The 55859-nt window shown below is 59.0% G+C and carries 54 protein-coding genes, 1 tRNA gene, 1 pseudogene and 1 riboswitch (1 of these 57 running past the window's edge); of the genes and pseudogenes, 13 read left to right on the top strand and 43 right to left on the bottom strand.

The genetic code is table 11. The features are described from left to right. From carB to D3F01_RS13190, 7 genes are all read right to left on the bottom strand, one after another. Window positions 1–2582 carry the 5' portion of a carbamoyl-phosphate synthase large subunit gene (carB, locus tag D3F01_RS13220; protein WP_242889165.1) on the bottom strand. It extends 670 nt beyond the left edge of the window, so only the first 2582 of its 3252 coding nucleotides appear in the window; it begins with the start codon at window positions 2580–2582; the stop codon falls past the left edge of the window. 1 nt (window position 2583) lies between these two features. Continuing rightward, a complete protein-coding gene (locus D3F01_RS13215) occupies window positions 2584–3693 on the bottom strand; it encodes a carbamoyl phosphate synthase small subunit (RefSeq protein WP_242889161.1) in 1110 nt (369 codons plus the stop codon). 34 nt (window positions 3694–3727) lie between these two features. Next, window positions 3728–4321 (bottom strand): orotate phosphoribosyltransferase, encoded by a 594-nt coding sequence (gene pyrE / locus D3F01_RS13210; protein WP_097772757.1) that lies wholly within the window; start codon window positions 4319–4321, stop codon window positions 3728–3730. A gap of 136 nt (window positions 4322–4457) precedes the next feature. After that, entirely contained in the window at window positions 4458–5384 is a 927-nt protein-coding gene (locus tag D3F01_RS13205) for a dihydroorotate dehydrogenase (protein WP_242889159.1), read from the bottom strand. Beyond that, entirely contained in the window at window positions 5384–6157 is a 774-nt protein-coding gene (locus D3F01_RS13200; RefSeq protein ID WP_097769948.1) for a dihydroorotate dehydrogenase electron transfer subunit, read from the bottom strand. The genes D3F01_RS13205 and D3F01_RS13200 overlap by 1 nt, the downstream gene beginning before the upstream one ends. Beyond that, window positions 6138–7004: an orotidine-5'-phosphate decarboxylase gene (gene pyrF / locus D3F01_RS13195; RefSeq protein ID WP_117506121.1), complete on the bottom strand. Its 867-nt coding sequence runs from the start codon at window positions 7002–7004 to the stop codon at window positions 6138–6140. Before pyrF ends, D3F01_RS13200 begins: the two co-directional genes overlap by 20 nt. Before the next feature lie 119 nt (window positions 7005–7123). Continuing rightward, window positions 7124–8314 carry a dihydroorotase gene (locus tag D3F01_RS13190; protein ID WP_242889158.1) on the bottom strand — a complete coding sequence of 397 codons (1191 nt, stop codon included), beginning with the start codon at window positions 8312–8314 and terminating at the stop codon, window positions 7124–7126. A 483-nt stretch (window positions 8315–8797) separates the two neighbouring features. On the opposite strand from D3F01_RS13190, the gene epsC reads away from it, so the two are divergent. Continuing rightward, window positions 8798–9469: a serine O-acetyltransferase EpsC gene (epsC, locus tag D3F01_RS13185; protein WP_005929282.1), complete on the top strand. Its 672-nt coding sequence runs from the start codon at window positions 8798–8800 to the stop codon at window positions 9467–9469. Window positions 9470–9674: 205 nt separating this feature from the next. Here epsC and D3F01_RS13180 read toward each other — a convergent pair whose 3' ends face one another. The 16 genes from D3F01_RS13180 to D3F01_RS13105 form a co-directional block, all read right to left on the bottom strand. Beyond that, complete coding sequence (locus D3F01_RS13180) at window positions 9675–10358, bottom strand: hypothetical protein (RefSeq protein WP_242889157.1); 684 nt, start codon at window positions 10356–10358, stop codon at window positions 9675–9677. A 63-nt stretch (window positions 10359–10421) separates the two neighbouring features. Continuing rightward, on the bottom strand, window positions 10422–10841 hold the full coding sequence (locus D3F01_RS13175) for a DUF3842 family protein (protein WP_227613049.1): 420 nt from the start codon (window positions 10839–10841) through the stop codon (window positions 10422–10424). Beyond that, entirely contained in the window at window positions 10841–12229 is a 1389-nt protein-coding gene (locus D3F01_RS13170) for a Sapep family Mn(2+)-dependent dipeptidase (protein ID WP_242889156.1), read from the bottom strand. Before D3F01_RS13170 ends, D3F01_RS13175 begins: the two co-directional genes overlap by 1 nt. Before the next feature lie 122 nt (window positions 12230–12351). Continuing rightward, the gene (locus D3F01_RS13165) at window positions 12352–12837 is read right to left on the bottom strand and encodes a small multi-drug export protein (protein WP_242889151.1); all 486 of its coding nucleotides are present in this window, start codon (window positions 12835–12837) and stop codon (window positions 12352–12354) included. Between the two features lie 39 nt (window positions 12838–12876). Then, entirely contained in the window at window positions 12877–13629 is a 753-nt protein-coding gene (locus D3F01_RS13160) for an exodeoxyribonuclease III (protein WP_035393287.1), read from the bottom strand. A gap of 14 nt (window positions 13630–13643) precedes the next feature. Then, window positions 13644–15017 (bottom strand): MATE family efflux transporter, encoded by a 1374-nt coding sequence (locus D3F01_RS13155; protein ID WP_242889149.1) that lies wholly within the window; start codon window positions 15015–15017, stop codon window positions 13644–13646. A 525-nt stretch (window positions 15018–15542) separates the two neighbouring features. Beyond that, window positions 15543–16697, bottom strand: coding sequence for a methionine adenosyltransferase (gene metK / locus D3F01_RS13150; RefSeq protein WP_098923264.1), 1155 nt, complete (start codon window positions 16695–16697; stop codon window positions 15543–15545). Window positions 16698–16801: 104 nt separating this feature from the next. Beyond that, window positions 16802–16901: riboswitch (SAM riboswitch) on the bottom strand. A gap of 136 nt (window positions 16902–17037) precedes the next feature. Next, entirely contained in the window at window positions 17038–17703 is a 666-nt protein-coding gene (deoC, locus tag D3F01_RS13145; RefSeq protein ID WP_242889147.1) for a deoxyribose-phosphate aldolase, read from the bottom strand. A 14-nt stretch (window positions 17704–17717) separates the two neighbouring features. After that, window positions 17718–17855, bottom strand: a complete 138-nt coding sequence (locus D3F01_RS13140) for a hypothetical protein (protein WP_005929299.1) — start codon at window positions 17853–17855, stop codon at window positions 17718–17720. A 149-nt stretch (window positions 17856–18004) separates the two neighbouring features. After that, window positions 18005–18622, bottom strand: coding sequence for a GtrA family protein (locus D3F01_RS13135; protein WP_242889145.1), 618 nt, complete (start codon window positions 18620–18622; stop codon window positions 18005–18007). Between the two features lie 193 nt (window positions 18623–18815). Next, window positions 18816–20726: a bifunctional 4-hydroxy-3-methylbut-2-enyl diphosphate reductase/30S ribosomal protein S1 gene (locus D3F01_RS13130; RefSeq protein ID WP_242889143.1), complete on the bottom strand. Its 1911-nt coding sequence runs from the start codon at window positions 20724–20726 to the stop codon at window positions 18816–18818. A gap of 24 nt (window positions 20727–20750) precedes the next feature. Continuing rightward, window positions 20751–21362, bottom strand: a complete 612-nt coding sequence (locus tag D3F01_RS13125) for a lysophospholipid acyltransferase family protein (RefSeq protein WP_117477202.1) — start codon at window positions 21360–21362, stop codon at window positions 20751–20753. Further along, window positions 21363–22028 (bottom strand): (d)CMP kinase, encoded by a 666-nt coding sequence (gene cmk / locus D3F01_RS13120; RefSeq protein ID WP_005929308.1) that lies wholly within the window; start codon window positions 22026–22028, stop codon window positions 21363–21365. A gap of 121 nt (window positions 22029–22149) precedes the next feature. Continuing rightward, window positions 22150–23445 carry an NAD(P)/FAD-dependent oxidoreductase gene (locus D3F01_RS13115; protein ID WP_242889141.1) on the bottom strand — a complete coding sequence of 432 codons (1296 nt, stop codon included), beginning with the start codon at window positions 23443–23445 and terminating at the stop codon, window positions 22150–22152. A 135-nt stretch (window positions 23446–23580) separates the two neighbouring features. Further along, complete coding sequence (locus tag D3F01_RS13110; protein WP_154277566.1) at window positions 23581–24372, bottom strand: M23 family metallopeptidase; 792 nt, start codon at window positions 24370–24372, stop codon at window positions 23581–23583. Window positions 24373–24520: 148 nt separating this feature from the next. Next, window positions 24521–25222 carry a Bax inhibitor-1/YccA family protein gene (locus D3F01_RS13105; protein WP_242889139.1) on the bottom strand — a complete coding sequence of 234 codons (702 nt, stop codon included), beginning with the start codon at window positions 25220–25222 and terminating at the stop codon, window positions 24521–24523. 113 nt (window positions 25223–25335) lie between these two features. On the opposite strand from D3F01_RS13105, the gene hemW reads away from it, so the two are divergent. Beyond that, window positions 25336–26418 carry a radical SAM family heme chaperone HemW gene (gene hemW / locus D3F01_RS13100; RefSeq protein WP_154277567.1) on the top strand — a complete coding sequence of 361 codons (1083 nt, stop codon included), beginning with the start codon at window positions 25336–25338 and terminating at the stop codon, window positions 26416–26418. 126 nt (window positions 26419–26544) lie between these two features. Here the strand turns inward: hemW and D3F01_RS13095 are convergent, their stop codons facing one another. The 3 genes from D3F01_RS13095 to D3F01_RS13085 all read right to left on the bottom strand — a co-directional run bounded on the left by D3F01_RS13095 (window position 26545) and on the right by D3F01_RS13085 (window position 28978). Beyond that, complete coding sequence (locus D3F01_RS13095) at window positions 26545–27123, bottom strand: ATP-binding cassette domain-containing protein (RefSeq protein ID WP_242889137.1); 579 nt, start codon at window positions 27121–27123, stop codon at window positions 26545–26547. Further along, entirely contained in the window at window positions 27116–27892 is a 777-nt protein-coding gene (locus D3F01_RS13090; RefSeq protein WP_242889135.1) for an ABC transporter permease subunit, read from the bottom strand. The genes D3F01_RS13095 and D3F01_RS13090 overlap by 8 nt, the downstream gene beginning before the upstream one ends. 63 nt (window positions 27893–27955) lie before the next feature. After that, window positions 27956–28978: an ABC transporter substrate-binding protein gene (locus D3F01_RS13085; RefSeq protein WP_156066825.1), complete on the bottom strand. Its 1023-nt coding sequence runs from the start codon at window positions 28976–28978 to the stop codon at window positions 27956–27958. Between the two features lie 178 nt (window positions 28979–29156). Between D3F01_RS13085 and D3F01_RS13080 the strand changes: the two genes are divergently transcribed. Genes D3F01_RS13080 through D3F01_RS13070 form a run of 3 tightly spaced genes read left to right on the top strand, consistent with a single transcriptional unit; the run spans window position 29157 to window position 31416 of the window. Next, window positions 29157–29837 (top strand): Crp/Fnr family transcriptional regulator, encoded by a 681-nt coding sequence (locus tag D3F01_RS13080; RefSeq protein ID WP_097769964.1) that lies wholly within the window; start codon window positions 29157–29159, stop codon window positions 29835–29837. Between the two features lie 20 nt (window positions 29838–29857). After that, on the top strand, window positions 29858–30835 hold the full coding sequence (locus tag D3F01_RS13075; protein ID WP_242889133.1) for a glycosyltransferase family 2 protein: 978 nt from the start codon (window positions 29858–29860) through the stop codon (window positions 30833–30835). Next, entirely contained in the window at window positions 30832–31416 is a 585-nt protein-coding gene (locus tag D3F01_RS13070) for a flavin reductase family protein (protein ID WP_005929331.1), read from the top strand. Before D3F01_RS13075 ends, D3F01_RS13070 begins: the two co-directional genes overlap by 4 nt. A 192-nt stretch (window positions 31417–31608) precedes the next feature. Here the strand turns inward: D3F01_RS13070 and D3F01_RS13065 are convergent, their stop codons facing one another. Continuing rightward, complete coding sequence (locus D3F01_RS13065) at window positions 31609–33693, bottom strand: elongation factor G (RefSeq protein WP_223453482.1); 2085 nt, start codon at window positions 33691–33693, stop codon at window positions 31609–31611. A 243-nt stretch (window positions 33694–33936) separates the two neighbouring features. On the opposite strand from D3F01_RS13065, the gene D3F01_RS13060 reads away from it, so the two are divergent. The 6 genes from D3F01_RS13060 (at window position 33937) to D3F01_RS13035 (ending at window position 38239) form a co-directional block, all read left to right on the top strand. Then, window positions 33937–34416: a dCMP deaminase family protein gene (locus D3F01_RS13060; protein ID WP_035393303.1), complete on the top strand. Its 480-nt coding sequence runs from the start codon at window positions 33937–33939 to the stop codon at window positions 34414–34416. A gap of 116 nt (window positions 34417–34532) precedes the next feature. Then, window positions 34533–35531, top strand: a complete 999-nt coding sequence (gene argF / locus D3F01_RS13055) for an ornithine carbamoyltransferase (RefSeq protein ID WP_117506136.1) — start codon at window positions 34533–34535, stop codon at window positions 35529–35531. A gap of 221 nt (window positions 35532–35752) precedes the next feature. Further along, window positions 35753–36325, top strand: coding sequence for a hypothetical protein (locus D3F01_RS13050; RefSeq protein WP_242889131.1), 573 nt, complete (start codon window positions 35753–35755; stop codon window positions 36323–36325). A 103-nt stretch (window positions 36326–36428) separates the two neighbouring features. After that, the gene (locus D3F01_RS13045; protein ID WP_097769967.1) at window positions 36429–36920 is read left to right on the top strand and encodes a sigma-70 family RNA polymerase sigma factor; all 492 of its coding nucleotides are present in this window, start codon (window positions 36429–36431) and stop codon (window positions 36918–36920) included. Next, entirely contained in the window at window positions 36907–38073 is a 1167-nt protein-coding gene (locus D3F01_RS13040) for a DUF4349 domain-containing protein (RefSeq protein WP_242889129.1), read from the top strand. The genes D3F01_RS13045 and D3F01_RS13040 overlap by 14 nt, the downstream gene beginning before the upstream one ends. 89 nt (window positions 38074–38162) lie before the next feature. Next, a tRNA-Met gene (locus D3F01_RS13035) sits at window positions 38163–38239 on the top strand. Between the two features lie 137 nt (window positions 38240–38376). Here D3F01_RS13035 and ilvD read toward each other — a convergent pair. The 4 genes from ilvD to ilvB all read right to left on the bottom strand — a co-directional run bounded on the left by ilvD (window position 38377) and on the right by ilvB (window position 43576). Further along, window positions 38377–40035 carry a dihydroxy-acid dehydratase gene (ilvD, locus tag D3F01_RS13030; protein ID WP_005929346.1) on the bottom strand — a complete coding sequence of 553 codons (1659 nt, stop codon included), beginning with the start codon at window positions 40033–40035 and terminating at the stop codon, window positions 38377–38379. Between the two features lie 204 nt (window positions 40036–40239). After that, window positions 40240–41259, bottom strand: a complete 1020-nt coding sequence (gene ilvC, locus D3F01_RS13025; protein WP_005929348.1) for a ketol-acid reductoisomerase — start codon at window positions 41257–41259, stop codon at window positions 40240–40242. Between the two features lie 75 nt (window positions 41260–41334). Continuing rightward, complete coding sequence (ilvN, locus tag D3F01_RS13020) at window positions 41335–41898, bottom strand: acetolactate synthase small subunit (RefSeq protein ID WP_117477216.1); 564 nt, start codon at window positions 41896–41898, stop codon at window positions 41335–41337. A gap of 13 nt (window positions 41899–41911) precedes the next feature. Beyond that, entirely contained in the window at window positions 41912–43576 is a 1665-nt protein-coding gene (gene ilvB, locus D3F01_RS13015) for a biosynthetic-type acetolactate synthase large subunit (RefSeq protein ID WP_098923285.1), read from the bottom strand. 305 nt (window positions 43577–43881) lie between these two features. Between ilvB and D3F01_RS13010 the strand changes: the two genes are divergently transcribed. Beyond that, window positions 43882–45090, top strand: a complete 1209-nt coding sequence (locus tag D3F01_RS13010; RefSeq protein ID WP_242889171.1) for an ATP-binding protein — start codon at window positions 43882–43884, stop codon at window positions 45088–45090. 121 nt (window positions 45091–45211) lie between these two features. On the opposite strand, the gene ilvA is transcribed toward D3F01_RS13010, so the two are convergent. The 5 genes from ilvA to D3F01_RS12985 form a co-directional block, all read right to left on the bottom strand. Beyond that, the gene (ilvA, locus tag D3F01_RS13005; RefSeq protein WP_117477218.1) at window positions 45212–46417 is read right to left on the bottom strand and encodes a threonine ammonia-lyase; all 1206 of its coding nucleotides are present in this window, start codon (window positions 46415–46417) and stop codon (window positions 45212–45214) included. A gap of 258 nt (window positions 46418–46675) precedes the next feature. Further along, window positions 46676–47446, bottom strand: a complete 771-nt coding sequence (locus D3F01_RS13000; protein WP_242889127.1) for a tRNA threonylcarbamoyladenosine dehydratase — start codon at window positions 47444–47446, stop codon at window positions 46676–46678. A gap of 102 nt (window positions 47447–47548) precedes the next feature. Further along, window positions 47549–48652 (bottom strand): tRNA 2-thiouridine(34) synthase MnmA, encoded by a 1104-nt coding sequence (gene mnmA, locus D3F01_RS12995; RefSeq protein WP_117534557.1) that lies wholly within the window; start codon window positions 48650–48652, stop codon window positions 47549–47551. A gap of 64 nt (window positions 48653–48716) precedes the next feature. Then, window positions 48717–50096, bottom strand: coding sequence for a tRNA nucleotidyltransferase (locus D3F01_RS12990; protein WP_242889125.1), 1380 nt, complete (start codon window positions 50094–50096; stop codon window positions 48717–48719). Then, window positions 50093–51031 carry a ribonuclease Z gene (locus D3F01_RS12985; RefSeq protein WP_207685195.1) on the bottom strand — a complete coding sequence of 313 codons (939 nt, stop codon included), beginning with the start codon at window positions 51029–51031 and terminating at the stop codon, window positions 50093–50095. Before D3F01_RS12985 ends, D3F01_RS12990 begins: the two co-directional genes overlap by 4 nt. A gap of 113 nt (window positions 51032–51144) precedes the next feature. Here D3F01_RS12985 and D3F01_RS12980 point away from each other — a divergent pair, with 113 nt between their 5' ends. Next, on the top strand, window positions 51145–51315 hold the full coding sequence (locus D3F01_RS12980) for a hypothetical protein (protein WP_242889123.1): 171 nt from the start codon (window positions 51145–51147) through the stop codon (window positions 51313–51315). A 310-nt stretch (window positions 51316–51625) separates the two neighbouring features. Here D3F01_RS12980 and D3F01_RS12975 read toward each other — a convergent pair whose 3' ends face one another. From D3F01_RS12975 to D3F01_RS12945, 7 genes and pseudogenes are all read right to left on the bottom strand, one after another. Further along, window positions 51626–53122, bottom strand: a complete 1497-nt coding sequence (locus tag D3F01_RS12975; RefSeq protein WP_242889121.1) for a recombinase family protein — start codon at window positions 53120–53122, stop codon at window positions 51626–51628. A gap of 13 nt (window positions 53123–53135) precedes the next feature. Further along, window positions 53136–53456: a type II toxin-antitoxin system RelE/ParE family toxin gene (locus D3F01_RS12970; protein ID WP_242889119.1), complete on the bottom strand. Its 321-nt coding sequence runs from the start codon at window positions 53454–53456 to the stop codon at window positions 53136–53138. Then, window positions 53453–53758 carry a type II toxin-antitoxin system RelB/DinJ family antitoxin gene (locus D3F01_RS12965; RefSeq protein ID WP_035393314.1) on the bottom strand — a complete coding sequence of 102 codons (306 nt, stop codon included), beginning with the start codon at window positions 53756–53758 and terminating at the stop codon, window positions 53453–53455. Before D3F01_RS12965 ends, D3F01_RS12970 begins: the two co-directional genes overlap by 4 nt. 240 nt (window positions 53759–53998) lie before the next feature. Further along, window positions 53999–54409 (bottom strand): hypothetical protein, encoded by a 411-nt coding sequence (locus tag D3F01_RS12960; RefSeq protein WP_242889117.1) that lies wholly within the window; start codon window positions 54407–54409, stop codon window positions 53999–54001. A 68-nt stretch (window positions 54410–54477) separates the two neighbouring features. Continuing rightward, window positions 54478–54987: a hypothetical protein gene (locus D3F01_RS12955; RefSeq protein WP_186850438.1), complete on the bottom strand. Its 510-nt coding sequence runs from the start codon at window positions 54985–54987 to the stop codon at window positions 54478–54480. A 32-nt stretch (window positions 54988–55019) separates the two neighbouring features. Then, entirely contained in the window at window positions 55020–55337 is a 318-nt protein-coding gene (locus D3F01_RS12950; protein WP_118526901.1) for a zinc-ribbon domain-containing protein, read from the bottom strand. A gap of 142 nt (window positions 55338–55479) precedes the next feature. Continuing rightward, window positions 55480–55859 (bottom strand): annotated as a pseudogene (locus D3F01_RS12945) (RNA polymerase subunit sigma-70); the annotation flags it as partial.

The following is a 55859-nucleotide window of genomic DNA, read 5'->3' as shown; positions in this document are numbered from 1 at the left end:
ACGCCGGTGACCTTGGAGATGTAAGGCACGGTACGGGAGGAACGGGGGTTGACCTCGATGACATAGACCTTGCCGTTGGAAACAGCGTACTGGACATTGACCAGACCGGTGACGTGGAGCTCGCGGGCAAAGCGGCCGGTATAATCCACCATGGTGTCGATCTCGGCCTGGGTCAGATGCTGTGCCGGGTAGACACAGATCGAGTCGCCGGAGTGGACACCGGTACGCTCCACCTGCTCCATGATGCCGGGGATGAGGAAGTTCTCGCCATCGCAGATGGCATCGACCTCACACTCGGTACCCATGATATACTTATCCAGCAGGACAGGGTGATCCATGTCTACATGCTCGGTGATAACGCCCATATACTCGATGACATCGGCCTTGGTGTAGGCCACGATCATGTTCTGACCGCCCAGAACGTAGGAGGGACGCATCAGGACAGGCAGGCCGATCTCATCGGCGGCAGCCAGAGCCTCCTCCAGATTGAACACGGTGCGGCCGGGCGCGCGGGGGATGTTGCAGCGCTCCAGCAGTTCGTCAAAGCGCTCACGGTCCTCTGCTTCGTCAATGGCATCCGCCGGGGTGCCCAGAATGGGCAGGCCGATCTCATCCATGTGCTTTGCCAGCTTGATGGCGGTCTGGCCGCCGAACTGGACCACGCAGGCATCGGGCTTTTCGGTGGCGATGATGTTGTCCACACTCTCCGGGTTCAGGGGGTCGAAGTACAGACGGTCGCCGGTGTCAAAGTCGGTGGAGACGGTCTCGGGGTTGTTGTTGACGAGGATGGCCTCGCAGCCGTGGTTCTTCAGGGTCCAGACACAGTGGACAGAGCAGTAGTCGAACTCGATGCCCTGACCAATGCGGATGGGGCCGGAGCCAAAGACCAGCACCTTTTTCTTCTTGGGCTGGCCGTTGGCGGCAGCCTCAGCCTCTCTGGCAGCAATAAACTCGGCGGCCTCGTTGTCGCCGTCGTAGGTGGAGTAGAAGTACGGGGTGTTGGCCGAGAACTCAGCAGCACAGGTATCGACCATCTTGAAACCGGCGCGGTAGTTCTCCACAGGCAGAGCATCCACCTGTGCCAGACGCTTGATGGTCTTATCCTGGAAACCATACTTCTTGGCGGTCTGATACTGCTCCAGGCTCAGAACGCCGTTGCACTTTGCCAGACCCTTTTCCAGGTCAGCCAGGTGCTGCATCTTATCCAGGAACCACCAGTCGATCTTGGTGATCTTCCAGATGGTCTCGTGGTCGATGCCGCGCTTGAGGGCCTCGTAGACACAGAACACGCGCTCCGCATCCTGCACATGCAGGTGGGCCACGATCTCGTCATCGGTCAGCTCCTCAAAGGGCTTGTGGGTCAGGGTGTCCATACCCAGCTCGATGGAGGAGACCGCCTTCATCATGGCCGCCTCAAAGCTGTTGCCAATGCTCATCACCTCGCCGGTGGCCATCATCTGGGTGCCCAGAGACTTGTCAGCGTAGACGAACTTATCAAAGGGCCACTTCGGGTACTTGACCACGATGTAGTCCAGCGCAGGCTCAAAGCAGGCGCAGGTCTTGCCGGTGACATCATTGGTGATCTCGTCCAGCGTATAGCCGATGGCGATCTTGGTAGCCACCTTGGCAATGGGGTAGCCGGTGGCCTTGGAGGCCAGAGCGGAGGAGCGGGACACACGGGGGTTGACCTCGATGACCGCGTAATCGTAACTGTCGGGCTTCAGGGCAAACTGGCAGTTGCAGCCGCCCTCGATGCCCAGCTCGGTGATGATATCCAGTGCGGCGGTACGCAGCATCTGGTACTCGTGATCGGTCAGGGTCTGGGAGGGAGCCACGACCACGGAATCGCCGGTGTGGATACCGACGGGGTCCAGGTTCTCCATGTTGCAGACGGTGATCACGTTGCCCTTGTGGTCACGCATGACCTCGTACTCGATCTCTTTCCAACCGGCGATGCACTTTTCCACCAGGATCTGATGGATGGGGGAAAGACGCAGGCCGTTGGTGCCGATCTCGATGAGCTTTTCCTTGTTTTCGCAGATGCCGCCGCCGGTGCCGCCCATGGTAAAGGCAGGGCGGACGATGACGGGGTAGCCGATGCGGTCCGCACAGGCCAGCGCATCCTGCAGGGTCTCCACGACCTCAGAGGGGATGATGGGCTGATGCAGCTTTTCCATCGTCTCCTTGAACAGCTCACGGTCCTCGGCGCGGTCGATGGTCTCAGGCTTGCAGGCCAGCAGGCGGATGCCGGTGCGGTCCAGATAGCCGGAACGGGCCAGCTCCATGGAGAGGTTCAGGCCCATCTGGCCGCCCAGGTTGGGCAGAACGGAGTCGGGCTTCTCGATCTCCAGGATGCGCTCCACCACCTCAAGGGTCATGGGCTCGATATAGACATGATCGGCCACATCCGGGTCGGTCATAATGGTAGCGGGGTTGGAGTTGAGCAGAACGGTCTCAATGCCCTCTGCTTTCAGGGCGCGGCACGCCTGGGTGCCGGAGTAGTCGAACTCAGCGGCCTGGCCGATGATGATGGGGCCGGAGCCGATGACCAGCACCTTTTTGATTCTGGGGTCCTTGGGCATTTCAGCGCACCTCCTTTTTTGCTGCTCTGACATTGTTCAGGAAGCGGTCGAACAGGAACTCCGTGTCCTTGGGGCCGCCGTTGGCTTCCGGGTGGAACTGGACCGTGAAGCAGTTCCACTTCTTGTACTTGATGCCCTCGCAGGTGCCGTCGTTGGCGTTCACCTGTGCCACCTCGCCCATCTCGGCGGGCAGCTCCTCGCCCACGACCGCATAGCCGTGGTTCTGGCTGGTGATGAAGGTGCGGCCGGACTCAAAATCAGTGACAGGCTGATTGGCACCGCGGTGGCCATACTTCAGCTTCATGGTCTTGGCACCGGCGGCCAGAGCGCTCAGCTGGTGGCCCAGGCAGATGCCGAAGGTGGGGATGCCCAGCGCAAAGATCTGCTTCAGGTTCTCAATGACCTCCACCGGCTCGGCGGGGTCGCCGGGGCCGTTGGACAGCATGATGCCGTCCGGGTTCAGGGCAGCCACTTCCTCAGCGGTGGCAAAGGCGGGCATCACCGTCACCTTGCAGCCGCGCTTGACCAGGCAGCGCACGATATTGCGCTTGCAGCCGTAGTGCATCAGCACGATGTGGGTCTCGCCCTTCTCGTTAAAGACCTCGGGTTTCTCGCAGGTCACGCTCTTGACGGCATCCGTCACGGCATAGGCGCGGATGGTCTCCAGCAGCTTCTCCGTCTCGGCCTTGTTGGCAGGGTCAGCGGGGTCAAAGGTGGTCAGGATGGCACCGTTCATCACGCCGCTCTCCCGGATGATGCGGGTCAGGTGGCGGGTGTCGATGCCCTCGATGCCGATGGTATTGTTTTTCTTCAAAAAGCTGTCCAGCGTCTCCTCACAGCGCCAGTTGGAGGGGGTGGTGCAGGCCTCGCGCACAATGTAGCCCTTGGCCCAGATGCGGTCCGACTCCATATCGTCCTTGTTCATGCCGTAGTTGCCGATGAGGGGATAGGTCTGGGTGATGATCTGGCCGTAGTAGCTGGGGTCGGTCAGGGTCTCTTCAAAGCCCACCATACCGGTGGCAAAGACAACTTCGCCCACGGTAACGCCCTCAGCGCCCACTGACTGGCCTGCAAAGACCATGCCGTTTGCCAAAAGAAGATAAGCGTTCATAGGTACTCCTTGTTTCAACACGGTTGTTGTCAAGTTACAGGGTCTGCTTGGCTTCCTGCTTCATCTTGCGGCTGCCCAGGTGCACCAGAGGCAGCTTGCCCTCCTTGCAGATGGGGCACTCCTCGGGTGCGTAGTTGGGCAGGTCCAGCTTCAGGGCGCTGGCCAGGATGGGAATGGGAGACGGAGCCTCGGGCTTGGTGCGGTCCACCACGCAGGTGATGCCCAGGCAGATGCCGCCGGCCTCTTCGATCACGCGCTTGGTCTCCAGGGAGGAGATGCCGGTGGTGACAACGTCCTCAGCAATGATGCACTTCTCACCCGGCTGGATGGCAAAGCGCTTCAGGGTCATCACATTGTCCACGCGCTCGGTGAAGATGGCGCGCTTGCCGGTCTGGCGGGCCAGCTCGTAAGCATAGACGATGCCGCCCATGGCAGGTCCCACGATGACATCCACATCCAGCTTCTTGATCTGATCGGCCACAGCCTTCATTACCTCGGCGCAGCGGTCAGGGTACTGCTGCAGGTAGGCCATCTGGCAGTATGCGCTGGAATGGCGGCCGGAGGAGAGCAGGAAATGGCCCTCCAGGAATGCGTCACAGCTCTTCAGAATTTCAAGTGCTTCACTCATTGTAGTTCTCCCTCTCTTTTTTATGAAAAATATCTTTTAAACGGTATTGTACCACGCTTTTGCAGCAATTGCAAATTTATGCGAAATTTTTTGCTTTATACGCATAAGCCGTGGTTATTCTGGTATATCAGCTCGATTATACAGCATTTCGGGCGCAGCCGCGGATCTCCTCCAGCGTTTTCACGCCGTGGGCATCCATCCACTGTGCCATCTCGTCGGCAATGGTCTCCATGGCGCGGGGGTTGGCAAAGTTTGCCGCGCCCACCTGTACCGCCGTGGCACCTGCCATGATGAATTCCAGTGCGTCACGGCCGGTGGCAATGCCGCCCAGACCCACCACCGGGATGTTCACGGCACCCACAGCCTGCCAGACCATGCGCAGGGCAATGGGCCGCACCGCCGGGCCGGACAGACCGGCAAAGATGTTGTTGAACACCGGCTTGCGCTTTTCCAGATCGATGGCGCAGGCCTGGAAGGTGTTGGTCAGGCTGATGGCATCCGCACCGGCGGCCTCCACAGCCTTGCACATCTCGGGAATGTTCTCTGCCTGGGGGCTCAGCTTGACCATCAGGGGCTTTTTGCAGGCCGCGCGGACCATCCGCACCACCTCACCGGCGGCCTCGGCCTTCACGCCGTAGGCCATGCCGCCCACCTTGACATTGGGGCAGGAGATGTTCAGCTCCACGATGTCCACTGCGCTCTCGCTCAGCAGAGCCGCACCCTCAACATACTCTTCCTCACTGTGTCCACCCAGATTGGCAATGGCCACTGTGCCGTATTTCTGCTTGAGCTCCAGCATCTCGTTCAGCTCCACGTCAATGAAGTGCTGAACGCCGGGGTTCTGCAGGCCGATGCTGTTGATGAGGCCGGAGGGGGTCTCCCACAGGCGCTCGCCCTTGTTGCCGTACTGGCCGTGCAGGGTCAGGCCCTTGCCGGAGATGCCGCCGATCTTGGAAAAATCGGCCAGTTCTTCGTACTCCACACCGTAGCCCACAGTGCCGGAAGCGCCGATGACCGGGCTGTTCATCACAAAGCCCAGCAGGTTTGTTTTCAGGTCAGCCATCAGAAGAACACCTCCGTTGCATCAAAGACCGGGCCATTCTTGCACACGCTCTTGCCCTCGCCGCCCTTGGTCTCGCAGGTGCAGCCAAGGCAGGCACCAATGCCGCAGGCCATCTTCTTTTCCAGGCTCACGAAGCAGGGGGTGCCCTTTTCGGCACAGATCCGGGCAGCGTTTTTCATCATCACGGTGGGGCCGCAGATCAGCACGGCATCGTAATCTGCCGGGTCATACAGCTGGGTTACAAAGCCGTGGAAACCCACCGCACCGGTATCGGTGGAGACCTTTACCACATTTGCGATGGTGCGGTACTCCTCCATGCAGTAAGGGGTATCCCGGAAGCCGAAGAACACGTCCGGCTTAACACCGGCAGCTGCCAGTTCCCGGGTGACCTGATACATGGGGGCGGTGCCAATGCCGCCGCCCACCACAGCGATCTTATGGTATTGTTCGGCCAGGGCCGGGATATCAAAGCCGTTGCCCATGGGGCCGGTCAGCTGGAAGGTATCGCCGGTCTTCAGCTGGGCAATTTTGTGAGTGCCCTCGCCGATGACCTGATACAGGAACTCAATGGTCTGGGTCTCCGGCTCCCACTTGTGCACGCTGATGGGGCGGGACAGGAAGGGGGCCTCATCGGCACCCCAGGCACGCAGGGTAAAAAACTGCCCGGCGTGGGGGGCATGCTCCCGGTCAGGCCAGAGGGCACGCAGGAGCCGGATGTCCGGCAGGATGCTCTCATGGCTCAGAACGGTGGCTTCACAGCAGGCTGCACGCATGAGCAATGGCCTCCTTCATGTTCACACACTCGTTGTAAGCGGCCTCATCAAAGGCCACGCCGGGCTGCTTCTTGTAGGCCAGCAGGATGCCGCGGCTGGAGTTGACCACGCCGCCGTTGCCCTTGGTCAGGTACTGGGCAATATCCTCCGCCTTGCCGCCCTGTGCGCCGTAGCCGGGGATGAGGAAGAAGCTGTCCTGATACTTGGCGCGGATCTCGGTGGCCTCCTCGATGTGGGTGCCGCCGATGACCAGACCGATGGAGGAGTAGCCGTGCTCGCCCATGTAGTCCTTGCCCAGAGCGTTCAGCTTGTCGCCCACCAGATCGTAGACGTGGCGGCCGTCTGCCAGCTTTTCATATTCAAAGTCCTTGGCACCGCCGTTGGAGGTGCGGCAGAGGACGAACATACCCTTGCCCTGCTTTTCGGCATAGGGCAGGTAGGGACTGATGGAATCCAGACCCATGTAGGGGGCCAGGGTGACGAAATCAGACTCGAAGTCGCCGGTGAAGTGGCCCATGGCGTACATCTCGGCGGTCTTGGCGATATCGCCGCGCTTGATATCGGCGATGACAGGGATACCAGCCTCGCGGACAGCGGCCAGGGTCTCGGCGTAGGCCTTCATGCCCTCCAGACCCAGGGACTCGTAGTATGCGATCTGCACCTTGTAGCAGCCAGCCACAGCCTTGGTGGCATCAATGAGCTTCTTGTTGAAGCGGACGATGTTCTCTCCCTTGGTCAGGGTGGTGTCCACAAAGTCAGCGGGCAGGTAGCTGAAATCAGTGTCCAGACCCACACACACCGGGCCGCGGGCTGCAACTGCTTCGTAAAGCTTGTCCATATTTGTCATTGTCGGGTTCCTCCATACTCTCTTATTACGAATTAAACCTCTCAGTCAGCGCTGACGCGCTGCCAGCTCCCCTAGTAGGGGAGCCCTTGGCAAAGAGGTGAAGTGATACGTTCTGACTTTTACTCCTCAGCCTGATAGGTGATCTTGCCGCCCTTGATGGTGGCATAGACCCTGCCGTAGAGCTGTGCACCATCAAAGGGGCAGTTATGGCTCTTGGAGTGCAGCTTTTCTTTGTCCACAGTGTAGGGGGTGTCGAGATCCACCAGCACGAAGTCTGCATCGTAGCCGGGCTCCAGCTGGCCCTTGGCAAGGCCCAGGATCTCTGCCGGGCGGGTGCTCATCAGGTGCGCCAGCAGTTCCAGCGGCAGGCCCTCTTCCCTGCAGAGCTTGGTGTAGCAGACCCCAAAGGCGGTCTCGCTGCCCACCATACCGGCCATGCCCTTCAGCTTGTCCTCCTCAGAGTGGGGAGCGTGGTCGGTGGCAATGGCATCCACCACACCGGAACGGATGCCATCGATGAGCGCCTGCACATCATCCGCGGTGCGGATGGGCGGGTTGACCCGGTAATCGCAGGTCTCATTGTTGAACCACAGGTGATGCGGGGTCACCTCACAGGTCACGGGTGCGCCGCGCAGCTTTGCCATCTGGATGGCCTCCAGCGCGCCCCGGGTGGAAACGTGGCACATGTGCAGCCTGGTCTGGTAGTACTCGCTCAGCCAGCAGTTGCGCACGGTCTCCAGATCTTCAGCCAGCCGGTAATCCCAGGGGCTGATCTCCATATCCTCGGCGTGGCTCATCACGGTGATATCCCGCTGGGTGCAGATGGCAAAGGCCCGGGCCATAGTGGCGTTATCCTGCACACCGTGGCCATCCTCGGTGATGAACTTCACGCTGGCGGGCAGGGTCTTGAGGTGGTCGATGGTCTTGCCGTCAAAGTTCTCGGTGATGGAAACGGTCTGGTTCACATCGCACAGGCCCACCTCGGCGGCCTTCTGCTCCACCATAGCTGCCTGTGCGGCAGAGGAGCAGACCGGCTTTGTGTTGGGCATCAGGTTGACAAAGGTGTAGCCGCCTGCGGCCGCAGCCATGCTTCCGGTGGCGATGTCCTCCTTATATTCAAAGCCCGGGGTGCGCCAGTGGCAGTGCAGGTCCACAAAGGCAGGCAGCACGGTCAGACCGCCTGCATCGAGGACAGTCTCCCCCTCCCCGGCCAGTGCGGAAAGATCCTGACCCACGGCGGCGATCTTTCCGTCTTTCACGAAAAGCTCCACCGGGCGGCCCGCAGCGTTTACAGCGTTGATGAGCAGCATATTCTTTTACCTCCCTGTTCGTATTTCGGATGGGCGGATGCGGGCATTGCAGCCCGCGGACAGGCAAAAAAAAGAACTTTTCCACAAACGGAAAAGTTCAAAAAGCGAAAAAAGGAAACACGGAACCCACCGCAAAAACGGCTGCAAACTGCTTTTTCAGTTCAGCGTTCATTTTTGACAGCATTCGTCCGCTTCTCCTTTTCCTTCGCATTTGTTTTCGTTATATTTTATCATAGAAACGCAAAATGTGTCAATGCTTTCTGTAAGATTCCTGTGTGAAAAGGTTTTGGCTGTATCTCCCGGAATTTTGGCTACTCTACCGAAAACCCGTTTCCCGCCCCATAATCCCTGCGCGGAGGGGGATTTTTCTCCGTCAATTCCTACCAAAGCACTGTACATTGAAGTTTGCATGTGTTATTATAGTATCTGTCAAAAAGAGAGAGCCGCACTGAGGCGGCTGAACAAAAAGGGAGGGTTCCCCACATGAGCTTATTGGAGGACGCACGGAACATCCAGCGCAAAGACCCCGCCGCACGCAGTGTGCTGGAGGTCATCCTGCTGTACCCCGGCTTCCATATCCTGGTCTACCACCGCATTGCCCACTGGCTGTATGAGCACGGGCACTTTTTCCTTGCCCGCTGGGTCAGCCAGCACGGCCGCCACAAAACCGGCATCGAGATCCACCCCGGTGCTCAGATCGGCAGGTGCCTGTTCATCGACCACGGCATGGGCATCGTGTTCGGCGAGACCACCGTGATCGGCGACAACTGCACCATCTACCACGGCGTGACGCTGGGCGGCACCGGCAAGGACACCGGCAAGCGCCACCCCACCCTGGGCAACAATGTGCTGATCGGCGCGGGCACCAAGGTGCTGGGCCCGGTGTATATCGGCGATAACGCCCGCATCGGCGCAGGCAGCGTTGTGCTGCGCAACCTGCCCGCCAACTGCACCGCCGTGGGCGTGCCCGCCGAGGTGGTGCGCATCAACAACAAGGCCGTCAACCCCGCCGACGACCTGGACCAGCAGGATCTGCCGGATGTCATGGCCCAGCGCCTCACCGAGCTGGACCGCCGCATCAGCAGGCTGGAAAAGGACGCACAGGGGGATGTGCCCCCCAGCATCCACGAGGTCATCCAGAAACAGCAGCGCTGAACCTTTCGGTCCCACTTTGCGTGCCAGCTTTCCTCATAGGGGAGCCGCTGGCATGGCGGTACTATCCGCAAAAACTGCACAAAGCTTCTGCAAAACGAAAGCAGCTGCGCTCCGCACACACGGAACGCAGCTGCTTTTCTGTTACTTCTGGTTTTGCAAACTGCTATTGTACTTTCATTGACTGAATGTCCATAAGTTCCTTGCCTTAAACGTAATCTGCCACGATTTTTCTCGTTGTCCTTTCAAACACATGAATATAACCAGGGGCTCCTTCTTCATTTCCAAATTGATAATCAAACTTTTCAAATTCCTTAAAGATTTCTGAGCCGAGACCATCTCGCATTACAAATGGTACCGTACCATCATCGAACTTTCCACCGTATGCCTGCATCACAAGAAGACATTGCACCAAATTGTCACAATACAATCTCTCATAGATCGGATCAATATGCAATTCCATCTCCATCCAAATCATAGGTGTCAGTATACATCCCTCAAGATTGGGGTCCCCACCATGTTCCAAAAGAAGGCGCATGGTTCGTGCCGCCATATCAGGCCCTTCCGTGAAACGCAAATCGGCCATAATATTTGCAGTTTCCGTTGTGTCCTGATCTACAATGGTATTAGGATTCATTCCATGTTCCAACAAAAAATGTACCGTATCATATAGGTAATCCCTGTGCAACCGCACCTGTGCAGCGCTTAAATTCCCGCCAACCAGTGCGTCGCCGTATTCGCCAAAAGTATTTTCAGCCAACTCCACCGCCAGCCACATCATTTCTTCCTCACTGGGCCGATGCATTGCAATAAGAGTTTCTGCCATTTCAAAATCCGGCGGAATACAAGAAAGCACAGAATACAATTTCCGAACCTGTGCGGTGACCTTCATATCTTTCTCCTTTACACAAGAAGGGGGACATCTCTGACCCGAGATATCCCCCTTTTTATAACTTCAGCAAATCCCACCATTGCACAGTTCTTTGACCTTTTGTGCCGCTGCCGCCACCAGCTGGCCGATGGGCTGGTCGGGCACGCCCACCACGATGTTCTCACAGTGGTTGATGGGCACCAGCACCCGCCGGGCAGGGCTCTGGCAGACTGCCGCTGCCATGGCGGGGGTGATCTCGCCCAGCAGCGCGTCAGCGATCACAATGCCGATGGGCCCCACGATAACATCCGCGATGCGGCAGTTCACGACCACGGCATTCTCGCCGGTGGCGGCGCGGACCGTCCCCGCCTTGAGCATGGCTGAAGTCGCAAGGCTGTTGGTACCCACAGCGGTCAGCCGGGCTTCCGGGCAGGCGGCAGAGATGGCCGCCACCAGCTGGCGGCCCAGACCGCCGCCCTGGCCGTCAATGACCAGAACGTTCATCAGAAGTCGATCTCCTCCAGCCGCAGCAGGGCGATGATGTAGATCTTCAGGGCCTCCAGCAGCTTATCGATGGGAGCTGCCTCGTTGGCACCGTGCATCGGGCCGCCGAACTCAGGCAGCACCATGTCCTCGTGCTCGGGGCCAAAGCTCACCGCATAGGGGAAGTGGCGGGCATAGGTGCCGCCGCCCATGGTAAAGGGCGTGGCATTCTCGCCGGTGACCTCGTTGTAGGTCTCGATGCAGGCCTTGATGGCGGGGGTATCGGCTGCGATATAGAAGGGCTCGGCACCCTCGGCCTTCTCCAGAGAAGCACCCGTGCCAATGGCAGCTTTGATCTGCTCCTTCATCTTCTCGGCGTTGGTGCAGGTGGGGTAACGGCTGTCCATGGTCTGGACGATCCGGCCCTCCCGCATGAAGATGCGGCCGCCGATGATGGTCAGGGGGCCGAAGGGGCCGTCGGCGCAGTCGATGCCCAGGCCGGTGCCTGCGGTGGAAGCGTGCAGTTTTTTCAGGGCTTCCAGATAGGCGCGCTCTGCATCGTTGCACAGACCGTTGTCCAGCAGGTAGTTCACCACCAGACCGATGGCGTTGACCGTGCCCTCGGGCATGGCGGCATGGCCGCTCTTGCCCCAGCCCCGGATACGCACTCCATTGCCTTCCGGCTCCAGCGTGATGTTGGGGGCATTTTTCAGCTTGGTGATGTCAGTCTCTACCAATGCGCTGGCGCGGTCGGGGACTGCGTTGTTGGCAACGCCGCCCTCGAACTCCTTGATCTCACCGTTGCACACCGGGCTGACCAGCTCCGCACCGAAATGGCCCTTCTCGCCGTTGCACACCGGGAACTCCGCATCCGGGGTGAAGCAGAACACCGGGGCCGGGTAGTTCTTGAGGTAGTATTCCACATCGTTCATGTGGGTCTCTTCGTTGTCGCCAACCATTGCGCGGATGGGATACCGCAGGGAAACGCCCTCCTCCTTGAGGAACTTCAGGGCGTACAGGGTAGCCACCATGGGGCCCTTGTCATCGGCCACACCACGGCCGATCATCCAGCCGTCCCGGATCTGCATCTTGAAGGGGTCCTGGCTCCAGCCGTTGCCCACGGGCACCACGTCCACATGGCAGATGGTCGCCAGATACTTCTCAGGGTCTGAACCGGCCAGCTCGGCATAGCCGATGTAGTTCTCGCAGTTGCGGGTCGCCAGACCCATGCCTGCAGCCAGCTCCAGCGTCTTGTCCAGCGCTGCGCGGGGGCCTGCGCCGAAGGGTGCGCCCTCCTCCGGGGTGCCCTCTACACTGTCAATGGCCACCAGCGCCGCAATATCCTGCAGCAGTTGCTCCTTGTTTTCCGCAATATATGCGTCAATTTTCTGATTCAGTGCCTGATCCATGTTCTATAACGTCCTTTCTGACCGGAAGCGGCTTCCGGTTTTCACACAACTATTATTCAGTGTAGCATACTGCGGGCAGAAAAGCTACCGGCATTTTACACGACAAAAGCGCCCGCGTTTTGTCAGCCTGCCGCAAACAGCCCGCTGACCGTGCCCAGCAGCCCGGCGCTTGCCAGACCCATGATGATGCCCGCCAGCAGCACACCGCCCATGCAGGCAATGAGAACATCCTTGAACTTCATGTCCAGAATGGAGGCTGCCAGCGTACCGGTCCAGGCACCGGTGCCGGGCAGCGGGATCCCCACAAAGAGCAGCAGGGCAACGGTCAGACCCTTGCCGGCCTTTTCCTCCAGTTTGCGGCCGCCCTTTTCCCCCTTGGTGATGAAGAACTTGCACACCGGCCCGATGACCGGCTTGTGGTAGCCCCAGATGAGGAACTTGCGGGCAAACAGGTAGATAAAGGGCACCGGCAGCATATTGCCGAGCACGCAGACCAGATAGGTGGGCAGGGCGGGCAGGCCCATGCCCAGCCCGATCGGAATGGCACCGCGCAGTTCAATGACCGGCACCATCGAGATAAAAAACACCATCAGATAATTCTTGAGCATCCAGTTTTCTCCTTATTATAAGATCATGATCGTAACGGCTTACAGGTCGATGACCAGCTCCACCGGGCAGTGGTCGGAGCCAAACACCTCGTTGTGGATCTCGGCGGCGGTCACCTTGTCGGCGATGCGGTTTGAAACGATGAAATAATCAATGCGCCAGCCCGCGTTCTTTTCCCGGGCGTGGAAGCGGTAGCTCCACCAGCTGTACTTCACCTCGTCCGGGTGAACCGCGCGGAAGGTGTCGGTAAAGCCCGCCGCCAGCAGCTCAGTCATCTTGGCCCGCTCCTGGTCAGTGAAGCCCGCGCTCATCCGGTTGGTCTTCGCATTCTTGATGTCGATCTCGGTGTGGGCCACGTTCAGGTCACCGCAGAGGATGACCGGCTTTTTCGCGTCCAGCTCCAGCAGGTAGGCCCGGAACGCATCCTCCCAGGTCATGCGGTAGTCCAGCCGCTTCAGGCCGTCCTGGCTGTTGGGCGTGTAGCAGTTGACCAGGTAGAAGCCGGGATATTCCAGCGTCAGCACCCGGCCCTCGTGGTCGTGCTCCTCCCTGCCGATGCCGGTGGTCACGGCCAGCGGGGCCGTTTTGCACCAGCAGGCCGTGCCGGAGTAGCCCTTTTTCTCGGCAGAGTAAGTGTACTCGGTGTAGCCCTCGGGGGCAAAATCAGCCTGCCCCGGCTGCATCTTGGTCTCCTGCACCGAGAAGATGTCGGCATCCAGCGCCGCAAAGCTTGCGGCAAAATCGTGGGTCAGGCAGGCCCGCAGGCCATTGACGTTCCAGCTGATCAGTTTCATATCCTGTTCCTTTCTTATGCCTGATATTTTGTTTTCCATGCACCGCTCTTCATGCGCGCCACAAAGCAGATGACACGGCAGACCCAGTCAATGACCATGGCAATCCAGACACCCACAGCACCCCAGCCCATCCTGACACAGAGCAGGTAGCTGAATCCCAGCCGCCAGACAGCCATGCTGAGCACAGAGACCACCATGGTAAATTTCACATCGTTGGCCGCGCGCAGGGCGTTGGGCAGAACAAAGGAGGCCGGCCACAGGAACAGGCCGCTGCCTGCGTGGATCTGCACCAGCAGGATAGCCAGCGCCATGGTCTCACCGGAGAGGGCGTAGATGCCCACCAGCGGCTTGAGGAAGAGCAGGATGCCGCCGTTGAAGATCCCCATGGAAATGTAGGCCCAGAGCAGCAGCTTGCGGGTGTAGAAAACGGTCTGCTCATTGTCCCCTGCGCCAACGCAGCGGCCCACCACCGTGATCATGGCCAGACCAATGGCCTGCCCCGGGATGCAGCCCATGCCGTCCAGATTGTTTGCCACGGCATTGGCGGCGATCTGCACGGTGCCGAAGGTGGAGATCATGCTCACCACCAGAATGCGGCCCGCCTGGAACAGGCTGTTCTCAAAGGCGGACGGGATGCCGATGCCCAGGATGCGCTTTGCCATCCGGCCATCCAGCCGGAACGTTTTGGGCACGGTGAGCATGTGGCCCTTCTGGTAGCAGCGGTTCAGGATGAGCACCGCCGCCACGGCACGGGAGAGGACGCTGGGCCAGGCAACACCGTCCACGCCCATGCCCAGCACAAAGATGCAGACCGCATTGCCCACGATGTTGATGACGTTCATCAGGATGCTGATCTGCATGGAGATTTTGGAGTTGCCCATACTGCGGAAGAGCGCCGCACCGGCATTGTACATTGCCAGGAACGGGTAGCTGACCGCCGTGATGCGCAGATAGAGCACACCGGCCTCCAGCACGTCGGCATCGATGCTGCCATAGCACAGCCGGATCATGGGACGGGCCAGCACAAAGCAGAACACCCCCACACCCACGCCCAGCAGAGCGCTGAGCAGGATCAGCTGACCCGAGCTTGCATTGGCGTGCTCCTGCTCCTTTGCACCCAGATACTGGCTGACCACCACCGCGCCGCCGGTGGCCAGCGCCGCAAACAGCACGATGATGAGGTTGTTGATCATATCCACCAGGCTGACACCCGAGATGGCGGCTTCGCCGCAGCGGGAGACCATCATGGTATCGGCCATGCCCACCGTCACGGCCAGCAGCTGCTCCACCAGCAGCGGCCCCACCAGCCTGAGCAGGTCACGCTGGCTGAACAGCGGGACCCGCCCGCCAAAGCACGGAGCCTTGTTTTGTGCGATCGTATGTTCCATTCTATTCCTCGCTTCTTCCCACACCTTTTCTGCCCTTCCGGGCTGCAGAGCGTCTTTTTCTCATAGATGTATCCATCATAACACAGCCGCATCCTGTTGTAAAGAATCAGCTTCTGTGATTCCGGACCTCTGCCCCCAGCCCGTGCTTGTTTCATCACTTTGCCAAATGTATCTCTCCCCTTTTTGTGCGTTGTGACAAAATTGCATTTTTTGCTCGAACAAAAGAACTTTTTTCAAAAAAGCTCTTGTATTTTTCTGTGAAAAGTGTTATCTTGTATCCAACAGAAGCGCCAGTTGGATACAAAGCGAAACGACGTGCTTTCCTCTCCGGCACTCCTGTTGTTCATCCTTCTATTATTATGCTATTTTCTTCATTTACCTTCTTATCATTTACCCTGTCCTGAAAAGGACAAACAAAAAACGCTTTCCCACCTGCACGGGGGAGCGTTTTTTGTTTGTCTGCCGCCCACCATATAGAAAAGCGCCCTGCACCTTTCACGGTACAGGGCGCTTTGCGTTTCCGTTTTACAGCGCCGCAACAGCGGCCTTGAGCTCATCCACGCGGTCGGTGTTCTCCCACTTCACGCCCAGATCCTCGCGGCCCATGTGGCCGTAGGCAGCCAGCTTGCGGTAGATGGGCTTCCGCAGGCCGAGGTCACGGATGATGGCGGCGGGGGTCAGGTCAAAGACCTTCTCCACTGCCTGCTCGATCTTCTCATCGGCCACGGTGCCGGTGCCAAAGGTATCCACCATGATGGACACAGGCTTTGCCACGCCGATGGCGTAGGCCACCTGCACCTCACACTGCTTGGCCAGACCGGCAGCCACGATGTTCTTGGCCACCCAGCGGGTCGCGTAAGCGGCACTGCGGTCCACCTTGCTGGGGTCCTTGCCGGAGAATGCGCCGCCGCCGTGGCGGGCGTAGCCGCCGTAGGTGTCAACGATGATCTTGCGGCCGGTCAGGCCGCTGTCACCCTGCGGGCCGCCCACAACAAAGCGGCCGGTGGGGTTGATGTAGTACTTGGTGTTCTCATCCAGCAGCTCGGCAGGGATGGTGGCCTTGATGACCTTCTCCATGATGTCGGCCCGGAGCTGCTCCATGGTCACGCTCTCGCTATGCTGGCTGGAGATGACGACTGCATCCACGCGGATGGGCTTGTTGTTCTCGTCGTACTCCACGGTGACCTGGCTCTTGCCGTCCGGGCGCAGGTAATCCAGCTCGCCGCTCTTGCGCACCTCGGTCAGCTTCTTGGCCAGCTTGTGGGCCAGGCTGATGGGCATGGGCATCAGCTCAGGGGTCTCATCGCAGGCATAGCCGAACATCATGCCCTGGTCACCGGCACCGCCGACCTGGTCGTTGGTGCCCAGTGCGATATCGGGGCTCTGGCCGTCGATGTTGGAGATAACAGCGCAGGTGTCAGCGTCAAAACCGTACTTTGCACGGGTGTAGCCGATGTCAGAGATGACCTCGCGGACGATCTTCTGGAAATCGACATAGCAGCTGGTGGTGATCTCGCCCATGATGTGGACCAGACCGGTGGAAGCGCAGGTCTCGCAGGCCACGCGAGCATCGGGGTCGTGGGTCAGGATCTCGTCCAGGATAGCATCGGAGATCTGGTCACAGATCTTGTCAGGATGTCCCTCGGTGACGGACTCAGAAGTAAACAGGTGTCTTGCCATAAATTTTGTCCTCCATGTGTGTGGTGAATCTTGCACAGCTTCATACACGTCCATCAAGTTTGCGCAAACAAAAACGCTCAGAACCGAAGCTCTGAGCGTTTGCACTCTTATCTTTCGGTTTCCCGCAGGATTTGGCACCTTATGCTCATCGCACAGGTTGTCGGGCTTCACAGGGCCTGTCCCCTCAGCCGCTCTTGATAAGTCGGTATTCAGTTGTTTTCTGAAAGATATCTTATCATCTCTTCGTCAGATTGTCAAGAAGAGTATCACTCTTTTTAGACATCTCAACGAAATTGATTAGGATTTCCCCTAGAAGTACCGGGAGTTTCTTGATGCTCTCTTAGTAACCCTTGGCCTGTTCGCCGTTCAGCAGTTTGACCGCGCGGGAAGTGCCCAGACGGTCTGCGCCCAGAGCGAGGAACTTTTCCATATCCTCCACGGTGGAGATGCCGCCGGCAGCCTTGACCTTGCAGCGGCCATGCACGCCCTTGACCATCAGCTCCACATCGTGGAAGGTAGCGCCTGCGGTGGAGAAGCCGGTGCTGGTCTTGATGTAGTCAGCGCCTGCCTCGCAGACGATGTCGCACATCTTTTCCTTTTCCTCGTCGGTCAGCAGGCAGGTCTCAATGATGACCTTGAGCACCTTATCGCCCACAGCCTCCTTGACGGCACGGATGTCCTCACGGACTGCATCGTACTCCTTGTTCTTCAGGCGACCGATGTTGATGACCATGTCCACCTCGGCAGCGCCGTTCTCAATGGCAGTCTTTGCCTCAAAGGCCTTGCTGGCGGTATCCATGGCACCCAGAGGGAAGCCCACCACGCAGCACACCGGGATGCGGCCCGCCATATACTCGACCGCCTGCTTTACATAGCAGGTGTTGATGCAGACGGATGCGGTGTGGTTGGCAATGGCCTCGTCGCAGATGACCTGGATCTGGGGCCAGGTGGCCTCGGGCTTCAGCAGGGTATGATCGACATGGGAGAGGATCTCTTCACGGGTCATATTATTTTCCTCCATCAATTCTTGCTGGCACGGCGGACCTTTGCCATGCCCACAGCGCTCAGGGCAATTGCCGTTACGGATGCGGTGGCACCAATGATGCCCAGAACAAGACCGGAAACCAGGAATGCGAACCCTTTCAGACCACGTTTCATAATACCGTACCTCCATTGTTTTGTTACTTAAAACTCCCTCAGTCACCTTCGGTGACAGCTCCCTCTGAGAGGGAGCCTTGTCGGCAAATGCAAGGCAATGCCTCCCTCCCAGAGGGAGGTGGCTGCACCGTAGGTGCAGACAGAGGGAGTTACTTTTTCTTAAAGATGATCAGCTTGCTGAACACATAGTTCAGCACGATCACCAGTACATTGGAAAAGACCTTCACGGCAAGACCCCACAGTGCCTGCGCATTGTAGCGGCTGGTAACGAAGATTGCCGTGGGGCCGTCTGCACCGCCGATGACGGCAATAGCGGCAGAGCCATCCGTGACCCCCGCCGGTGTGCCTGCATAGGAGGCTGCCATCTGTATGGCCGTATCCGGGCCAAGCCAGTGGGCCACCACGCTCAGCACCCCCTGCATCAGCTCGTCCATCAGCGCTGCGCCCTGGGCCGCCAGCAGATTGCCCAGCACCAGCATGATCACCGTATCCACCAGCATTGTGCCCAGACGGCAGGTGACAAATGTACCGAACTCCCGTGCCATCTCCCGGCCACGGGTCTTGCTGCGGAACACGAACGCCCGGTTGGTGGTGTAGGCAAACAGGATGCAGAGGATGTTGTCCAGCACATTGCCCCAGCTGTTGGCGGCGGTGTAGCCGAACAGCCTGTTGAACAGGGCGTACAGCAGGATATTCAGCAGGGTGGTCAGCACGCCGAAGATCAGGTAGGAGAGGACCTCATAATGCTTTTTGATCCATTTGAACATAAAAATATCTTTCCTGTCAGCATCCTCACCCTCTCCGTCATTGCTTCCGCAATGCCACCTCTCCCTTTGGGAGAGCTGGCGAGCGAAGCGAGACTGAGAGGGCAATCCGCTTAACAAAAACAGCCCCGCCGCCGTTACCCGGCAACGGGGCTGCAGTCGCATTGTGTCTGAAACTCAGCGAACCACGGACTGATTACTCAGCGTCGTCGTTCAGCAGAGCCTTCATGGACAGGCTGATGCGCTTCTTGTCGAAGTCAACATCCAGCAGCTTCACATCGACCATATCGCCGACCTTCAGTGCGTCGGAGACCTTCTCAACGCGATCATTGCTGATCTCGCTGATGTGGACCAGACCGTCAACACCCGGCAGGATGCGGACGAATGCACCGAACTTGGTCAGGGACACGACCGGAGCATGGAAGGTGCTGCCGATGGGGTAGTTGTTCTTCAGCTGCTCCCAGGGGTTGTCCTCAGCCTTCTTGTAGCCCAGAGAGACCTTGTGGTTCTCAGTGTCGATGTCCTTCACATACACTTCGATGGTGTCACCAACGGAGACAACCTCGGAGGGATGCTTGATGCGGTTCCAGCTCAGCTCGCTGATGTGGCACAGACCGTCCACACCGCCGATATCGACGAATGCACCGTAAGAGGTCAGGCTCTTGACAACGCCGGTGTAGGTCTTGCCCACCTCGACATTTGCCCAGAACTCCTCACGCTTTGCCTTGTTCTGCTCAGCGGTGACCTTGTTGATGCTGCCGACGATCTTGCGGCCGGAGCACTCGGTAACGACCAGCTGGACATGCTGGCCAACCAGAGCAGTGTAGTCCTCGTCACGGCGCATCGTGGCCTGAGAACGGGGAACGAACACCTTAACACCCTTGACGTTGACGACAACGCCGCCCTTGTTGAACTCGGTGACATCGCCCTCGACGACCTCGCCGGATTCAGCAGCCTTGGCGATCTCTTCCATGCCCTTGCGAGATGCGAGCTTCTTGCGGGAGAGCTGGATAACGCCGTCCTGGTCCATAACCTTCTCGACGATGAGGTCCAGCTCATCGCCAACCTTCACCAGGTCTTCGACCTTGGCGGAGGAATCATCGGTCAGCTCGCTCAGCTTGACAAAGCCGGTCTGCTTGGCTCCGATATCCACCTGGATCTCGTTGGCAGAGATGCTGGTCACGATTCCTTTCACAATACTGCCTGCATGAACACGCTTCTCCTCGGATGCGTTCAGCATCTCCTCGAAGCTCATGCTGTCATTGATTTCTGCGCTCATACTGTTAAGTACCTCCTCAATAATAGACGATGGCGTTGAAGCCCCTGCTGTTACGCCCGCCGTTTTTACATCTGCAAACCATTCCGGCCGAAGTTCGCTCGCTATCTCGACCGTCACGGCTTTCGTATGCTTTGCGGCGACCTGTACCAGCTTTTGGGTATTGGAAGAATGATGACCGCCAATGACAACAATGATGTCGCATTGTTGGCTGAGGTCTTCCGCTTCCTGTTGCCTCGCCCACGTCGCATTACATATTGTATCAAAAATTCGGGCGTTTGTATAGGCTTTTTTGAGAAACTCCGAACTTTCTTGCCATTTTGTTACCTGAAATGTGGTCTGTGCAACCGCAAAAATGGGCTTTTGGGGGTCAGAGGGGCCTTTCCAGGCCTTCAGCTCGTCCAGATCGCTGAACACAAATACCTCTCCCCGGGTATGGCCCACGATGCCCTGCACTTCGGGGTGGGCAGCATCACCGGCCACCAGAAGCACCGCGCCCTCGGCCTCGGCCCGGGCGGCAATGCTCTGGATCTTCTTCACAAAGGGGCAGGTGGCATCGTGGTAAACAAGGCCGCGCTGCTCCAAAGTATCATAGATGGTGCGGGGCACGCCGTGGCTGCGGATGATGACCTCGTAGCCGGTGGGGATATCGTCCACGGTATCAGCCACCAGCGCACCGCGCCTTTCCATATCGGCCACAGCCTGCGGGTTATGGATCAGCGGGCCCAGCGTTGCCACCTTATGGCCCTCGTTCAGCAGATTGTAGGTCAGCTCCACCGCACGGTTCACGCCAAAGCAGAAGCCGGCGGTTTTGGCAAGACGAATTTCCATAGCGTTTCTCCTTCTCCAAACCTCTTACTTCAAATTCTCCCAGGCATCCAGCAGTGCCTGCTTATTGGCCCGGAGCACCTTCATATCTCGGCGGCTCTCCATGGCGAACTGGGCGGCGGGCATCGGCTCGCCGTAGATGACGTTCACCCGGCAGAACAGCCGCATCTTCCCGTCCGGCGTATCGTAGCGGATGCGCACCGGAACCACATCCACCCCGGCCTGCGCCGCAATGACGAACAGGCCGCTCTTGGGCGGCAGGAGCCTGCCCTCTTTTTCGCGGGTGCCCTCCGGGAAGATGAGCAAAGTCTCCCCCGCCCGGCAGGCCTCCACGGTCCGGTCAATGATCTCCAGCTCCTCCTTGGTGCCGCGCACGCAGAGCGCGCCGCAGCAGCGGAAGAACCAGGTGAGCAGGACGTTGATCTCAAACAGCTCCTTTTTGGCAAAAACGAGCATCCGCCTGCCCCAGAACCGGCTGATGACGATGAACACCGGGTCAATGGCTGAAACGTGGTTGGGGGCAATGATGCAGCCTTTGGTCTGCACCTTGCGCAGGTTCTCGCGGCCAACGGTATGGACCCGGAAGCCGATGTGGAACACCAGCCAGGCCAGCGGCAGCAGTATGTAATATAGTACCATTTAATTAACCTTTTCTGCAATAATCTTTTTCATCGCCGCAAGGCTCTGCTCAAAGTTGAGGTCAGAGGTATCCAGCAGCACTGCATCCTCGGCCTGCTTCAGGGGGGCGGCGGCACGGTGGGTGTCCTGATAGTCCCGCTGCTTCACATCAGCCAGCACATCCTCAAAGGCGACCTCCATGCCCTTCTGCTGGTATTCCAGCCAGCGCCGTCTGGCCCGGGCTTCGGGAGCAGCGGTCAGAAAGATCTTGACAGTAGCATCCGGCAACACCACAGTGCCGATATCCCGGCCATCCATCAGGACGTTCTGGGTCTTGGTCATGCCGCGCTGCAGCTCCAGCAGGAAGGCGCGGACTTCCGGGTTGGCACCCACGGCAGAGGCGGCCATGCCGGCCTCCTCCGTGCGGATGGCGGTGCTCACGTCCTCACCGTTCAGATAGATATGCTGCTCCCCGTCAATGCAGTCCACCCGCAGGCCGATCTCCGGCAGCAGGGTGTTGACCGCCGCATTGTCCTTCGGGTCCACGCCCTTGCGCAGGGCATACAGGCCGATGGTGCGGAACATGGCACCGGTATCCACATAGATGTAGCCCATCTCTGCGGCCAGCCGCCGCGCCAGGGTGGATTTGCCTGCCCCCGCAGGGCCGTCGATTGCAACTGAAACCATTTGATACGCTCCTTTTATAATATAAGCTTTTCTTTTATCGGTCAGTATAAACTTTACGTAATGCCAAGGGCTCCCCTACTAGGGGAGCTGGCATCAAGCGAAGCGCAGATGACTGAGAGGTTTAGTCCAGATTCCTCGCAAAGCTCTGCGCCGTACAGAAAGCGATCTGCAGGTTGTAGCCGCCGGTATAGGCATCCACATCCAGCACCTCACCTGCAAAGTAAAGGCCCAGCGCCTTCTTGCTCTGCATGGTCCTGGGGTCCACCTCCCGCACGGACACGCCGCCGGAGGTGATGACCGCATGGGCCAGGTCGCCCCGGGCATCGATGGGCACGTTCCAGTGCTTCATCAGGCGCACCAGCTCCCGCTTCTGCTCCCGGGTGATCTGGTTGGCCTTTGTGGCGGGGTCAATGCCCCAGCGCGCCACCATGACCGGCTGCATACTGGCAGGCAGCAGCTTGACCAGCGCCCCCTGGGCGGCATGGTTGGCCAGCAGGGCAAAATCCCGGGTGATGCGGTCATAGAGCTGCTCCTCGCTCAGGGCGGGCTTCAGGTCGATCTCGGCGTGGTACTTGTGCTTTTTCATATCGCCCAGATGGCTGGACGCGCTCAGGGTCAGCGGGCCGCTGATGCCAAAGTGGGTAAACAGCATCTCGCCCTGCTCCTCAAAGATTTCCCTGCCGTCCTCAAAAAGGGTCAGGGTCACATTTTTCAGGGCAAGCCCCATCATCTTTTTGCAGTCCGGATCATGGCTGACCAGACTGACCAGACTGGGCACCGGCTCCACAAGGGTGTGCCCGGCCTGCCGGGCCAGCCGGTAGCCGTCACCGGTGGAGCCGGTGGTGGGGTAGCTCACACCGCCGGTGGCCACCAGCACGGCATCGGCCCGGTATTCTTTCCCGGAAGTCCCCCGCACACCGACACACCGCAGGGCAGGCCCGGCTTTTTTCTTTTTGGGATGGCGCGGATTTTCCGGCACGGCAGGGGCGGCTTCCGGCTCCGGGGGCAGTTCTTCCAGAAGCAGCTTTTTTGCCCCGTCATAGACGATCTCCGCGTCCTGTGCGTAGCGGAGCAGTGCCTGCCGGATCTCTTCGGCTTTGTCGGACACCGGGAACACCCGGCGGCCGCGCTCCACCTTCAGCTCCACACCCAGGCTCTCGAACAGCTCCATGGTCCTGACGGGCGGGAACGCCCCCAGTGAGGAGAACAGAAAGCGCGGATTGGTGCGGACATGGTGCAGAAACTCCTCTGCGGTGCAGTCGTTGGTCACATTGCAGCGCCCCTTGCCCGTGACCAGGATCTTCTGACCGGGCTTGTCGGTATGCTCCAGCACCGTTACCTGATGCCCCTGCCGCACAGCGGCCCCCGCCGCCATCAGCCCGGCCGCACCGGCCCCCACGATCAACACCTTTGCCATTCTGGTTCCTCCCGCAACTCACTGCCTGTCGAAATTTGTTCTAGTTTATCATACCAGAATCGGCACGCAATTGCAATCTGCATTCCTTTGGAAAGGCACAGAAAAGCGGCAGACAGTCGCGTCTGCCGCTTTGGGTCACTGCATCAGTTTTGCGGGGTCAAGATAACTGTCGTCCTGCTTCACTTCCAGGTGGATATGGCTTTCCTCGGCGCATTCACAGCTGACGCTGCCCACTTTGCCCAATGTCTGCCCGGCACTGACCGTCTCGCCCTCTTTCACCGCCGGGCTGGCCACGCCGCAGAGCCGCCAGACACGGCCCGCACTGTCCTTGATCGCCACAGTGGGGCCCCAGCTGCCATCGGAACCGGCCAGCACCACCGTGCCCGCCGTAGGACTCTGGACGGCGGCATCCTTTGCGCAGGCGTAGTCGATGCCGTTGTGGGTGCGCCAGTCGCCCAGGGTCTTGTTGTAGACCAGCTCATCGCCGCTGTATCCATTGAGCACCCTGCCAGAGACCGGCTGCGTGGAAGCAGGCGCTGCCGAACTGCTGGCAGGCGAGGATGCACCTTGCAGCGCGGATGGTTCGCGCACCGAGCCAGAGCCAGCCTGCGGCGCAGAGGAGGCCGAAGACGCACTCCGCGATGCCGAGGAGGCCACCTTGGGCACATTGCTTACACTGTTTGCGGCGGGTTCGGTCGGCCATTCCCATGTTGTTTCGTCCTCCTGTGGCGTGGTGGTGGAAAGCCCCTCATCGATGCCGGGGGCCGTGGATGTGCTGTCCGGTGTCTTCAGGCCCGAAAGGTTCTTGTCCAGCTCGTCGCGCACGGTGCGCACCGCCCAGACCCCCGCCGCCGCTGCCGCCACCAGACAGGCCAGCAGTGCCAGTGCAAACCCTTTGTCCCGCAGAAATTTCCTGATCTGTTCCATGTTCGTTACTCCAATCCGTCATGGTTTCGCTTGATTTTCTGATTGCAGTATGCGATTCCGGAACCGGGTTTATACACATTTTATAAAAAGAAAACCCTCTCCGTCAAAGCCTGAGGCCTTGACGGAGAGGGCAGAAGAAATACAAAGATCAGCTGCGGCGGCGGTTGTTGCCCATCAGGCGGACAACATACAGGAAGATGTTGATGAAGTCCAGATACAGGGTCAGCGCGCCATAGATGGAAGCCTTTTCGGCCATCTCAGCATCAGCGGAGTAGTAGCTGTACATCTGCTGCAGCTTCTGGGTATCGTAAGCAGTCAGCAGCATGAACACCACCAGACCGATGCCGCAGTAGAGCACCGAGCCGCCAAAGCCGAAGCCGAACAGCATCCCCACAAAACCGGTGATGATCATGGCAACCAGAGCCATCATCAGGCGGGGGCCCCAGCCGGTCAGGTCCTTATGAGTGGTGGTGCCGTAAACAGCCATCAGCCCGAAGTAAAGGGACGTTGCCAGCAGCGCCATGATCAGGGTGCTTGCCGAGAAAGCAAAGAAATAGTAGCTCAGCACCATGCCGTTGAGCAGTGCATAGCCAAAAAAGGCCGCGCGGGCAGCTCCCACCGACATGGTCTGCACCCGGGAACTCAGCACGATTACCAGCGCCAGCTCCGCAATGGTCAGCACAAGATAGAGCGAATCGACCAGATAGATGAGCGAGGTCGTCGCAGTGAGATAGGCCATGGCGAAGGTGATGAGCAGGCCGCAGGCCATCCAGCGGTAGGTGCGGGTCATATAGTCCGATGCGCTCATCGTGGGCTCCGCATAGCCGCGGTCATAATTTCTGTAATCCATTGTGGAACTCCTCCAGTCTTTTTGCCGGGGCGGGCATTCCGCCTTGCTCCGGTCTACGTTTTATAGTATACTGCATAGAAATGAACGTTTCGTGAAAAAGGCTGTGATATTGTATGTCTCTTGGACTTTATCTGCATATTCCCTACTGTTTTTCCAAATGCCGGTACTGTGATTTCTATTCGGCCCCCGGCCAGCGCGGTGTGCCCACCCAGTATGTGGATGCCCTTCTGCGGGAGCTTGCCCGGTTTGCGCCGGAAGCGCCTCTTCACCCGGACACGATCTATTTTGGCGGCGGCACTCCCAGCCTGCTCTCCCCTGCTGATGCCGCCCGGCTCATTGCGGCGGCAGCTCCGGCACCCGGGGCGGAGATCACGCTGGAGGCCAACCCTGAGACCGTAACCGAACAGACCCTGTGCGGTTTCCGGGAAGCCGGGGTGAACCGCATCTCTTTCGGGGTACAGTCGGCCCGGGACAGCCAGCTGAAAACGCTGGGCCGCCCCCACACTGCCCGGCAGGCCCGGGCTGCTTTTGCGGCGGCACGGCGGGCAGGCTTTACCAACATCAGCGGCGACATCATGCTGGCCCTGCCCCACTATACGCAGGCCGAGTTTGACGAGACACTGGAGCTCATTGCGGAGGGCGGGGCAACGCACATCTCCGCTTACCTCTTAAAGATCGAACCGGATTCCGCCTTTGGCAGGCACCCGCCCGAGGGCCTGCCCTCCCCCGACGAAGCAGCAGACTTTTACCTCTACGCCGTGGAACACTTGGAGCACCACGGATACCGGCAGTATGAGATCTCGAACTTTGCAAAGCCCGGCTATGAGGGCAGGCACAACCTCATCTACTGGGACTGTGGGGATTACCTCGGCCTTGGCCCGGCGGCGCACTCCTGCATGGGCGGCAGACGATTCTATTATCCCGCCGACACCGAGGCCTTCCTGAATGACAAAGCAGCCCCCGTCATGGACGGAGGCTGCGGCGCAGAGGACTATCTCATTTTACAGCTGCGGCTGCGCAAGGGGCTGGATCTTGCCGCCTATAAGGCCCGCTACGGGAAGGAGTTTTCCACTGCCCAGCTCGCCTTTGTGAAGAACTGTGTGAAGTCCGGCTATGCCACCTTCGATGGCAGCACCCTTGCCCTCACCCCCGCCGGGCTCATTGTGCAGAACAGCATTCTGGCGGAGCTGCTGTAAGCGGCTGTCCGGGCGTTCCCTAAGCAAGTGTCCGCTGGGGTGGGACCCTGTTGCCGCAGGCAATAGGGCGGGCGATGGAATGGCCCGTTTCACTTGCGTGGGAATGACCGGACAGCCGCCCCCTGCTTACGTCAGGTCAATGACCCTCCACCCCAGCTCCCGGATGGCTTCCCGGTCATGGGTGGCCAGCAGAACAGCCCGTTCGCCGCGGCGCTCTTTCAGGAGCGCTGCGGCTTTTTTCATGGTCTCCGGGTCCATGCCGGTGAAGGGTTCGTCCAGCAGCAGAGTGTCGCACCCGGCCCAGAGGGCGCGGAGCAGGGCCGCACGGCGCTTCTGCCCGCCGGAAAGTTTCCGGGCAGGCAGGGCAAGCGCCTGCTCATCATATCCAAATCGTTGAAAATCCGACACGATTTGCGTTTTGTATTGTGTTTTCCCCTCCGGAAGCACCAGTTCCACGTTCTGCACGGCGGTCAGCTGCGGGCAGAGCCGGTCCTCCTGAAAGACAGCACCGACCCGGCCCACGCCCTGCACCGTGCCGGAATCCGGCACTTCCAGCCCCATCAGGATGCGGAGCAGGGTGGTCTTGCCCCAGCCGCTGGGTGCCCAGAGAATGGCAGGCTCCGCAAGGGTAAGATCCAGATCCTCAAAGAGCGTTTTTTCTCCAAAGCGTTTTGTTAATCCGCAAATTTCCAGTTTGTTAATCATTTTCTGCCACATCCTCTCCCAACACGCGGGCCACTGCCTTGTCCAGCAGGGCCAGGAACAGCTTCTCAAAGCCTGCGCTCAGCAGGATGATGACGAACGTCCAGGCGAACAGTTCCCCGGTGGAGAGTGTGATCTTTGCCCGGTAGAGGGCATCTCCGATGCTGCCATCGGGCAGGCCAATGACCTCGGCGGCCACACCGCTCTTCCAGCAGATGCCCAGCGCCACGCTGCACCCCTGCCGGAAGGCCGGCAGAATGGCGGGCAGCCAGATGGCTTTGACCCGCCGGACCAGCGGCAAGTGGAACACCTGTGCCATTTCCAGCAGCTGCACGTCCGCGCTCTCGATGCCGGTGCGCACGGCACTGTACAGCACGGGCAGGACCATCAGAAAGCTGATGAGGATGGAGAGCGACCGCCCGCTGACCCACACCAGCGCCAGAATGATGAAGCTGGCCACCGGCGTGGCCTTAACCAGCTGGATGACCGGGGCCAGCAGCGTGTCCACCCAGGCCCAGCGCTCGGCGGCAGCCGCCAGCAGAACGCTGACCACCACGCCCAGCGCAAAACCCAGCAGGATATGCCCGGCGCTGAACCCCACCCGCTGCCAGAAATCGGCCTGCGGCAGCAGCTCCATCAGGGTGCCCGCCGCCTGAATGGGTGACACCAGAAAGACCTCCTGCCCGATGGCCATGGCCGCCGCCTGCCAGACGGCCAGCCAGAACACCGCCGCTGCCAGCAGCCCTGTGCGGCGTTTTTTTGTCTGTTTCATTTTACCTGCTCCGTTCTCACTCAAAAAGAGCCGTGCGGCTGCACGGCTCTCCTTTTTACCGGTTTACTGAAAACTGCGCTGGACGCTTTTCCAGAACACCTGGCCGGGCGTGGCCTTGGTGTAGTAGAAGTTTGCATCCGGAAGCTTGCCGCCCACTGCAGCGGGGGAAGCATCATACAGCACCTTGAGGTAGGCGTTGACATCGGCCTTCATCTCGTCCCCCACACGGTAAACGATGTTGCACTGGGGCAGCGCCTTCTGGGCAATGGCCTTTTTGGCCACCACGCCGGTCTCCTCGCAGAGAGCCGCCGTACCGGCAATATCTGTCTGGGCGGCCTTGATGCTCTTCTCGTAATCCCGCAGGAAATTTGCCACGATGTCCGGGTTTTCTTTGGCGTACTCGGTGCGGACAACGGTGACACCCGTGATGAGCTGGGTGTCACAGACCTTGTTCCACTCCTTGGTCAGGTCCAGCACCACCCGCAGGCTGCTGTCCTTCAGCTGGGCGGCGGTCACATAGGGCTGGGGCAGAACGGCAATGGCATCCTTTTTGGAGGCGGCCATCTGGGCAGTCACCTCGGATGCCTCGCTGTAATACTCGATCTTCACATCCTTGTCGGGGTCCAGGCCATTCTTGGTGAGCAGGTAGCGCAGAACATACTCCGGCGTGGTGCCCTTGCCGGTGGACAGGATGGTGCGGCCCTTCAGGTCGGCAAAACTGTGGACACTGTCGCCTTTTTCCACCACATACAGCACGCCCAGCGTGTTCACTGCCATCACCTGGATGCCGCCATTGGTCTTCTGGTAGAGGGTCGCGGCCAGATTGGCAGGGATGGCGGCCATATCCAGTTCACCCTTGATGAGCTTGGGCACGATCTCGTCCGCTGCACCGTAGAGCTGCAGATCGTAGTGCTGGCTGGCCTTGCCGCTGCGCTCCATATCCAGCAGATTGACCAGGCCCATGGTGGTGGGGCCCTTCAGACCCGCAATGCGCACGCCGCTTTTTGTTTTGGCGGCAAAAGCCCCGCAGGCCAGCAGGCTGATCATCAGCGCTGCCGACAGCAGCAGGGAAGTCAGTTTTTTCATCATGGTTCAGATTCCTTCCTCTCTTTGTTGTTCCAACCAGAAACAAAATTTGTAAATTTTGCAAAATCATTTGCTTTACGCGCTCAAGTTTACTATAATGGAGCTAAAAATACCGTTGCCCATGCAACGGAATTGCAGAAGGGCGGTGAGGGCCCGGGGAAAACCTCACGGAACTGACATGGAAAACTATCTGCCGCTGTTACAATCCACCTCTCTTTTTGCCGGGATCTCTGCCGGGGAACTGCGCCCCCTGCTCAGTGAGCTGGGAGCCTGCATCCGCAGTTATGGCCGGGGCGAGGCGCTGGTGCAGGCCGGGGCCCCCAGCCGCCGGGTCGGCGTTGTGCTGACCGGAAGCATCGAAGCCTACCGCCCGGCACCGGGCGGGGCACGGATCCCCATCACCCACATGGGGCCGGGGGGCGTGTTTGGTGACGTGCTGGGCGGTTCCAGCCTGGACAGCCCGGTCACGGTGGTGGCATCCGCCCCCTGCGAGGTCCTGCTCTTCCCCTACGAGAAGCTGCTCCAGCCGGACGGCTCCGCTGCCCGCCAGCGCCTGCTGCAGAATCTGGTGCGGACCATCAGCGATAAATATTTCCTGCTCTCCCGCCGGGTGGACCTGCTGGTGATGAAGACCCTGCGGGCCAAGGTCTGCGCCTACCTGCTCAGCGAGGCCGAGCAACAGGGCAGCATGACCTTTACTATCCCCTTCTCCCGCATCCAGCTGGCCGATTACCTCAACTGCGACCGCAGCGCCCTTTCCCGGGAGCTGAGCCTGATGCAGCGGGATGGCCTGCTGGATACCTACCGTTCCAGCTTCAAGCTGCTGGAACCGGAAGCTCTGCGGCAGATGATTCTATAAAAGGAAAGTGATCTATAACTATGTCTAAACCAATTCTCTGGATCGTGATTCCCTGCTACAACGAGGAGCAGGTGCTGCCCATTACAGCGCCGATGTTCCTGCAAAAGATCACCAGCCTCACCGAAAAAGGCATGATCAGCAACAAGAGCCGGGTGCTGTTCGTCAACGATGGCTCCCGCGACAAGACCTGGGATCTCATCTGCAGCTTTGCAAAGCAGGATGCGCATTTCATCGGCATTTCCCAGAGCCGGAACCGGGGCCATCAGAACGCCGTGCTGGCGGGCCTGATGGAGGCCCGCGCCAACAACTGCGACATCACCATCTCCATCGACTGTGATGGTCAGGACGACATCAACGCCATGGACGAGATGGTACAGAAATATCTGGACGGTGCCGAGGTGGTCTACGGCGTGCGCAGCCGCCGGGACACCGACACCTTCTTCAAGCGGTTCACCGCCGAGGGCTTCTACCACCTGATGAATGCCCTTGGCGCGGATATCGTGTTCAACCACGCCGACTACCGGCTCATCAGCGCCCGGGTGCTGGACAGCTTTGCCGACTACAAGGAGGTCAACATCTTCCTGCGCGGCATGGTGCCGCTGGTGGGCTTTAAGAGTGAGCAGGTGCTCTACGAGCGGCACGAGCGGCTGGCCGGTGAGAGCCACTATCCCCTGCGCAAAATGCTGGCGCTGGCCTTTGATGGCATCACCAGCCTTTCCAACAAGCCCATCCGGCTCATCACCGGGGCAGGCATCGTGGTCAGCCTCATCAGCTTCATCGGCGTGATCTGGGCCATCGTGCAGGCGGCCATGGGCAGCGTGGTGGCCGGCTGGGCCTCCACCATCTGCATCGTCTGCTTTGTGGGCGGCGTGCAGCTGGTCTGCCTGGGTGTCATCGGCGAATACATCGGCAAGATCTATATGGAAACAAAGGCCCGCCCGCGCTACATCATCTCGGAGCGCACCTGGGCCCCCTATGAAAGGAAGTATCACGGATGAGCAAACAAAGCTGGCGGGGCAGCACCCTGCTGAACCCGGAACCGCCGGTGCTGGTCTCCTGCGGTGGGCTGGAGCAGCCCAACCTCATCACCATCGGCTGGACAGGCACCATCTGCACCCAGCCCAGCATGGTATCCATCAGCGTCCGCCCCGAACGGTACAGCCACCACCTCATCAAGGAGAGCGGACAGTTTGCCATCAACCTGCCCACCGAACAGCTGGTGCGTGCGGTGGACTGGTGCGGCGTGAAGAGCGGCCGCGACAACGACAAGTTTGCCGCCTGCAAGCTCCACGCCGCCCCGGGCAGCGTTCTGACCGACTGCCCCATCCTGGAGGAAAGCCCGGTCAATCTGGAATGCAGGGTCACGCAGGTCATCCCGCTGGGCAGCCATGACCTGTTCCTGGCCGAAGTCGTGGCCTGCGATGTGGATGAGAGCCTGCTGGATGAGAACGGCAAGCTCTGCCTGGACAAAGCAAAGCTGATTGTGTACAGCCACGGCGAGTACCTGAGCCTGGGCAAAAAGCTGGGCACCTTCGGGTACAGCGTGCGGAAAAAGAAACCCGGAAAACGGAAAAAATGATCTGACCTGCAAAAGGCGGGGCATCAGTGCAGTAATCTGATGCCCCGCCTTTTTCCTGTTTTGTTCCCTTCCCCCAACAACAAAAGCCCCGCCGGCAGAGGGAATTGCCAGCAGGGCTCCGGTAATGTCAATATGAACTTAACCTGGCTCTCCTATCAGGAGAGCTGTCGAGCGGATACGAGACGGAGTGGTTCAGTCCTCCGCACCCTCATCCAGGTTGCCCAGCTTCTTGGCCTGCTCCACCACGGCAGGCACCAGCATCTCGGGCAGGATCTCGTAGCGGGCAAACTCGGTGGTGAACCAGCCGCGGCCCTGGGTGATCTGCCGGATAAAGGTGGTGAAGTTGCTCAGCTCAGCCAGCGGGACCTCGGCAATGACGGTCTGCATGCCGTCCTCATCGGGTTCCATGCCCAGCACGCGGCCGCGGCGCTTGGTCACATCGCCCATGATATCGCCGGTGTTGTCGTTGGGGACATGGGCCTTCAGGGTATGGATGGGCTCCAGAATAACGGGGCCTGCCTCGGGCATTGCAGCCTTATAGGCCAGCTTTGCAGCCATGATAAAAGCCATCTCGGAGCTGTCCACAGGGTGGTAGCTGCCATCCAGCAGGGTAGCCTTCAGGCCGACCACAGGATAACCGGCCAGCACGCCCTTTTCAGCGGCAAGGCGGACACCCTTTTCTACAGCCGGGAAGAAGTTCTTGGGCACGCTGCCGCCGAACACCTTTTCCTCAAACACCACCTGCTCGCTGTCACAGGGCTCGAAGTTGATGACGACATCGCCGAACTGGCCGTGGCCGCCGGTCTGCTTCTTATGGCGGCCCTGCTTCTGGCAGGCCTTGCGGATGGACTCACGGTAGGCAATGCGGGGAGCTTCCAGACCGATCTCCACGCCGAACTTATTCTTCAGTTTGGCCTTGACCACATCCAGATGCTGCTCACCCAGGCCGCCAATGATCTGCTGGTGGGTCTCGGCATTATTGATGTAGCTCAGGGTCGGATCTTCTTCCATCAGGCGGGCCAGCGCGCTGGAGATTTTGCCCTCATCGCCCTTTTTGGCCACGGTAACTGCCATAAACAGGCTGGGCAGCGGGAAGGCAGCGGCAGGCAGCTTGACCACGCGGGAAGCATCGCACAGGGTATCGCCGGTCTTTGCGCTGACCAGCTTTGCCACAGCGCCGATATCACCGGCACCGATGCCGTCGGTCTCGGTCTGCTTCTTGCCGATGACGGTCAGGGGCTTGCCGATCTTCTCGGTCTCGCCGGTGCGGGCGTTGACCAGAGCAGCGCCGCCGGTCACCTTGCCGCTGATCACGCGCAGGTAGCTCAGCTTGCCCACGAACGGGTCAGCCACAGTCTTAAAGACATAGGCTGCGGTGGGCTCGTTCTCATCACAATGCAGCTCCACAGGCTCGCCGCTGGCATTCTCGGCCAGGATGGCGGCATCGTGCTGCGGGCTGGGCAGGAGCTTGTGCATATTGAACAGCAGCATATCCAATGCCTGCTGGTTGACGGCGCTGCCGCAGAACACGGGGGTAATCAGGCCGTCCTTAACGCCCTTGCGCATTCCCTCAACGATCTCCTCGGTGGTAAAGGGCTCGCCGCCGAAGAACTTTTCCATCAGCTCATCGTCGGTCTCGGCAATGGCCTCGCTCATGGCCTCGATCAGGCCCTGGAAGCGGTGGCCGATATCGGGCAGCTCCACCTGGATCTGCTTGCCGCTCTCATACTTGAAGGCCTTTTGGCTGAACAGGTTGATGTAGACAGGGGTGCCGTCGTCCAGCTTGGCGGGCACAACACAGGGGCAGACGGTGGAGCCGAACTTGATCTTCATCTCCTCCAGGATCTTGAAGTAGTTGGCATTTTCCAGGTCGCACTTGGAGATGAACACCATGGTGGCCTTGCCGTTCTTGCGGGCCAGCTGGAAGGCTTTCTCCGCGCCCACGGTCACGCCGCTGCGGCCGGAAACACACACCAGCACGCTCTCGGCAGCGCGGATGCCCTCATACTCACCTGCCTCAAAGTCGAACAGGCCCGGCGCATCGATCAGGTTGTACTTGATGCCTTCGTACTCCACCGGCACCACGGATGCCGACAGACTTGCCTTCCGCTTTGCTTCCTCAGGGTCAAAGTCCGAAATCGTGGTGCCGTCCTCAACACGGCCCATACGCTCTGCTGCGCCCGAAAAATAGACCAGTGCCTCAGTCAGCGTCGTTTTGCCGCTGCCGGCATGGCCTGCAATCAAGATATTACGGATGTTGTTGCTTGCGTATTTCATATCGGTTTTTCCCTCATTTCCGCCGCACGGAGCAGTCTCTCCGTTTTTGTGGCATATTTTACAAAGATAATACCACACTCCAAATGATTTTCAAATAGATTGTCCGAAATTTTCTTTCACCTGCCCGCCAAACTTCCCAGGGTTCTTTTGTGCATTTTGACCGGATGCGCGCAAAATCGATTGCAGGACGTGGGTTGGCATGGTACAATAGACCCAATGAAAGATAGAGGGAGGCACTTTGCCATGAAACGCACCGATTACATCAACTGGGATGAATACTTTATGGGCATCGCCCTGCTCACCGCCATGCGCTCCAAGGACCCCAGCAGCCAGGTGGGAGCCTGCATCGTCAGCCCGGAGAACAAGATCCTCTCCCTGGGCTACAACGGAATGCCCATTGGATGCGATGACGATGCCATGCCGTGGGAGCGCGAGGGCGACCCGCTGGACACGAAGTACATGTACGTCTGCCATGCGGAGCTCAACGCCATCCTGAACAGCGCCCACAACAACCTGAAGGGTGCCCGGGTCTACGTGACCCTCTTCCCCTGCAACGAGTGCGCCAAGGCCATCATCCAGTCCGGCATCTCTGAGGTGGTGTACTACGGCGACAAGTACCACGATTCCGATTCCAGCGTGGCAGCGCGGTTCATGTTCAAAAAGGCAGGCGTACGGCTGACCGCCTACACCCCCAGCGGGCGGAAGGAACTGCTGGAGCTGTAAGGGGAGCGAAACCTCTCCCAAAACTTTCCCTTGAAAATACAGTTTATTCGTTATATAATAGAACCATCTTATCGAATAAATATACATTTTATGTTGCATAGAGAGGAAAGTATACAATGAGTCTGAAAAATCGCAGTTTTCTGAAGCTTCTGGACTACACCCCTGCCGAGATCGAGGAGCTGCTCGATCTGGCCGCCGACCTGAAGGCCAGGAAAAAGGCCGGCATCCGCCACAATGAGCAGCTGGCCGGCAAGAACATCGCCCTGATCTTTGAAAAGACCTCCACCCGCACCCGCTGCAGCTTTGAGGTCGCCGCTCACGATCTGGGCATGGAGGTCACCTACCTTGACCCGTCGGGCAGCCAGATCGGCAAAAAGGAATCCATTGCCGACACCGCCCGGGTGCTGGGCCGGATGTTTGACGGCATCGAGTACCGCGGCTATGGGCAGGAGATCGTGGAAGACCTGGCCCATTACGCCGGTGTTCCGGTCTGGAACGGCCTGACCAACGAGTTCCACCCCACCCAGATCCTTGCCGACTTCCTGACCATCCGGGAGCACTTCGGCAGCCTGAAGGGCATCCATTTCGTCTACTTCGGCGATGCCCGCTACAACATGGGCAACAGCCTGATGGTGGGCTGTGCCAAGATGGGCCTGCACTTCACCGCCTGCGCCCCCAAAAAGTATCAGCCGGATGCCGCCCTGATTGCACAGTGTCAGGCCATTGCCGCCGAGACCGGTGCCACTCTGACCTTTGAGGAGGACCCCGCCAAGGCTGCCCAGGGTGCCGATGTCCTCTACACCGATGTGTGGGTCTCCATGGGCGAGCCCATCGAGGTCTGGGCCGAGCGCATCCACGACCTGGCCCCCTATCAGATCAATCAGGAGCTGATGAATATTGCAGGCCCCAAGGCCGTGTTTATGCACTGCCTGCCCGCCTACCACGACCACAAGACCGCTGTGGGCAAAGAGATGGGCGAGCGCTTTGGCCGCGATGCCATGGAGGTGACCGATGAGGTGTTCGAGGGCCCCCAGAGCATCGTCTTTGACGAGGCCGAAAACCGGATGCACACCATCAAAGCCGTGATGGCGGCTACGCTGGGCTATCAGAAGTAACTGCGTCTCTCTCAGCACAATATGCACAGGCCCGGTCGTTCCAGAACGATCGGGCTTTTTTGTTTCTGTCTCCCGTTCCCGGTCTGCTGGAGGCTCCCCTGTAATGGGTCCTGGCCGCGCGGGAAAATTTCCCATTCTCCGAAAGCGTTGCAATTACAGTTGAAAATCCGTTGCAAAACCCATATACTAAAAGGGCAATGCTCTGGAAAAGGAGGGAGACTATGGGCGGAGGACATCTTTCCCGGCCGGACTTCGGGATGCCGCAGCCGGACCCGGACCACCCGCTGACCGAATTCTATCTGCTGCTGCAGCACGGGCTGGACAAGGCGGGCGTTTTCCACCTGCCTGCGCTCTATGCCAGCTTCCGGGCACCGGCCCGGCGCATCTATGCCGACGAGGCTGCCGGGTGCCTCACCCTCAGCGAAACGGCGGACGAGGGTGCTGTTCTGCTCTCTGCCCCCCGGAACCTCCAGCTGCTTTACAGCAGCCTGCATGTGGAGCCGGATGGCTCCCCCGCCGCTCTGCTGCTCACCGAGGAGTGTTCCCGCGCTGTCTGCGCGGTGCAGCTGCTGCCTCCCTTTGTCTGGGAGGACCCGCTGCCGCCCCTGCCGGATGTCCCGGCCGCTCTGACCCTGCAATTGACCCTGCAGGATGTGGAGACCATCGACACCGACCCTGCCGCCCTTGCCCGCCGCCTGTGCCAGACCACCCGGCAGAAGCACTGGCTGGCCCACCCCAAAGCAGATCTGTATCTTGCGGAGAAAATTGCCCTTTTCCAAAGGCTTTATCGTTAATGCAATAATCCGTGCGCTTCACCCGTATATGGGGTGAAACGTCCCTTTGAAACAGTTGTTTCCACCAGCCCCGCCCGGGGCCGCAAAGGAGAGAAAGAGACTTATGGGACAGTTGACCAAAGACGAAGTTTTTGCGCTGGCTGTACAGCGATACAGCGACACCGTGTTCCGCGCCGCGATGCACAATTGCAGCTGCACCGCCGATGCGGAGGATGTGGTGCAGGATGTGTTTGAAAAGCTCCTGCGCTACGAAGGCCGCTTTGAGAGTGAGGAGCACCTCAAAGCCTGGCTGCTGCGGGTCGCCATCAATCGCTGCCGGGATATCACCCGGGCCGCGCGCCAGAAGGACACCGAACTGGACGAAAACATTCCTGCCCCGGAATCCGGAAATGACGGCAGTGTGCTCGATGCGGTGCGCACTCTGCCGGAAAACTACCGCAACGCCGTGTACCTCCATTATTACGAGGGCTACACCGCCGCCGAGGTAGGCCGGATGCTGGGTGCGCCCACCAACACGGTGCTCAGCTGGCTGCGGCGGGCACGCGCCCAGTTACATACGCTGCTGAAGGAGGAGATCGAAGATGAGGTGGTATGAATACAAGATGGAAGTGGACGATCTGCACGCTTCCGATGACCTGAAGGCAAAGCTGCTTGCCCTGCAGGCCAATGCCGCCGAAACACCCGGTGCCAAGAGCATCGCCATGCCCGCGCTTTCCCCGACCCCCAAAAAACAGAAAAAGCCCCTCCGCTTCCCCGCCCGGCGCTGGGCCCAGCTGGCCGCCTGCGTGGCAGTCTGCGGGGTCTGCCTGTACGGTGCCGTGTATGCCTATGAATGGAAAGGGGTCACCCTGCTGGGCGGCGGCTCTTCCTCCAATTACTCTGCCGCCGCCACCAAGGCAGCCGCCCCGCAGGCCGCTGTTTACTCCATGGAGGACACCGAAAACGCCACCTACGGTGCTGCAGACAACGGCAGCTCCTCCTTCAGCGCAGAGGACGGCTACCGGTCAGCAGAGGCTGCCACCGGCGGTTCCCTGCTGACCTCCGGCGAAGCGGAGAGCGATGCTTCCACCCGCACCGCCGACAGCGCCAAGATCATCTATACTGCCAACCTCACGCTGGAGACCCGGGATTACGATACCGCCCGTGCGGCACTGGATGCGGCCCTTTCTGACGCGGACGGCTATATGGAATCCAGCAGCGAGTACACCAACACCGACAGCACCCGGAGCGTCAGCCTGACTTTGCGGGTGCCTCAGGACAGCTACAAGAGCTTTCTGGCCGCCGCTGCCCAGTCCGGCAGCGTGACCTACCAGAACCAGCAGGCGGAGGATATCACCACCCGGTATATGGACACCGAGGCCCGGCTGGCCAGCCTGACCGCCCAGCGCACCCGTCTGCAGGAACTGCAGGCCCAGGCCGACACCCTGGCCGACCTGCTGGAGATCGAGTCCAGCCTGAGCGATGTGCAGTACCAGATCGAGAGCTGGCAGAGCCAGCTGGACTGGTACAGCAATCAGGTCTCCTGCTGCACTGTCTATATCACCCTGAACGAGGTGGAGACCCTGACCCCCACCAGCACCAGCTTCGGCGCAAAGCTGCTGGCCGCCCTGCACAATGGCTGGACCGGCTTCGTGTCCGGTGCACAGGCCGTGGCGGTGTTCCTTGTGGGTGCATGGCCTGCCATCCTCATCGGCGCGGTCTGCGGCATGATCTACTACCGTGTCCGCCATCCCAGAAAGAAAAAGTAAAAAACTTTTCCAAAGCCCTTGACATCCACCCGCCTCTGTGGTATTATACTTGAGCAGTCAGCGAACAGCTGATGCAGACAAGTAAATATCGCGGGGTGGAGCAGTCTGGTAGCTCGTCGGGCTCATAACCCGAAGGTCGTTGGTTCAAATCCGGCCCCCGCAACCACCAAGCATCTTGAAGTGATTCAGGATGCTTTTCTTTTTGTCCTATTTCCTTTCCCTGCATCCCGCTGTACCCGGACACAAAAAAATCTCCCGACGTTCTGCGCGTCGGGAGCTTTTGCTGTTATGCGGTCTTCCGGGTCACTTCAGCACCGCACCCAGGTTTGCACTGGTGACCATGCGGGCATAGCGGCTGAGCCAGCCGGTCTTGATGTTGGGCTCGGGCGCAACGTACTTTGCCTTGCGCTCGGCCAGCACCTCGTCGCTGACCTCCAGCGTGATCTTTGCGTTGGGGATATCGATACTGATGGTATCGCCCTCCTCGATCAGGCCGATGGGGCCGCCGGAAGCAGCCTCGGGGCTGACGTGGCCGATGGCCGCGCCGCGGGATGCGCCGGAGAAGCGGCCGTCGGTGATGAGGGCCACGGTCTTATCCAGCTTCATACCGGCCAGAGCGGAGGTGGGGTTGAGCATCTCGCGCATACCGGGGCCGCCCTTGGGGCCCTCGTAGCGGATGACCACCACGTCGCCCGGGACGATCTGGCCTGCGTAGATGGCCGCAATGGCGGTCTCCTCGCTGTTGAACACGCGGGCCGGGCCGGAGTGCTGCTGCATCTCGGGGGCCACAGCGCTGCGCTTGACCACGCAGCCGTCCGGAGCAATATTGCCCCACAGGATCTGCAGGCCGCCGGTCTGGGAGTAGGGGTTCTCGATGGGGCGGATGGCCTTTTCGTTCAGGATGTGGGCACCCTTGATGTTCTCCCCCAGGGTCTTGCCGGTCACGGTGGGCACATCCAGATCCAGCAGGCCCTTCTTGGCCAGCTCCGCCTGCACAGCGGGGATGCCGCCTGCGGCATAGAGGTCGGGCATGTGGGTGGGGCCTGCGGGGGCCAGATGGCAGAGGTTGGGGGTCCTGGCGCTGATCTCATTGAAGAGCTTCAGGTCGATGGGCACACCAGCCTCGTAGGCAATGGCCAGCAGATGCAGGACAGTATTGGTGGAGCAGCCCAGCGCCATATCGCAGGTCAGTGCGTTGCGGATGGAGCGCTCGTTGATGATCTGGCGGGCGGTGATGCCCTTGTTGACCATGTCCATGATGGCCATACCGGCGTGCTTTGCCAGCTGCAGGCGCTTGGAGTAGACCGCCGGGATGGTGCCGTTGCCGGGCAGGGCAATGCCGATGGCCTCGCACAGGCAGTTCATGCTGTTGGCGGTGTACATGCCGGAGCAGCTGCCACAGCTGGGGCAGCAGTTGCAGGTGCAGTCTTCCAGCTGCTCGTCGGTGATCATGCCGGCCTTGTAAGCGCCCACGGCCTCGAACATCTTGGAAAGGCTGACTTCCTCGCCGCCGTAGCTGCCGGCCAGCATGGGGCCGCCGGAGCAGACCACCGCGGGCACATCCATGCGGACCGCGGCCATGACCATGCCGGGCACGATCTTATCGCAGTTGGGCACCAGCACCAGGCCGTCCAGCTGATGGGCCATCAGCATGGTCTCCACGCTGTCGCAGATCAGCTCGCGGGAGGCCAGGGAGTACTTCATGCCCACATGGCCCATGGCGATGCCATCGCACACGCCGATGGCCGGGATCAGGATGGGGGTGCCGCCCGCCATCTCCACACCGGCCTTGACGGCATCGGCGATCTTATCCAGATTCATGTGGCCGGGCACGATCTCACTGTAAGCGCTGACCACGCCGATCAGCGGGCGCTCCAGCTCTTCAGGGGTGTAACCCAGTGCGTAGAATAAGCTTCGGTTGGGGGCCCGCTCCGAGCCCTTGGTCACATTGTCACTTCTCATGGTTTGTTCCTCTTTTCCTTATAACAAAAGACCCCCTCCCAAAGGAGGGAGCCTTTCTTAGTTTTAAAAGCAGCTTTTGGCTGAACTCCTTCCGTCATCGCTTGCGCGATGCCACCTCCCTCACGGAGGGAGGCTTCACGCTGCGGTCAGACAAAAGGCTCCCTCTTTGAGGGGGCTGTCGCCGCAGGCGACTGGGGGAGTTAATTACTTCTTCAGCCAGCTCATCATGCTGCGCAGCTCTGCGCCCACCTTCTCGATGGGGTGTTCGGCCTGCATCCGGCGCTCAGCCAGGAAGTGGACCTTGCGGCCGCCCTTGGGGCTCATCTCGGTCAGGAACTCAGAAGCAAAGGTGCCGTCCTGGATCTCGGTCAGCACCTTCTTCATCTCCTTGCGGGTCTCCTCGGTGATCAGGCGCTTGCCGGTGCGGTAATCGCCGTACTCAGCGGTGTTGGAGATGGAGTAGCGCATCTTGGAGAAGCCGCCCTCGTTGATCAGGTCAACGATCAGCTTCATCTCGTGGCAGGTCTCAAAGTATGCCATCTCGGGCTCGTAGCCAGCCTCCACCAGCGTATCGAAGCCTGCGTGGATCAGCTCGCAGACACCGCCGCACAGAACTGCCTGCTCGCCGAACAGGTCGGTCTCGGTCTCCTCCTTGAAGGTGGTCTGCAGGATGCCTGCACGGCCAGCGCCGATGCCGGAAGCGTAAGCCAGAGCGATGTCCTTTGCCTTGCCGGTGTAATCCTGCTCCACGCAGATCAGAGAGGGGCAGCCCTCGCCCTCGGTGTACAGGCGGCGGACGATGTGGCCGGGGCCCTTGGGAGCGATCATGATCACGTCAACGTTCTTGGGAGCGGTGATGGTCTTGAAGTGGATGTTGAAGCCGTGTGCAAAGGCCAGAGCCTTGCCCTCGGTCATGTAAGGTGCGACCTGCGTGTTGTAGATATCGGCGCACAGCTCATCGGGCACCAGCATCATCACAACATCGCCAGCCTTGGCAGCCTCTTCGACCTCCATGACTTTGAAGTTGTCGTGAGTGGCAGCGAACTCGGAGGCCTTTGCCCAGTGGGCAGAGCCCTTGCGCAGACCGACAACAACATTCACGCCGCTCTCGGCCAGGTTCTCGGAATGGGCGTGGCCCTGGCTGCCGAAGCCGATGACAGCAACGGTCTTGCCATCCAGCACGCCGAGGTTGCAGTCGGAATCGTAGTATTTCTTGATCGCCATGGTAGTAGTCTCCTTTTACTCTTTCCTGTTTTATTTTTATATTTTGATTTTTATGGAAAACTGAGAGGTTACGCCTTACTGCGGGCAGCGGGTCCCGGGCAAGGGCAGCTGGGCTGCCCGCACCTCCTGCGGGGGCTTCTGCATGTGCTGGTGCATCCCGCCGCGCTCCAGGGCGGTCACACCGGTGCGGCACTGCTCAAGGATCTTGTAGTCTGCCAGGATCTTGAGGAACGCGTCCACCTTTTCGGGGCGGCCGGTCAGCTCCAGCACCATGCTGTCGGGCGAAAAATCAATGATCTTTGCCTTGTAGATGCTGGCGATCTCCCGCAGCTCACTGCGGTTGTGGACATCGGCAGCCACCTTGAGCAGCAGCAGCTCCCGTTCCAGCGAGTTCTCGTGGTCCAGCACGAACACCTGCCGGGTCACTTCCAGCCGCTCGGTCTGGAGGATGAGCTGGCTCAGCGCCTTTTCATCGCTGGTGATGGTCACGGTGATGCGGCTGACCGCCGGGTCGTTGGTGGCGGACACCGTCAGGCTGTCGATGTTGAAGCCGCGACGGCAGAACAGGTTGGACACCCGGGCCAGAACACCGCTCTGGTTGTCCACCAGCAGACTGATGACTCTGCGTTTGGATTCCATGGGTCAGTCCTCCTTATTCCATGATGATATCATTGATGTCACCGCCGCCGGGGATCATGGGCAGGACCTTTTCGTCCTTGTCGATGATGCACTCGATCCAGGTGGGGCCCTTCTGCTTGAGGGCATCGGCAAATGCGGCCTGGAACTCGGGGAGGTTGGTGCAGCGGTAGCCCTTCAGGCCAAAGCCCTCGGCCAGCTTGACAAAGTCAGTGCGGCGGTGGGGGTCGGTCTGGGAGTAGCGCTTTTCGTAGAAAGTGGTCTGCCACTGGCGCACCATGCCCAGCACAGAGTTATTGAAGATGACCGTGATGATGGGCAGCTCATAGCTGACAGCGGTGCAGGCCTCGTTGAGGTTCATGTGGAAGGAACCGTCGCCCGTGAACATGACCACCCGCTGCTCCCGGCCCAGCGCCATCTGCGCGCCGATGGCCGCGCCATAGCCAAAGCCCATGGTGCCCAGGCCGCCGCTGGTGATAAAGCCGCGGCTCTTGGTGTGGCGGATGTACTGGGCCGCCCACATCTGGTGCTGGCCCACGTCGGTGACATACACGGCCTCGGGGCCGCACTGGCTGCACACCTCGCCGATGACCTGATGGGGCATCAGGCGGGTGGGGTCGGACACGGGGTGGTAATCCTGCGCCTGCCACTCGTGGATCATCTTCATCCAGTCGGGGTGCTTTTTCTCCTCAATGAGGGGGAGCATCCCGCTCAGGACATAGCAGACATCACCGGCAATGGCAAGATCCACATCCACGTTCTTGCCCAGCTCACTGGGGTCGATATCGATCTGGATGATGGTGGCGTTCTTGGCAAAGGTCTTGGGGTTCAGGGCCACGCGGTCAGAAAAGCGGGTACCCAGTGCGATCAGCACGTCACAATCCGCGACCGCCCGGTTGGAGGTGTAGCAGCCGTGCATTCCGACCATGCCGATGTTCATCGGGTCACCGTAGGGCACAACGCCTGCAGCCATCAGAGTATAGGTGGCGGGGATCTCCGCCTTGTGGATCAGGTCACGCAGGGGCTGGCAGGAAGCCGCGCTCCGCACGCCGCCGCCAAAATAGACCAGCGGGCGCTTGGCCGCGTTGATGATATCGGCGGCCCACTTGACCTGCTGTTCGTCGTAGGTGGTCACGGTGCGGATCTGCTCCGGCTGCTTGGGGGTGAACTCACAGACAGCAGCGGTGACATCCTTGGGGATATCCACCAGCACCGGGCCCTTGCGGCCGCTCTGCGCAATGCGGAACGCCGCACGCATGGTATCGGCCAGCTCTTCTACCTTGCGCACCGTGAAGTTGTGCTTGGTGATGGGCATCGTGATGCCCTCGATGTACGCCTCCTGAAAGCTGTCCTTGCCCAGACCGGGGGTCGGCACATTGCCGGTAAAGGCGACCATGGGCACGGAGTCCATGTAGGCAGTGGCAATGCCGGTGACCAGATTGGTGGCACCCGGGCCGCTGGTGGCCAGCACCACGCCGGTGCGGCCCGTTGCGCGGGCATAGCCATCGGCCGCATGAGAAGCGCCCTGCTCGTGGGCGGTCAGCACATGGTGGATGCGGTCAGAATTCTTATACAGCTCGTCGTACAGGTTCAGCACAGCACCGCCGGGGTAGCCGAAGATGGTGTCCACGCCCTGTTCGCAGAGAACTTCAACAAAAATTTGCGAACCATTTAACTGCATGGTAAGTTGCTCCTGTTCCTTTTCCTCTTACACTTTCAACAAAATTTCCCTCAGACACGTTACTTTTCGCATCTTGCATTCCAATTTGAACGTTGGGTCAATTATACTATAAATCGGGCCTTTGTCAATCGACGATTTGTAAAGTGAATCAGCCGAAAGATGAAGATAATTGAACACACCCTTGCGGACGGCCTTCTCTGCGTGTATAATCTGGTAAAAACCTCTCCATCAGCCTGTCCAGTTCCTCTGACCGGAGAAGCAGGTGAAATGTGCCGGAGAGGTCCTGTCAAGAGGAGAGTCTGATGATGCAACTTCGTGAATGGAACGCCCGGCTCCACGGGCTTGTTGTTTTCCGTGCCCTGCTGGGCGACCCCGTTGTGGCAAAGCTGGCAGCGCTGACCGACCGGCTGGAAGCGGCTGACGATACCATCGCCCCCCTGTGCGATGCTGTGGCCGCCTTTGAAGCTGCCCTGTTTGCCCACACCACCAATCTGGGCGATTATCTTTCCAACGCCGTGCTGGAGACAGAGACCTTCTGTGTGCGGCAGGCCGCTGCGGGCCAGCTCTCCCCTGTGATGGAGGCCGCTCTGAACAGTGAGCTGAACTTTTTGCAGAAGCTCTGCGGCCTGACGCTGGACACCCTGCTGGAAGCCGCCGACCGGCAGAGCCGGGAGCTGGCGTTCCTGCCCCGCTGGGAGGCAAGGCAGCTCGACCTGACCGCCGCCTACAACCAGCGGATGCGGGAAGCCGGGAAGAAGGGCTACGGCATGTTTGCCAAGCACCACGTGTTCACGGTGGAGACTGGCCAGCTGGTGCCCGTGAAGTACCCCGACCCCCAGAAGCTCAGCGAGCTGCCGGGCTACGAGAAGGAGCGGGAAAAGGTCATTGCCAACACCCGCGCCCTGCTGGCCGGTTCCCCCGCCAACAATGTCCTGCTCTACGGCGATGCAGGCACCGGCAAATCCAGCACGGTCAAGGCCATTGCCAATGAGTACGCCGCCGACGGCCTGCGGCTGGTGGAGGTCAAGAAGAACCAGCTCTACCAGATCCCCGACCTGATGGATCAGCTGGCGGCTAACCCCCTCAAGTTCATCCTCTTCATCGATGACCTGAGCTTCTCCTCCAATGACGACAACTTTGCCGCCCTGAAAGCCATCCTTGAGGGAAGCGTAGGCGGCCGGGCCCGGAACATTGCGGTGTACGCCACCTCCAACCGCCGCCACCTCATCAAGGAGACCCTGACCGACCGCACCGGCGACGACATCCACGAAGCCGACACCCGGCAGGAGTTGATGAGCCTTTCCGCCCGGTTCGGCCTGACTGTCACCTTCCAGCGTCCTGAGAAAGCCCGCTTTGCCGCCATTCTGGAAGAGCTGGCAAAACAGCACCACATCCAGATGCCCCTGGAAGAGCTGCTGGTCAAGGCCGAGGCTTTCGCCATCCGCGCCGGCGGCCGCAGCCCCCGCGTGGCCAAACAGTTCATCGAACAGTGCGAGAGCGGCGTGCAGAAATAATGTTTGCTTTTTCGTTTTTATGGATAAGAAAAAGCGCTGTGCAGTGAAATGACTGCACAGCGCTTTTTGCTGTTTTGAAAGAAAACTGCCGCCGCAGGCGGCAGATGAGGCGGTCAGAAAATCAAACGCGCTCGGCCACCAGCTGGAAGCCCTCTTTTGTGAGCTCCTGCCGGATCTGCTCGATCTGGGCATGGTCGCGGGTCTCCAACACCAGCTTGAGGAAGCAGCTGGAGATGGGCATATTGGGGTCAGAGCCGTCATGCAGGACAGAGACCACATTGCTGCCGCAGCGGGAAACGATGGCGGCCACCCGCTCCAGCTGGCCGGGCTTATCCTCCAGCGCAATGGTCAGGTTGGCCTTGCGGCCGCTCATCACCAGACCACGGGTGATGACGCGGTTGAGAATGTTCACATCGATGTTGCCGCCGGAGATCAGGCAGACCACCTTTTTGCCCTCGATGGGCAGCTTGTGGAACAGCGCCGCTGCCACAGGCACCGCACCGGCACCCTCGGCCACCAGCTTCTGGTTCTCCATCAGGGAGAGGATGGCGGCGGCGGTCTCGTCCTCGCTGACGGTCACGATGTCGTCCACATATTCCTCGCAGAGCTGATAGGTCAGCTCGCCGGGGGTCTTGACCTGAATGCCGTCCGCAAAGGTGGCCGCATTTTTCAGGGTCTGATACTTGTGCTCATGCAGGCTGCGGTACATGCTGGGGGCGCCCTCGGCCTGCACACCATAGACCTTGACCTCGGGGCGCAGGCTCTTGATGGCAAAGGCCACGCCGGAGATCAGGCCGCCGCCGCCCACGGGCACGATGACGGCATCCAGATCTGGCAGCTGGTCAAGGATCTCCAGACCGATGGTGCCCTGACCTGCGATGACCTGTTCGTCATCGTAGGGGTGGATGAAGGTCATGCCGGTCTCAGCCTGCAGCTCCACGGCCTTGTCGTGGGCATCATCATAGGTGCCGGGCACCAGACAGACCTCCGCGCCCAGGCTCTTGGTATTTTCCACCTTCATAATGGGGGCACCGTCCGGCATACAGACGATGCTCCTGATGCCCCGGCGGGTGGCGGCCAGAGCCACGCCCTGTGCGTGGTTTCCGGCAGAGCAGGCGATCACGCCCTTTTCGCTCTCCTCCCTGGAGAGCTGGCTGATCTTATAATAAGCTCCCCGCACCTTGAAGCTGCCGGTCACCTGCAGGTTCTCGGTCTTGAGGTAGAGGCGGCAGTCCTTGGAGAGTTTGGGCGCTTCGATCAGGTCGGTCTTGCGGGCAACGTCCTTGAGCACAAAGGCGGCGTGGTAGATCTTATCCAGAGTCAGCATGACGATACTTCCTATCTTCTATCCTTGATTTTTGAATGTGAATATGCATCCCAGTATAAATTAGCAAAAGTATTTTGTCAAATGAACGTATTTCAACATTGTGTTTGCTGGGGTGACCGCCAATGGCTACGCCCGGGCAAGCGGCAGCCCTGCGGCCCGCTGCACGCTCCACCTGTGCCCATGCCGTGGGAGCGGTTTCCCCTGACCCAAAACGCCCCTCTCCGGCATCTGTGAGACCGGAGAGGGGCGTTCTCGTTTTTAACCTTTCATCTGCACAAATCCGACCAGATCCTTCACGACCTCGCCGCCGATGATGAGCCCGGCCACCGAGGGCACAAAGGCGTTGGAGCCGGGGACCGAGCGCCGGATGGTGCACTTGCGCTGGGTGCCCGGGGGGCAGATGCAGTGGTTCTTGCAGCTGATGGAATCATCCTCGATGGGGGTCATGGCAGGCTCTTTGGAGTAGACGACCTTCAGGTGCTTGATCCGCCGCTTGCGGCACTCGGTGCGCATCACTTTGGCCAGCGGGCAGACGGAGGTCTTGTAGATATCCGTCACCTCAAAGCGGGTGGGGTCCATCTTGTTGCCTGCGCCCATGGCACAGATGATGGGGGTGCCGGCCTCCTTGGCCTTGACCACCAGCGCGATCTTGCCGGTGACGGTGTCGATGGCATCCACCACATAGTCGTACTGGGTGAAATCGAACTGATCCTGCGTTTCCGGGGTGAAGAAGATCTTGTAGGTGGTGACCTTGATGTTGGGGTCGATCTCGTGGATACGCTGTTCGGCCACATCCACCTTGTACTGGCCCACGGTCTTGCGGGTGGCCACGATTTGGCGGTTCAGGTTAGTCAGGCAGACCTTGTCATCATCAATGAGGTCCAGCGCACCCACACCGCTGCGTGCCAGCGCTTCCACCGTGTAGCCGCCCACGCCGCCAATGCCAAACACCGCCACACGGGAATTGTGCAGCTTTTCCATTGCTTCCTTGCCCAGCAGCAGCTGGGTGCGGGAATATTGATCCTGCATAGATACTTGCTCCTCCATCTTACACTACGCCTATTGTTTTATCAGTTCGACGCAGTTGCTTTTGTTTTACTTTATCACTTTCCTGCAAAGCGCCTGAGCGGTTTATTCCACCGCAACGATGGTGCCGCCCCCCAGCACAACATCCCCCTGATACAGCACCACAGCCTGACCGGGCGTGGGGGCACGCTGGGGCTGGTCAAATTCCAGCCGGAACTGCCCCTCTCCTGCCGGGTAGACGGTGGCCGCCTGCTCGGTCTGGTGGTAGCGGGTGCGGGCCGTGACCCGCAAGGGCACGGTCAGCTCCGGGATGGTGATCCAGTTCACCTCGTCGGCATAGACGATGCGGTCAAACAGGTTCTCCTCCGGGCCCACCGTGACGGTGTTGGCCTGCATATCCTTGGCGCAGACATACACCGGCGCACCCATGGCAAGGCCCAGGCCCTTGCGCTGGCCGATGGTATACCGCACCGCGCCATTGTGAGTGCCCACCTTTTTGCCGTTCTCGTCCAGAAAATCACCTGCCGGGTAGTGCTTGCCGGTGAAGTCCTCCATGAAGCGGGCGTAGTCGCCGTCCGGCACAAAGCAGATATCCTGGCTGTCATGCTTGCGGGCGTTGATGAAATGCTGCTTTTCCGCGATCTCACGCACTTCGGCCTTGTGCAGCCCCCCCAGCGGCAGGCGCACATGGGCCAGCTGCTCCTGGGTCAGGTTATAGAGCACATAGCTCTGATCCTTGCCCTCGTCCAGCCCCTTTTTCAGCAGCCAGCGGCCGGTGGCCTCGTCCTGCTCCACCCGGGCGTAATGGCCCGTGACCACATACTCCATGCCATGGCTCTCAGCCCAGCGGAGCAGGTGGTCGAACTTCATATACCGGTTGCAGTCGATGCAGGGGTTGGGCGTGCCGCCCATTTCGTATACCCGGATGAATTTTTCGATGATCTTCTCCCGGAAGTCGGCGGTGAAATCCAGCACCTCATAGGGGATATCCATCGCAAAGGCCACCTCGGCGGCATCCTCGATATCCTTTTCGGAGCAGCAGGTGTGGAAACCGGACTGCCCCAGCGTCTCGTTGCGGGTGAGCCGCATGGTGATGCCGGTGCAGTCGTACCCCGCCTGCTGCATCAGCCATGCCGCCACCGAGCTGTCCACACCGCCGCTCATGGCGATGAGTGCCCCGGGGCGCTTCGTGTTCTGTGCTTCTGTCATATCGTTCCTCATTCAATAACACACTAAAACAGTAGTATAATACTACCGCAGCTTCTTTCTCTTGTCAAGACGCAGAAAATTGAGCCGCCGCTGCCAGCAGCGCGTCTTTTTCGTTGGGTGTCTGCCCGGTGATGACAGCCTCCAGCAGGGCGTTCAGCACCTGCCGCAGACCGGGGCCGGGTCTGACCCCCGCCGCCATCAGGTCACGGCCATTCACGGCCAGCTGGCTCACCCGGCAGCAGGCATTTTCTGCTGTCAGCCGCTCCGCCTCGGCCCGCAGGGCAGCAAAGGCCCCGGTCTGTTCCGGATGCCGAGCACTGCAAAGGGCGGTCAGGCGCTGGATCGTCTGCAGCTCATAGCGGCCCAAAAGACGTTTGGCTGTAAGCTGCATCTCGGAGCCGGGCGTACCGGGAGCTTCCTCTTCGGACACGGTTCGGGCCATTCCATCGCCCGCCCTACTGCCTGCGGCAGCAGGGTCCCACCCCAGCGGACGGTCCTCAGAGGAACTCCCGGCCCACCTGTCTCGGCTCCGGGGCAGGAGAAAGCTCCCGGCACCCCCTCCAGCTTCCCTTTCCAACGCTGTCACCTCATCCGTCAGCGCGTTGGAGCATTTCAGTTTGCGCAGTGCCTTGCGGGCACCGGCTTCACCCAGCGGGCAGAGAAGGGCCGCCAGCCGGGCGGGCACGTTCTCCGCTGTTGGTTCGATCCGGTCGATGGTACGGCAGAGTTCTGCAAACCGTCCCGGCTGTTTTTCCGGTTCCAGCTCCGGCAGGATAACGGCCAGAACGGCGGGTTCCAGATAGCTTCCGGGCCGGGGTGCCGCCAACAGCTTGAGCAGTTCTTCCTGGATGCGCTCCGCCGAAACGCAGTCCAGATGCGGCCCCAGTGCCCGGGCGGCAGCACCGGTGGCGGGGTCGATGGCAAAGCCGAACCGGGCCGCGAACCGGTAGAGCCGCAGGATGCGCAGTGCGTCCTCCTCAAAGCGGCGTTCCGGCTCCCCCACTGCCCGCACGAGATGGGCGGCAAGGTCGTCCCGCCCGCCAAAGGGGTCGATGAGCCCTTCCTCGGCGCTGTATGCCATAGCGTTGATGGTGAAATCCCGCCGGGCAAGATCCTCCCGCACATCCGGCACAAAGCAGACGGCATCCGGGTGGCGGCCATCGGAATAGGCCCCCTCGGTGCGGAAGGTCGTTGTCTCATAGAGCCTGCCGCCCTGCTTCACCGTCACGGTGCCGTGCTGCAGGCCGGTGGGGATGCACTTTTCCTCTCCGAACAGCGCCATCACCTGCTCCGGGCGGGCGCTGGTGCAGAGATCCCAATCGTGGGGGTCCAGCCCCAGCAGGCTGTCCCGGACACAGCCGCCCACAGCGTAGGCCGCATGGCCCGCCCCATGGAGCGCATCCAGCAGCAGGGCTGCACCCGGGTCAAGTTTGATCGTTGTCATGTTGCTTCCTCGTCATATTGCAGGATGATCTGTTTGCCATCAAAGCCGCACTCCGCCGCCGGGAATACCGCCTGCGCATTGGGCAGGGCGGCTTCCGGTTCAAGGATCATGGGCGAATAATGCATCAGCCAGAACCGGCGCACATCAGCCTTTTTTGCAATGGCCGCACCCTGCGCAAAAGTGCTGTGCCCCCACTGCTTTGCCTGCGCCTCCTGCTCGTTGTCGGGGTAGGTGGCATCGCAGAGGAAAAGGTCGGCGTTCTGCGCGGCCTGTTCCAGTGCCGGGCAGGGAGCGGTATCACCCGAGAACACGAACCGCAGACCCCGGCGTGCCGGGCCCAGCACATCCGCAGGGGCGACCACAGCCCCGCTTTCCAGCGGGATGCTCTGGCCCCGCTGGAGCAGTTTCCATGCAGGCACCGGAACGTTCAGTGCCCGGGCCTTTGCAGGGTCAAAGCGGCCCGCCCGGGGCAGGTCGAGCCGGTAGCCCCGGCTGGGCACCCGGTGCCGGGTGCGGAAAGGCGTAAGCTGCGCCCCCGCAGGCCAGCCGGAGGAAAGGGTGGTCAGGTCGATGGGGTCTGTGTCCAGCTGCACAGCCCTGACCGGATACGGCAGCGGCCCGGTCAGGGTGCGCAGGGCGGGCCAGATTTCCCCCAGCCCCTCCGGGCCGTAAAGGGTCAGCGGGCGCTCCCGGCCCTGACAGCCCAGCGTCTGCAGCAGGCCCGGCAGGCCGAAGATATGGTCGCCGTGATAGTGGGTCAGGCAGATGGCATCCAGCTTCATCAGGTTGACCCCGGCGCGGCGGGCCGCCGCCTGCGTGCCCTCGCCGCAGTCAAACAGCAGGGCATGGCCCCCGCATTCGGCCAGCGCGGCGGTCAGGGCACGGTCCGGCAGGGGCATGGTGGCCGCCGTGCCCAGCAGTGTAATGGTCAGCATAACAGTTCCTCCGTGATTTGTCGGTAACAGTGTACCACATTTTGCGCCCGCACACAATCGGCACAGCCCGGCATAGGATGGCGCAGAGCTCTGATACAAAGGGAGGTTTGACCATGCAGCGCAAAAAAGTCCCCGCCGGGCACCACCGCTTCGGGCTGGCCCGGCTTGTTCTGGTCCTGACACTGCTGTTTCTCGTCGTGGCGCTCACCGCAGGGCTGGCGGGCTGCCTGTTCCAGCCCGTACTGGCCGCCCGGGGCACGCTGCTGTTCCTGCCGGGGGCGTAATTTTTTTTTTTGAAAATCAAAATTTCCCCTTGACTTCAGGACAATGACGTGATAAAACCCCGCCAAACCAGTGAGAGGGCATCCTGCCCGCCCCGAGAGCAGCCACGCCATCCTCTGCAAACAGAAAACCGCCAGCGTATCTCTACGCTGACGGTCTTTTTATGGGCGCGGGTGGACTACGCAAGCCGCGCTGCTAAAAACAGCCCACTGGGCTGTTTTTGCGCTGTCTTCTGCGACAGCGCCGCAGCTGTTCGAATCCACCCTTGCGGTGCTTTATAGAAGTTCAGATAAAACAGAAACTCCAGCGTCATCACAACGCTGGAGTTCTTGGTGGAGCGAAGCAACCCAAATCCGAACCATTGCCCTCTGGGGCATCTTTGGCGGCAATTTCATCGAAAGTGATGGTTTTTGTGCCATCTTTGTAGTTGAATGTAATCAAAACTTTTTCATCATAGAGATAAACCGCATTCACGAATGTATTGATAAGCGTTTCCCGGTGGCTTTTCACGTTCGGATCGAGCTTGCGGAACCGGGTCAGCCAGAACCGAACCTGATTTTCACTCAACCGAGGCCGAGCGATTTTTTCTTCGGCAATCCGAACCTCAAGTTCTTTCTGCTGGGCTTCCAGCTTTTCCAAACGCGATTTGGTGGAGTTGGTCAGCACACCTGCTTGAATGGCGTTCAGCATATTTTCAATGCCGTTCTCTACCTCGCGCATCTGCTTTTCCAGCAAAGGGAGAGTGATGTTTTCCTGATCCTGCAACTCCATCACTTCCACAACGATGGCATTAATCACGGCATCGTCCTGAATCAGCTTCATGGTTTCAGCTATGACCAAATCTTCCAGCCACTCTTTACGGACGGTCTTTTTCTTGCAGGTCTTGAAACGCTTCGCGGTGGCGCACTTATAATAATGATGAACGACCTTGTTTCTACCCGTACCGCACTCGCCAAACATCATCGCGCCGCACATTCCGCAGAACAGCTTGGTGGTAAGCAGGTAATCGTCCTCGGCTTTGTGGCGGGCCGGAGCGCGACTGTTCTTTTTGATTTTCAGCTGCACTTCCTCAAACAAATCCTTGTCCACAATGGCCGGGATGCTGTCCGGCATTACGATATCCTTGAAGCGGTTTTCTCCGATGTACCGTTTGCTCGTCAACAGCTTCTGAACACTGTTGTAGGTAAACTTCTGATTGCGGTTGGTGGTCACGCCACTGTCGTTCAGCCAGTTCATCAGTTCTTTCATAGTTGCGCCATCGTTGTACCGCTGAAAGGCTTCTACCACAAAGGGAGCTTTCAGCGGGTCGACTTGAAAGAACTTTTCTTCATCTACCTTAAAACCAATGGGAATCGTGCCGCCGTTGTACTTTCCCTTCAGAACATTCTCGGTCATGCCGCGCACGACCTTTTCAGAAAGTTCTGCCGAGTAGTATTCAGCCATGCCGGTGAGCATACTCTTGACCATGATACCCGCAGGGCTGTCAGAGATAGGCTCCGTGGCAGATACCAGCTTGACATGATTTCGTTCCAACTGGTACTCATAATGTGCCGAATCGTAACGATTTCGGGCAAAGCGGTCGAGCTTCCAGACCAGCACGATGTCAAACAGCCGTTTCTCGCTGTCCTTGATCATCTGCTGGAAGTCCGGGCGGTTATCGGTTTTGGCGGAAAGGGCACGGTCAATGTAGTGTTTGACCACAGTGATGCCGTTCTTTTCGGCGTAGGCCGTACACTCGCGAATCTGACCTTCAATGGATTCTTCGCGCTGGTTGTCGCTGGAATAGCGGGCGTAGATTACGGCGGTCATGCAAACACCCCTTTCACTTCATTCTCCGTAGACGGTGCACAAGGTCGGATGCACTGTACAGCACACGGGCCACCGACACGGTATCCTCGCCCACGATGTAGAATACCGAGTAGTTGTCCACCAGCATCTGCCGCAGCCCTTGGGTGCGCTCCGGCTCGCTTTCCACCAGTGCGCAGCGTTCCGGCAGGATGTTCAGCGACTGGATGGCTTCCGCAATGCGGTTATACTGCCCCATAGCCGTGTCAGTCTCCAACAGACGGTTAGCAATATAGCTGTAAATCTGCTCCATATCGCTGAGGGCTGCATGGGAGATTTTTACGTCATACTGCTTCATCGGTGCTGTTCCCTGAACTGTGCGAATGCGCTTGCGGCATCCACGGTATCACCGTTCTGAATTTCCTTGATGCCCACCTGCAAGGCTGCATGAAGCTGGTCATCGGTCATGGTATCGGCGTTCAGCGCCGCAGGAGCTTTCGGCAGGGATAGCGAGAAGGGGATGCCGCCAGTCAGGGTGATCTGGCGCAGGTACATATCAATGGCGGTCGCCATCGGGATTCCGAGCTGCTTCAGCACATCCTCGGCTTGCTGCTTGACAGTAGGGTTGACACGAAGATTGAGCGTCATCGTTTTTTCCATGGTTATCACCTCGATGCTATTGTAACGCATTTTGCGTTGCATTTCAATCGAGTGCGAAGTCGCAATTGAAATTCTCTATATTGCACAATATATTCGTCGTTAAATTGAGCATTATCTCTCACTCAGCAGTGACCATGACAGATTTAGAGGATTGACCTTTAATTAGAATATACAGATAAAACCGACAGCCATCTACTTGCGACTTGCAAATAGCTGGCTGTCTATTATTAACTACGCATTTTAACAATGATTTTTCTTTTCAACAAGCATTCCGATAATAAACGAAAGTAGGAAAACGAGTAGCCAAATCAAAACTCCGTAGTGTGCCTTGAGCTGCCATACTTTTCCTATATACATATCCGGCGTGATTTTTGTGGCGTTTATTTTGATAATAAAATCGCCCAACACTTGTCCGATCAAAATTCCTGTCCAGTTTCCAGCTGTTGTGATAAGAGCTGCTCTATACATTTCCAGAAAACAGAAAGTAACAGATACAACCCATAAACACAAATAATAATGGGCTGCTGTCCATTCAAACAAGTAGACTTCATGAAACACTGTTTGAGAAAGAAGATAGCACACCACATATGCTAAAAATACGATCAGCAAAAATCCGAGACAAGTTTTCTTTTTTGATGCTGTGTTCTTCATACGGCTTTTGAATCCTATTCCAATGTGTACCGACATCTTTGCATTTCATTATAAAACAGCTTGGCTGCTTACTTCGATACTATTTCGACAGTTGGCATCTTGCCTTCCAATCCGAGTTCGTCATCTTCTGCAACTCTATAATTGGTAACATTTATTGAATACATATAATCTGAAATATTTGGATTTTCTTCATCGTCTGGAAGTTCAACTTCAAAAGTCTCAAACTCAAACACATAAGCTGTTCCTTCAATAAGTTCACCAGTTAAGTCTTTCTGGAAATGAAGCAAAAATGGTCTGTCCTGAAAGAAGTGAACAACTGCAACCGTTTTTCCCGGCAGTGCATAGTAATCGGGCAAGATCTGCTCAACAGTGGCCGTAAAAGAACCCGAAAACTGTGCAAAATGTTTTTCATTTCCGGTTGCTTGCTCTTCTCCGTCATGATAGCCGGCCTCGTAGCCAGCGGTATAGCCTTCTTCGTATTCTGCATTGTGCTCATCTGAACTTTGAGCATTATTTCCACAGCCAATCAATGTAAGTACCAGCGCAAGGCAAAGAACTATTATAGCCCTCTTTTTCATACGGTTTCCTCCTTCTATGTTTTTTTTCACATTTATCGGACTTTTCCACAGTTTTTGCAAAAACGTTCAGAAGAAGCATTTAATGTTCCGCAGTCCGGGCAATACCATCTTCCGTCTGGCATCGGTTCAACAGGCGAGGGCGTTTGGTGTGCTTTTGCTGGAGTTTGAACGGGTGATGCAGTAAACAGCGGCGCAATATTCACATCTCTACGGCCAACACCAGCAAGGCTTCTAAAATCCAACGATTTAACTTCTTGTGCCAATGTCCGTTTTGGTTCAATATACTGACCGCACCGTTGGCAATATCGAACACCCAACTTGTTTTCATAACCACAATTTTTACAAGTCATCAAAGCTCCCTCCTTGCTTTTTGTTTAGATAACGAAATTTAAGCCTGATTTATTTCGTTTGTCCACAAAATTTTTCAAAATCGTATAGCTGCACATAAATTTCCAGAAAACTTGTAGCACAATCACGATTTTTTCTTTTTATTCAAAAAAACCACCACGGCAGTTCCAGCCACAGGTTATCCATGGCCTGTTCCTCGGTCTTTTGGGCGCGGCCTTTTGTCAGATGAAAATATATCGCCGTGCCGATCAGCGGATGTTCCTCGCCATCGGTGAAGCCATAGCGGTACAGCAGATAGGTCTGCTCTCGCTGGGTCAGCCGTTTCAAGGCATCGTACAGTTCCCGGCGCGATTCCTGCTCTTCCATAATACTCTGCGGCTGCATGGCATAAGGGTCGGCTATGGCTTCGATGCGCCGCAGTTGTTCTTCTCCCGGCAGAACATCGTCCAGCGAAACGCGCTGGTAGCAGATGCCGTCCTTGTCCTCCGTTACCATCCGCTGTTCAAAAGTGGTAAAGGCATCCC

Source organism: Faecalibacterium sp. BCRC 81149 (assembly GCF_022750605.1).
Classification (GTDB): Bacteria; Bacillota; Clostridia; order Oscillospirales; family Ruminococcaceae; genus Faecalibacterium; species Faecalibacterium duncaniae.
This window is presented reverse-complemented; position numbering and strand designations above follow the sequence as displayed.

Bases quoted from the DNA above. Each gene is read 5' to 3' on its own strand.
- ilvA (WP_117477218.1), bottom strand. From the start codon at position 46,417: ATGCTGACTCTGGATAAGATCTACCACGCCGCCTTTGTGCTCAAGGAC.
- D3F01_RS12950 (WP_118526901.1), bottom strand. From the start codon at position 55,337: ATGACTTGTAAAAATTGTGGTTATGAAAACAAGTTGGGTGTTCGATAT.
- argF (WP_117506136.1), top strand. From the start codon at position 34,533: ATGAGTCTGAAAAATCGCAGTTTTCTGAAGCTTCTGGACTACACCCCT.
- D3F01_RS13215 (WP_242889161.1), bottom strand. From the start codon at position 3,693: ATGAACGCTTATCTTCTTTTGGCAAACGGCATGGTCTTTGCAGGCCAG.
- D3F01_RS13060 (WP_035393303.1), top strand. From the start codon at position 33,937: ATGAAACGCACCGATTACATCAACTGGGATGAATACTTTATGGGCATC.
- pyrF (WP_117506121.1), bottom strand. From the start codon at position 7,004: ATGACAAATATGGACAAGCTTTACGAAGCAGTTGCAGCCCGCGGCCCG.
- D3F01_RS13050 (WP_242889131.1), top strand. From the start codon at position 35,753: ATGGGCGGAGGACATCTTTCCCGGCCGGACTTCGGGATGCCGCAGCCG.
- D3F01_RS13190 (WP_242889158.1), bottom strand. From the start codon at position 8,314: ATGCTGCTCATCAACGCTGTAAACGCTGCGGGCCGCCCGGTGGAGCTT.
- D3F01_RS13180 (WP_242889157.1), bottom strand. From the start codon at position 10,358: ATGAAGGTCACCGCACAGGTTCGGAAATTGTATTCTGTGCTTTCTTGT.
- ilvD (WP_005929346.1), bottom strand. From the start codon at position 40,035: ATGAGAAGTGACAATGTGACCAAGGGCTCGGAGCGGGCCCCCAACCGA.
- D3F01_RS13160 (WP_035393287.1), bottom strand. From the start codon at position 13,629: ATGAAACTGATCAGCTGGAACGTCAATGGCCTGCGGGCCTGCCTGACC.
- D3F01_RS13105 (WP_242889139.1), bottom strand. From the start codon at position 25,222: ATGGATTACAGAAATTATGACCGCGGCTATGCGGAGCCCACGATGAGC.
- D3F01_RS13170 (WP_242889156.1), bottom strand. From the start codon at position 12,229: ATGGATCAGGCACTGAATCAGAAAATTGACGCATATATTGCGGAAAAC.
- D3F01_RS13140 (WP_005929299.1), bottom strand. From the start codon at position 17,855: ATGAAACGTGGTCTGAAAGGGTTCGCATTCCTGGTTTCCGGTCTTGTT.
- D3F01_RS13205 (WP_242889159.1), bottom strand. From the start codon at position 5,384: ATGGCTGACCTGAAAACAAACCTGCTGGGCTTTGTGATGAACAGCCCG.
- D3F01_RS12960 (WP_242889117.1), bottom strand. From the start codon at position 54,409: ATGAAGAACACAGCATCAAAAAAGAAAACTTGTCTCGGATTTTTGCTG.
- D3F01_RS12965 (WP_035393314.1), bottom strand. From the start codon at position 53,758: ATGGAAAAAACGATGACGCTCAATCTTCGTGTCAACCCTACTGTCAAG.
- D3F01_RS12985 (WP_207685195.1), bottom strand. From the start codon at position 51,031: ATGCTGACCATTACACTGCTGGGCACGGCGGCCACCATGCCCCTGCCG.
- D3F01_RS12975 (WP_242889121.1), bottom strand. From the start codon at position 53,122: ATGACCGCCGTAATCTACGCCCGCTATTCCAGCGACAACCAGCGCGAA.
- D3F01_RS13065 (WP_223453482.1), bottom strand. From the start codon at position 33,693: ATGAAATACGCAAGCAACAACATCCGTAATATCTTGATTGCAGGCCAT.
- D3F01_RS12955 (WP_186850438.1), bottom strand. From the start codon at position 54,987: ATGAAAAAGAGGGCTATAATAGTTCTTTGCCTTGCGCTGGTACTTACA.
- D3F01_RS13090 (WP_242889135.1), bottom strand. From the start codon at position 27,892: ATGAAACAGACAAAAAAACGCCGCACAGGGCTGCTGGCAGCGGCGGTG.
- D3F01_RS13045 (WP_097769967.1), top strand. From the start codon at position 36,429: ATGGGACAGTTGACCAAAGACGAAGTTTTTGCGCTGGCTGTACAGCGA.
- D3F01_RS13165 (WP_242889151.1), bottom strand. From the start codon at position 12,837: ATGCTCAAGAATTATCTGATGGTGTTTTTTATCTCGATGGTGCCGGTC.
- D3F01_RS12970 (WP_242889119.1), bottom strand. From the start codon at position 53,456: ATGAAGCAGTATGACGTAAAAATCTCCCATGCAGCCCTCAGCGATATG.
- D3F01_RS13155 (WP_242889149.1), bottom strand. From the start codon at position 15,017: ATGGAACATACGATCGCACAAAACAAGGCTCCGTGCTTTGGCGGGCGG.
- hemW (WP_154277567.1), top strand. From the start codon at position 25,336: ATGTCTCTTGGACTTTATCTGCATATTCCCTACTGTTTTTCCAAATGC.
- D3F01_RS13175 (WP_227613049.1), bottom strand. From the start codon at position 10,841: ATGAACGTTCTGGTCATTGACGGCCAGGGCGGCGGTCTGGGCCGCCAG.
- D3F01_RS13115 (WP_242889141.1), bottom strand. From the start codon at position 23,445: ATGGCAAAGGTGTTGATCGTGGGGGCCGGTGCGGCCGGGCTGATGGCG.
- D3F01_RS13095 (WP_242889137.1), bottom strand. From the start codon at position 27,123: ATGATTAACAAACTGGAAATTTGCGGATTAACAAAACGCTTTGGAGAA.
- D3F01_RS13010 (WP_242889171.1), top strand. From the start codon at position 43,882: ATGCAACTTCGTGAATGGAACGCCCGGCTCCACGGGCTTGTTGTTTTC.
- mnmA (WP_117534557.1), bottom strand. From the start codon at position 48,652: ATGACAGAAGCACAGAACACGAAGCGCCCCGGGGCACTCATCGCCATG.
- D3F01_RS13080 (WP_097769964.1), top strand. From the start codon at position 29,157: ATGGAAAACTATCTGCCGCTGTTACAATCCACCTCTCTTTTTGCCGGG.
- D3F01_RS13200 (WP_097769948.1), bottom strand. From the start codon at position 6,157: ATGCGTGCAGCCTGCTGTGAAGCCACCGTTCTGAGCCATGAGAGCATC.
- D3F01_RS12980 (WP_242889123.1), top strand. From the start codon at position 51,145: ATGCAGCGCAAAAAAGTCCCCGCCGGGCACCACCGCTTCGGGCTGGCC.
- ilvB (WP_098923285.1), bottom strand. From the start codon at position 43,576: ATGCAGTTAAATGGTTCGCAAATTTTTGTTGAAGTTCTCTGCGAACAG.
- ilvN (WP_117477216.1), bottom strand. From the start codon at position 41,898: ATGGAATCCAAACGCAGAGTCATCAGTCTGCTGGTGGACAACCAGAGC.
- D3F01_RS13070 (WP_005929331.1), top strand. From the start codon at position 30,832: ATGAGCAAACAAAGCTGGCGGGGCAGCACCCTGCTGAACCCGGAACCG.
- cmk (WP_005929308.1), bottom strand. From the start codon at position 22,028: ATGGTTTCAGTTGCAATCGACGGCCCTGCGGGGGCAGGCAAATCCACC.
- D3F01_RS13125 (WP_117477202.1), bottom strand. From the start codon at position 21,362: ATGGTACTATATTACATACTGCTGCCGCTGGCCTGGCTGGTGTTCCAC.
- D3F01_RS12990 (WP_242889125.1), bottom strand. From the start codon at position 50,096: ATGACAACGATCAAACTTGACCCGGGTGCAGCCCTGCTGCTGGATGCG.
- ilvC (WP_005929348.1), bottom strand. From the start codon at position 41,259: ATGGCGATCAAGAAATACTACGATTCCGACTGCAACCTCGGCGTGCTG.
- D3F01_RS13040 (WP_242889129.1), top strand. From the start codon at position 36,907: ATGAGGTGGTATGAATACAAGATGGAAGTGGACGATCTGCACGCTTCC.
- D3F01_RS13130 (WP_242889143.1), bottom strand. From the start codon at position 20,726: ATGGAAATTCGTCTTGCCAAAACCGCCGGCTTCTGCTTTGGCGTGAAC.
- D3F01_RS13000 (WP_242889127.1), bottom strand. From the start codon at position 47,446: ATGCAGGATCAATATTCCCGCACCCAGCTGCTGCTGGGCAAGGAAGCA.
- D3F01_RS13110 (WP_154277566.1), bottom strand. From the start codon at position 24,372: ATGGAACAGATCAGGAAATTTCTGCGGGACAAAGGGTTTGCACTGGCA.
- deoC (WP_242889147.1), bottom strand. From the start codon at position 17,703: ATGACCCGTGAAGAGATCCTCTCCCATGTCGATCATACCCTGCTGAAG.
- D3F01_RS13085 (WP_156066825.1), bottom strand. From the start codon at position 28,978: ATGAAAAAACTGACTTCCCTGCTGCTGTCGGCAGCGCTGATGATCAGC.
- pyrE (WP_097772757.1), bottom strand. From the start codon at position 4,321: ATGAGTGAAGCACTTGAAATTCTGAAGAGCTGTGACGCATTCCTGGAG.
- D3F01_RS13075 (WP_242889133.1), top strand. From the start codon at position 29,858: ATGTCTAAACCAATTCTCTGGATCGTGATTCCCTGCTACAACGAGGAG.
- metK (WP_098923264.1), bottom strand. From the start codon at position 16,697: ATGGCAAGACACCTGTTTACTTCTGAGTCCGTCACCGAGGGACATCCT.
- epsC (WP_005929282.1), top strand. From the start codon at position 8,798: ATGAGCTTATTGGAGGACGCACGGAACATCCAGCGCAAAGACCCCGCC.
- D3F01_RS13135 (WP_242889145.1), bottom strand. From the start codon at position 18,622: ATGTTCAAATGGATCAAAAAGCATTATGAGGTCCTCTCCTACCTGATC.